Here is a 57671-nt window from a genome sequence, read left to right as displayed (position 1 = left end):
CCGGAGATGAGTTGGGAGGCGTCGGTGCCGGTGGTCTTGTTGAAGTGCGCGATGCCCAACGTGAGGGCGGTGGTGCGTTCGGCCATGCGGACCACCGGTTCCAGGGCGCGGCGTACGTCCTGGGTGCGGTGGGCGTCGGTGTTCTGCCCCAGGGTGGACATCAGCGGGTCGATGATCAGCGCGGCCACCTGGTGTTCGGCGATAGCCGCCTCCAGAGGGCCGGTATCCAGGGGCAGGGAAAGCATGGTCTCCCCTTGCAGCAAGTCGTCGACATCGACGCGGTAGACGCGCTCCAGGTCGGCGCCGGCGGCCATGAGGCGGGGCACGAGGGTGCGCGACCAGGAATCCTCCACGGCCGCGTAGAACACGGTGCGGGGCTGGTGCTCGAAGGTGCCAGGGAGCTGGCCGCGCGAGAGGCGAGCGGCCAGCCAGATCCCGAAGCTCGACTTGCCCGTACCCTCCCGGCCGGCGGCCAGGGTCAGCGCGCCGGCCGGGATACGCCCGATACCAGGCTCGGGCTCCCACGCCCAGATGACGGGCTCAGGAGCGATTGAGGCCGCCGGGGTGAGCTTGATCCGGCGGGCGGGGAAGTCCGCCCCGGGGCCTTCGGCCCACGGCTCGCGCGTCTCCTGGGACGGGATCGACTGGTCGGTCATCACGCCACCTCCCGATCGGGGATGCGGGCGGCGTGGTCGGTGTTGGCGTCGAGCCATTCGGCGACCGCGTTGGGGTGGTAGCGCAGATGCTTGCCGATGCGGGTGGCGCGGGGCCCGCTGCGGGTCTTGCGCCACTGGTAGATGGTTTCGACGCTGGGGAGCTTGAGGAGGGTGACCAGGTCTTCGGGGGTGAGGTAGGGGACCAGGGGCGGCACGGTCGCCGGGGCGGAACTTGGTTCCGGTACCTGGTTCCGCTTGGTTCCGGTACCTGGTTCCGGCTGGTTCCGCCGTGGTTCCGGCTTGCCGTGTCGGGGCGGGTTGTTCACGCCGCCTCCCGGTGTTCAGCGGTGTTCACGGGCGTGTTCACGGCCGGGCCGAGGGCAGTGTCGGCCAGCTCGCCAGTCGGCGTCAGCACGCCCACGGGCACAGTGTTGGCAGTCGGGGTGTCCACCTGGGCGCCGGGGCTGTTCACGGTGTCCAGGCGGCTGTTCACGCCCGGCGTGGGAGTGTTCACGGTCGTCCAGTTGGCCCGGGTGGGGGTGTCCGCCTGGGGCGGTGTGACGGGCGTGACGGGGGTCGTCACGCAGGTCAACGCGGTGTCCACCACGGACGGCGGGGTGTCCACCCCGCCGGGCCCGTGGGTGTCCACCTCGGTGGGCGGCGTGATGCCGGTACCGGTCGTGTCGGGGGTGTGGTGCGGGGGCGTGAACACGCTCGGGGCGGTCGTGAACACCGACCCGTCGCCGTGAACACCACCGGGCCGGCCGTGAACGTTGGCGGTGTCCACTCCGGCCGGAGTGGTGTCCACCAAGCCGAGGAGGAGCCAGACCACCGGCCACGGCAACACGTCGGCCTTGGCCAGGTTGCACGGACGGCACGCCAGCACCATGTTCCAGTTCGCGTTGGTCGCCAGCAGCGAGTGCGGCACGTAGTGATCCAGCGTCGAGCCGGCCAACTCAGGGTCCGGGAACGGCAGGCGGCAGTAGAAGCACCGCGCGCCATCCCGCCATGCCAACGTCCGCCGCTTGCTCCGCCGCCGGAGCGTGTTGAGGTTCGGCGCCACCATGTCAGCACCCGCCCCGCACCGGGCCCACGGACACGTCCAGGAGGGCGTTACCGGGGTTCGGGGGCGGGACGACGCCCACCGCGTAGTCCTCGGCAACGACCACCTCGCACACGTCCCCCATGCCGTACTGAGGGAAGGCGGCCAGCAACGGGCACATCCCGCCGGGGAAGTTGACGGCCGCGTTCCAGCACGCCCACCGCCGCCGCTTGTCGGGCATGGCGGCCCGCACCTCGGCCGACAGCTCACGCTCCGGACGCTCCCGCAGGTACCGCGCCTCGATCTGCCCACCGAACTCCACCACGCGCCCAGCGCCCAAGCGCGCGATCCCCTCGGACAGATACCCGGCCAACTCACGGGCCGGCGAGCTGGCCACGGCGTTGATCGGCAGGTCGGAGGCGTACAAGGCGGCAGCGATCTCCCCCCGCCCCAACCGCTCCGACCACGCCTGGTGGTACCAGAACAGCACGCACAGCCGGTAGGCGAAGCTCCAAGCCGCCGCCGCGCGCCGCACCTCACCCTCACCACCGACCGGCAACGCCGCGAACTCCGGCAACCTCGCGCTCAGGCCGTCCACACCCACCCGACGCACCGCGCGCACCAACATGCCGCACAGCTCCGGGTCGTCCCAGTTCTCCACCCGCCCCTGGGGCATCCCCTCGAACAGCGCCACCGCCACCAACTCACGCGGCAGCTCCACACCCTCGATCACCGGCACACGCGGGAACGCCTCCCCCGCACGCCGCCGCTCCACCAACACCGGGCCGTCCAGCTCGACGGCACCCGGGCCCGCCTGGAAGGTCGTGACGCTCATGCCTCGACCCCCCAAACCTCCGCCGTGCAACGGGAGGTGGACCGCTCGCCGACCGACACCACGGGGCCGGACGACCACAGCACCCGGCCGTGCTGACTGGCCGGCCGGGGCGCCACCACATAGCCGGCGGAACCCTGGTCACCACCCTCAGCGGCCTCAGCCGCCCGCTCCGTCTCCAACTCGGGCATCATGAGCACTACCCCTCCTAGAGGGCTCAGGGGCGCGGCGGCTGCTTGGCGGTAGGACGCCGCGTCCCAACTCGTTGCAACTGGCTTGAGCCAGTCACTTGCTTAAGCCAGTTGAGCACGCGGCCCGACGCGTCGTCAACCAACTGGCTTGAGCAAGTTCGGTAGCCTGGATGTATGGCCAATGACCCCAGCAGGACTCAGCGGCTCCCCAGCCGCCACATCGCTGACGAGCTACGGCGCGCCATCGCGGACGGAGAGCTGTCGCCCGGCGACAAGCTGCCCTCCGAGCGAGAGCTAGCCGAGAAGTACAAGACCGCCCGGAACACCGCACGCGAAGCGATCCGCCTTCTGGCTGAACAGGGTTTGGTTGTCACTCAACAAGGGCGCGGTGCCTTTGTGCGAGAAGCGCAACGACTCTTTCGCTTCGGAAGTGACCGCTACTCGAAGAAGAATCGGGAAAGCGGGCTTACGCCCTTCCGTCTGGAAGCGAAGAAGCAAGGGAAGGTCGCGCGAATCGAGGTCGTGGGAATCGACCGTGAGCGCCCCTCGCAGGAAATCGCAGAAAGGCTCGGTGTGAGCCCTGACGCTGATAGCGTGCTGCACAGGGAAAACCACTACTTTGCTGACGAAGAACCAGTTCAGATAGTGTCCACCTATCTGCGTTATGAGGAGGTGGAAGGGACGCTCCTCATGCAGGCGAAGACTGGAAAGGACGGTATCTATGGCCGTCTTGAAGAACTGGGCCACGTCATGACCGATGTTAGAGAGGAGGTCACAGCCAGGATGCCGGCGCCGGCGGAACAGTCCTTCCTTCGCCTGCCCCCGGGGGTGCCTGTACTGGACGTTCTCCATACGGGCCTGGATCAGGACGGTGTGCCGTTCGAGGTCTCTCGCTATGTCCATCGAGCAGACCTGGCGGGCCTGCTTTACGAGTTCTCGGTGGTGTAGAGAATGGCTCGCGAAAAAAGCTCAGATCAAGATGAGACGGTGATTCGTCGGCGCCTCGAATCAGATATTAGCGATGCTGGGGCGGTGCTTGTCGCCGTTTATACGGCTGACGGGTATCCCGTCGAAGGTGTGGCGGACCCTGAGGGCTGGTTGACGCCGGTAGGAGAAATCGCGTCGTGGGTAGCTGAGGACTCCAGGGGAATTCAGGGTCACGCGATGGTTGTCGAGAAATCCGCTGAAGAAGCTACGGCGGAACTCGTTCGCCTTTTCGTCCATCCGGATTCCCGGGGACGTGCCATCGGTGAAGGGCTCGTGCGGGCCGCCATGGCGCACGCGCAGGCGAATGGTCGCCGACTTGTCCTTGACGTAATGGCCAAGGATCGCGCTGCCATACGTCTCTACGAACGACTTGGGTGGACCTGTTACGCCCGGACCAAGCATCCGTACGGGGATGGCTTGGAGACCGAAGCCCTCTGCTATGCCTCACCGACCGACTGAGCCTGCCGAACGCCAGCCCGCACCTTGCCGTGAGGGATAGTCAGGTGCGGCCTTCGGCCGCGCGTTCCTCGGGCGCCTCAGGGGCGGCTCGGGGTGAGGGCTGGCCGGCGGGTGCGGTCGATCGCGGGGTTCGGGATGCTCTTCAGGCGGGGCGGGCTGGGTGTGTGAGTGCGGCTGGTCGCCCACCTCGGGACGGCCTTCCAAGGGGGCGGGGTGGCCTCTTCAGCGCAGGTCCATCCGCTTTGCGGAAGTTAGTGACTCATCGCGGCTCAACGCGCCTCAGCGCAGGTCAGAGGTAGCGCCCGTGAGTCGCACCGTGCTGCTCATCGCGACTCACGACCAACTCAGGCTGGGCTTGAGTCGCGATGAGTCGCGTCTTAGCGCAATGTAGACCCAACCGAGGCTCTTGAGGAGGGGGCGACGCCCGTCCCCGCGCCCCGCCTGCCCCCTCCTCAAGAGCCTGGTCAGCCCGGCTAGCGGAAACCAATCTGCGGACCGCCAAGGCAAGTTCGAGTATTCCTGGGTCACAGCCCCCGCGGTGGCGGCAGGATGCGGGCATGCCTAAGCCGAAGAGCTTCACTGCCTGGTTGAAGACCCATGCGGGTCAGTCCAACGCTATCGGGGACCTTGCCAAGGACGTTGCTGCCGATCCCGACTGGCCCTCTCGCAAGGGTCTTGCCGGCCAGCGTGACTACCTCGAAGAACGTGGCGCCATCCCGGCCGCCATCGAAACTCTCGAACGCGCCTGGAGTCAGTACGAGGGGTACCGGACGGTGACCGACAGCAGCCCACAATGAAGGACTGTCCCCCGGGGCTTCCCTGCGGCGTGGCCCTTTTGCCGGCGTGGCTTTGTAGGTCAGGAGGCATGACCGGGTCCGTGACCGGGGTGTAGGGGGAGGGAGGCGGCTGTCCGTTCCCAGGTACAGAAATCCGGGGGGTTCAGGGAGTGGGAGGCGCCTGCCTCCCTACCTCCCTGGTGTGGCGTTTTCGCAGGTCAACCCGAGGGAGGCGAGCCAGGGAGGGGGTTAGGGAGTTCTCCCTGCCTCCCTGTCTGGTCGGGTCGGTGGGAAGAGACCAGCCCGCCCCCCTTGGAAGGCCGTCCCGAGGTGGGCGACCAGCCGCACTCACACACCCAGCCCGCCCCGCCTGAAGAGCATCCCGAACCCCGCGATCGACCGCACCCGCCGGCCAGCCCTCACCCCGAACCGCCCCGAGGCGCCCGAGGAACGCGCGGCCGAAGGCCGCACCTGATACTCCTCTGTGAGGGTTGCGTTCAGCGGGGCGGTCACTCGCTGCTACTGGTTAGTGGTTAGTGGTGGGCCACCACTAACCAGTAACTCATGCCGTCTCCCCGGGGGAGGGGGCTCTCAGCAGGCAATCCACCACTAGCCACTAGCCACTAGTCAGTAGTCAGTAGTCAGTAGCCACTAACCACTAGCCAGTAGCTCAGCGTTACGGTGCGGTGGTGGCAGACCTGGTAGCTGCGGGGCCCGTGTGCCCCCGGTACGCGTACCTGCGTTGCGACGGGGTTGAGTACGTCGGCGGGTACGAGCTGGCAGTGCGGGCGGATCGTTCGGCGGATTGCGTGACGAATTCCGTGACGCCCGAGGGGTGGGTTCGGCGACCCTGTCGGTCGCATCGGGCGCTTCGCGTGTTCCATCGGGTACTCGCCGCTGCGCATCGGGGACTCGGTCGTCAGCATCGGGCACACGGCCGCGAGGTTCGAGAACCGCGCCCGCGGCTTCGGCCGCTCCCCGTTCGCCTTCGACTACTCGGCCACGGGCTTCGGCCGCTCGTTCGGCGCCCACGCACCGCTACTGGGTAGTGGGTAGTGGGGCGCACCCCAGTAGCCGGACGGGGCCCAGGGGAGCGGTTGAACGCCCCTGAGCTGGGACCCCCCACTACCCACTACCCAGTAGGCCCCCCACTACCCAGTAACACGCTGCGACGACGGCTGTCCGATCGGCTGCCGGTGGCGACCCTTCACTGAGCGGTCGCCCAGCGGGGCGCTGTGACACTCCGCGCTCATCATCACCGGCCCTTCCGGGCTCATCCCGGGGCCCAGACGCGCGCGTCACGCGCGCATAAGGCATCACCCCTCATCACGTCAAGTAGTTCCGGTATCGAAGCGCGGAGAACCTTGTCCAGCTCGCTGGCCTGTCACCTGTAACCCTGCCTGTCACCTGTCACCCTCCCCCGGGAGGGGCCTGTCACAGCGTGCTGAACCCTGCCCTGACCTGGGGGTTACAGGCGACAGACAGGTGACAGGTGACAGGCAGGGTTACAGGCCGTGGGGACCCCGGCGGTCAGCACTGTCGCCTGTAGCGTCACCTGTTGTCCGAAGGGGGCAGACTGTCGCCTCGCGCCTGAAACCCTCCTCTGGCCTGGGAGACAACAGGCAACAGACAACAGGCAACAGGAGTCACACAACAGGCGGGACAACAGGCGGGACAACAGGCGGGACAACAGGCGGGACAACAGGTCGTGCGTGCCCGCGTGGTCGGCACTGTCGCCTGTCGTGTCGCTTGTCGCGTGAAGGGGGTCAGGCTGTCGCCTCGCGCCTGAAACCCCCCTCTGACCTGGGAGGCGACAAGCGACAAGACAAGACAAGCGACAGGCGACACGACAAGCCACACGACAACCTGGCCGGCAGCAGAAACCGGGGCCAGAGGAAGCGTTGGGAGTCACGAAGGGTAGCGACCGGGACGCCCGGTCTCGCTCCCTGGGGAAGCCGCCCAAGGGGTGTCAGAACCGAGGTGTCAGAATGCTGTCAGCCTCGCGCCCAGGACCGCGTTTATATAGGTGGCGGGCGGTGTCAGAACCTCTGACGCCGTTCTGACACCCCGATCTGCTGTCAGCGGGTGTCAGAAAGGTGTCAGCGCAGGTCAGCAGGGGTGTCAGAACGGTGTTAGCGCTCCGGATCAGCCTTCTCCGGCCCCCCGGAGCGCCACATAGAGGTGTCAGAACGGTGTCAGTGCAGGTCAGGGGCGGTGTCAGAGGTGTCAGGCCGCTCGACGTCAGCCCAGAAGCCCCGAAGCCGACCCGAACGTTCGCCACAACCCTCAGTGACAACACCCCCCGATAGCCGATAGCGCACCGCCCCACCCGGACGTCCCTACCGAGGCCACGAAGCGGCCCCACCCACACCTGGCCGCTAACCGCTAACGACCAGCTCGACACCCACCACACCCGCTAGCGCCCCCGCTAACACCCCGAACGGCCGCTAACGGTCGGCGGGCTTGTCTGGGCCGTCCCCGGGCCGTCCGAGGGCAACCAGCGATCACCAACGACACCCAACAACACCCACTCGAACCGTTGAGCGCGCTGGCTTCCGGGTGCCTTCGCCAAGCCCCGTCGAACGGGCGGTCACATCCTGATCACGTGATGGCATCGGGACGCTCCAAGGGGGCGGGAGGGCGCTGGGAGCGTGCCATCATCGAGCCGATGCTACGACCGTGGAGCCGTTGAGTTGGGAGGGCGCGTGGCGATGGAGGCCAGCCCTCGCGAGACCAGCGAAACAGGTGAGCGGCCCGCTGATCCGGTGCCGTCCGTGCCACGGCCGAGCGACGATCTCGACCGGGTGCTGGGCGAGGCGGCGCTTCCGCACACGCCCCTGCCGCACGATCCGCTGCCGCACGACGAGGACCCCATCGACCCGGCGGACGACGACGCCGACCGTGTCGAGTCCTACGCCGAGTTGCGGCCCCCGCGCCGGCTCCGGCTGGCGCTCTTCGCCCCGATCGTGCTGCTGAGCCTCCTCGGCTCCCTGATGTTCGCCTTCCCGCTCGCCTTCGCCTTCGACGACGCGGGCGCCGTGGTCGCGATGCTGGGCCTGCTGATCGGATCCTCCGCCGCCGGCTGGGGCATGATGGCCGCCCGGCGGGTGGGCTACACCTGGCCGGGGGTGCCGCCGCGCGGCTCCGGCCGCAAGCCGGACTGGCGCCTGCTGCTGCTCTACGCGCTGGCCCTGGCCGGAGCCCTGACACTGGCCGTCTGGCGGGTCGCCGGACTGCGCTGACCCGACGTTACGATCGTCGGGTGGGTACCGCACCAGAGTCCGTACCGTTCCTCAAGGGACACGGCACGGAGAACGACTTCGTGATCATCCCCGCCCCCGACGGCCGGCTGACGCTGGGCCCCGAGGACGTCGCGCGGCTCTGCGACCGCCGCGCCGGCATCGGCGGCGACGGCCTGCTGCGGGTGGTCCGCTCGGCGGCCGAGCCGGCGGCCGGCGCCCTGGCCGACGAGGCCGAGTGGTTCATGGACTACCGCAACGCGGACGGCAGCGTCGCCGAGATGTGCGGCAACGGGCTGCGGGTCTTCGCCCACTATCTGCGCCACGCCGGCCTCACCGAGGACGAGCGGCTGCCGGTGGCCACCAGGGCGGGCCTCCGCTGGGCCGTGCTGGGCGAGCGCGACGAGCGCGCGGGGCGGGGCGGCGCGAGCCAGGTCACGGTCACCATGGGCCGGGCCCGGCTGCCGGCGGGGCCCGAGGCGTCCGTCACCGTCACCGTGCCGGGACACACCTGGCCCGCGCACCATGTCGACATGGGCAACCCGCACGCGGTCGCCTTCGTCACCGACCTCGCCGACGCGGGGACGCTGACTGAGGCGCCCACCGTCGCGCCCGGCTCGGCCTATCCGCACGGCACCAACGTCGAGTTCGTGGTCGACCGGGGCGAGCGGCACGTCGCCCTGCGCGTGCACGAGCGCGGCTCGGGCGAGACCCGTTCCTGCGGCACCGGCGCCTGCGCCGTGATGGTGGCGACGGCCCGCCGCGACGGCCACGACCCGGCCGCCGAGGGACGGCCGGTCGACTACACGGTCGACGTGCCCGGCGGCCGGCTGCTGATCAGCGAGGCCCCGGACGGCACGATCACCATGACGGGCCCCGCCGTGATCGTCGCCGAGGGCACCCTGGCGCCCGGTCTGCTGCCGACCGCCAGCCGGGCCGAGGCGGGCTGAGAGCAGTGGGGGAACGTCCGGAAGGCACCGGCTGAGGGGCCGTCACTCTCGGCCGGGCAGCAACGGGTTTCAGCCAGCTTCGCGGGAACATACATCACCCGAATGGGTGATCCCAGGCGATCGGGACGGCAGGTGGTCTCCGGAACATGGTGGGCTCGGTAGCATCAAGCACCGGCGCCGCTGCGGGACCACGGGTCACATGGGACACAGGCCGTCAGCCGCGGTCCGGTCCAGGAGACCGCGGAGGTGCCCCCAACGATGACGGCAGAGGCCACCACTCCGAGCGGCACGGCCCCCGTTCGCCGGGGCCACCGAGGGATGCGGCTGCGTCTGCTCGGCCGGGCCGCCGTCTACGGCGCCGTCCGTGACCGACTCCCCGACGCCATCGAACACCTCGTCAAGGCCCACCGCCGGCATCACCCGGGCGCGGAGGTGGCACTGCTGCACCGCGCCTACCAGCTCGCCGAGCGGGCGCACCGCGGCCAGACCCGCAAGAGCGGCGAGCCGTACATCACCCACCCGCTGGCCGTCACCCTGATCCTCGCCGAACTCGGCGCCGAGACCACCACGTTGACGGCCTCCCTGCTGCACGACACCGTCGAGGACACCGAGGTGACGCTGGACCAGGTGCGGGCCGACTTCGGCGACGAGGTGGCCCATCTGGTGGACGGCGTCACCAAGTTGGAGAAGGTCGAGTACGGCCCGGCGGCCGAGCCCGAGACCTTCCGCAAGATGCTGGTGGCCACCGGGAGCGATGTCCGGGTGATGTCCATCAAGCTGGCCGACCGGCTGCACAACATGCGCACCCTCGGCGTGATGCGCCCCGAGAAACAGGCCAGGATCGCGCGCGTCACCCGCGATGTGCTGATCCCGCTCGCCGAACGGCTGGGCGTGCAGAGCGTCAAGACGGAGCTGGAGGATCTCGTCTTCGCGATCCTGCACCCGGACGAGCACCACCACGCCCACCAGCTGGTGCTGGCGCACGGCCGCCATCCCGATCCGCTCGCCGAGGTCGCCGCCGGGGTGCGTGGGGTGCTGCGGGAGGCCGGGATCGCCGCCGAGGTGCAGATCCGGCCCCGCCATCTGCTCTCCGTCCACCGGGCCCGGCTCAAACGCGGGGAGCTGGGCGCCTGGGACTTCGGCCGGCTGCTGATCCTGGTCGCCGAGAAGGCCGACTGCTACGCCGTGTTGGGCGAGCTTCACACCTGTTTCACGCCGGTGGTCTCCGAGTTCAAGGACTTCGTCGCCGCCCCCAAGTTCAACCTCTACCAGTCGCTGCACACCGCCGTCGCCGTCCCCTCGGGCGAGGTCGCCGAGATGCTGGTGCGCACCCACGCCATGCACCGGGTCGCCGAGCACGGGGTGATCGCGCTCGGCGATCCCCATCGCGCCGGTGAGGGCGAGGCGGCCGGCGAGGACGCCGAACGCGCCGACCCCACCCGCCCCGGCTGGCTCTCCCGCCTCCTGCAGTGGCAGGAGCAGGCCACCGACCCCGACACGTTCTGGACCGAGCTGCGCGACGAGCTGGCCCAGGACCGGGAGATCACGGTCTTCGCCGGCGGCGCGGTGGACGGCCCGCTCCAGCTCCCCGTCGGCGCCACCTGCGTGGACGCGGCCTACGCCCGCCATGGCGAGGCCGCGCACTCCTGTATGGGCGCCCGGGTCAACGGGCGGCTCGCCAGCCTGCGCACCGTGCTCGGCGACGGCGACACCGTGCAGCTGCTGCTCGCCGGCGACGGCGCGTTCGGCCCCTCGCCCGAGTGGCTGGAGTACGCGACCACGCCGGTGGCCCGGGTGGCGATCCGCTCCTGGCTGGAGAACCGGCACGAGCCGGCCGACACCGACCCGGGCGACGAGATGACCCGCCCGGCGCCCGAGCCGGTCGCCTCCGCCGAGGCGCCGCCGACCGGCCGGGGCCGCGCCGGGGAGACGGCCGCGCTCGTCCCCGGCGCCCCGGAGGCCCAGGTGCGGCTGGCCGGCTGCTGTACCCCGGTGCCGCCGGACTCGGCTTCCGGATTCGCGGTGCGCGGCGGCGCCGTCACGGTGCACCGCGAGGACTGTCCGGCGGCGGTCTCGATGGTCGCCGCGGGGCGGCGGGCGCTTCCCGTGCGTTGGCGCTCCTCCTCGGTCGGCTGCCGGGTCACGCTGCACGCGGAGGCGCTGGGCCGACCCGAGCTGCTGGCCGAGCTGACGGAGGCGTTGGCCCAGCACGGCGCCGCCGTTCTGCATGCCGAAGTGGAACCGCCCAGGCAGCAGCGGGTGAGACACACCTACACCCTGCGGCTGCCCGACGCCTCCGGGCTGCCCCAGCTGATGCGCGCCATGCGCCGGGTGCCCGGGGTCTACGACGTCTCGCGTGCCGCCCGCCTCCAGTCCTGACCGTGGGCCCGGGGGTGCGGCCTCCGGCGAGGCACGTTGAATTGCGGGTGACGGCCGGGGGGTGCCGTGCCACTATGGCAGGGGGCTTCCGGCGCGCCCTTTCGGGCCCGGTCGGGAATCTTCCCACCGGCTCGGGCGTTGTCGCCACAGCCGTGTTCCTCAGTCCGCGCAGCTTTGCGGCTGCCCGGCTGATCCAGTCGACCTAAGGATCGCATTGACCTTTTCTTCCCTTCCTCAGGACAGCCAGCGCCAGACGACGGCGAGCCGCCGGGCCGACGCCCTGATGGATGAGGACGTTGCCTGGAACGACCTGTCGGACGAGCGCGACGGCGACCAGTTCGATCGCGAGGAGCGTGCCGCGCTCCGCCGCGTCGCCGGCCTCTCCACCGAGCTTGAGGACGTCACCGAAGTCGAGTACCGCCAGCTCCGTCTGGAGCGGGTGGTCCTGGTCGGCGTGTGGACGTCGGGCAGTGCCCAGGACGCCGAGAACTCCCTGGCCGAGCTGGCCGCCCTCGCCGAGACCGCCGGCGCGCTGGTGCTCGACGGCGTGATCCAGCGCCGTGACCGTCCCGATCCGGCCACTTACATCGGCTCGGGCAAGGCCCAGGAGCTGCGCGATCTGGTCGTCGAGACGGCGGCCGACACCGTTGTCTGCGACGGTGAGTTGAGCCCGGGTCAGCTGATCCACCTGGAGGATGTCGTCAAGGTCAAGGTGGTCGACCGCACCGCCCTGATCCTGGACATCTTCGCCCAGCACGCCAAGTCCCGTGAGGGCAAGGCCCAGGTGGCCCTGGCGCAGATGCAGTACATGCTGCCCCGGCTGCGCGGCTGGGGCCAGTCGCTCTCCCGGCAGATGGGCGGCGGCGGTTCGAGCGGCGGCGGTGGCATGGCCACCCGTGGCCCCGGTGAGACCAAGATCGAGACGGACCGGCGGCGCATTCGCGAGAAGATGGCGAAGATGCGCCGGGAGATCGCCCAGATGAAGGTCGGGCGGGACGTCCAGCGCCAGGAGCGGCAGCGCCGTGAGGTGCCGTCCGTCGCCATCGCGGGCTACACCAACGCCGGCAAGTCCTCGTTGCTCAACCAGCTCACCGGCGCCGGCGTGCTGGTGGAGAACGCGCTCTTCGCCACGCTGGACCCCACGGTCCGCAGGGCCGAGACGCCGGGCGGCCGGGCCTACACCCTGGCCGACACGGTGGGCTTCGTACGCCATCTGCCGCACCACCTGGTGGAGGCGTTCCGCTCCACGATGGAGGAGGTCGGCGACGCCGATCTGATCCTGCACGTGGTGGACGGCTCGCATCCGGTGCCGGAGGAGCAGCTGGCCGCCGTCCGCGAGGTGATCAACGACGTGGGCGCCCGCGAGGTGCCGGAGATCGTCGTGATCAACAAGGCGGATGTGGCCGACGAGCTGACCCTGCAGCGGCTGCTGCGCAACGAGCGCCGCGCCGTGGCCATCTCGGCCCACACCGGTCTCGGGCTCGACGAGCTGCTGGAGCGGATCGAGGCCGAGCTGCCCAGGCCGTCCGTGGAGCTTGAGGTGCTGGTGCCGTACACCCAGGGCGGGTTGGTGTCCCGGGTGCACACCGAGGGTGAGGTCCTCTCCGAGGAGCACACCGGCGACGGCACCCTGCTCAAGGCCAGGGTCCACCGCGAGTTGGCGGCCCTCCTGGAGCCCTACGCGCCGGCCACCCGGTCCTGACCGGGGCCGCATACCGAGCGGGCCGAGCGGGCCGTCTCCCCGGAGCGGGGAGCCGGCCCGCCGGTGTGTGCGGGGCCACCGGCCCCTCCCTGGGGTTGTCCCGAACGAGCGCGTAGGCTGGTCGTATCCACATGGGACGAGGTGGAAGGTCGCTCCCAGGCGCCTCCGCACTCGGCCGGTGTGGGGTTCGGGGAAGTGAGCGAGCGGTTGGCGCGCCTCCTCGCGGGCCGGCGCGAGCCGCCCGCGGGCGCGGTGCGTCGTCGAGCCGAGAGAGCGCCCTTGACCTGCGAGGAAGCGGGCAGGGAGCCAGATCCTGGAGCGTCTCCATGTTGCGTACCATGTTCAAGTCCAAGATCCACCGCGCCACGGTGACCGAGGCCGATCTGCACTATGTCGGCTCGGTGACCATCGACGCCGAGCTGATGGAGGCGGCGGATCTGCTGCCAGGCGAGCTGGTGCACATCGTGGACATCGACAACGGCAGCCGGCTGGAAACGTATGTGATCGAGGGCGAGCGCGGCTCGGGTGTCATCGGGATCAACGGGGCGGCGGCCCATCTGGTCAAGCCCGGCGATCTGGTGATCCTGATCAGCTACGCCCAGGTCGACGACGCCGAGGCCAGGCAGCTCAGGCCGACCGTGGTCCATGTCGACGGGCGGAACCGCGTGGTCGCGCTCGGCGCTGACCCCTCCGAGCCGGTGCCCGGCGGTTCCACCCGCCGCAGCCCGCTCTCCACCGCCCGCGTCTGACGCGCGGCGGTTCCCTGGTACGGACGACCCGAGGGCCCGGCATCCGCCGTTGCGGATGTCGGGCCCTCGGACGTCTGCCGTGCTGCCGAGCTGCCTAGCTGTTCTGCGAACTCACATGATCGAAGACGCCCCGCGCCTCGGTGTCCAGTCGGGGGCCGGCGAGCCAGGTGCTCTCCAGCGGGCCGATGGAGTTGATCGAGATCAGCTCCGCCTGGCCGTTGTCGCCCTGACGCAGCCACGGGCCGCCGGACGATCCACCGGTCATGGTGCAGCCGGCCCAGTACATGACGGGCATGGACGCGTCGATGGAGAGCCGGCCCGGGGTGTCCGTGCAGCGGTACATCAGCACACCGTCGTACGGATCGGCGGCCGGGAAGCCGTAGAGCGAGACGGTGCCGAGCCCTGAGACCGCGGGGGCGTCGAAGTTGATGTCGACGGCCGAACCGACGGTCTCCTCCAGGGAGAGCCCGCTGCCGTCCTCCGGCTCGACGGACATGATCGCGAAGTCGCCGTGCGCGCCCTCGCCACCCGTGGTGGTGCCGTTGTCGATCCAGTACTGCGTGGTCGACACGTAGTTGGCCCAGTAGATGCCGTACGGGAAGACGGAGTCGCCGTTCGCCGGGTCCTCGGCCTGCTCCGGGGGGAGCCCCTCGTTGTTGTAGGCCGGGACGAAGCTCAGGTTGCGGTACCAGCCGCCGCCCGTGCCCGCGTGCACACAGTGGCCGGCCGTGGCCACCAGGTTCGACTTGCCCGGCGCGTTGGGGTCGGTCACCACGGTGCCGGAGCAGACCATCGGCCCCTCGGGGCTGTCGAAGAACACCTTGCCGATGGGCGCGCCGTTGTCGGTGTAGGGGGTCGGGACCGCGTCGGCCTCGACGGGCGTCGGCTCCAGGTCGGTGACCCCCCGGTCGTCCAACGGGTCGTCGGAGTCGGGCGCGTTGGCGTCCTCGTCGATGGAACCGTCATCGATCGACTGGTCGGGATCCTGCGCGTCGCCCATCCGGTCGGCGTCCCACAGCCCCTCGATGATGGGGTTGACGAACTCGCCGATCTCGCGGAGCCAGGTCTCCTCGTCCCAGTTCTCCCAGCCACCTTCCAGCCACGCGTCGAGATCGAAGTCGAACGGCAGGTTGTCGAGCAGGTCCTGCAGCTCGCGGTTCTCGCCGGCCGTGGCCTCCTCGGTGGGCTGCGCGTTGTCGTCCGAGTCGCCGTCGTTGCACGCGCTCGCGGTCAGGGCCAGACACACGGCCATTCCCGTCGTGGCGAGTGCGATGCGACGACGTGAACTCCGTCGGCGTATCGATGACATGGGTCCCATCCCCCTGAAACTGGTGTTCTTCGCTTGGCTAGGCATGTCGCCTGGCTGGCAGGCGCCCCCAACTATGCCGGTGACCATCTGGACGGCGGCAGCCGGGTCCCCGGTTCCCGGACGACTTCAGGACAGGCGATCGGCAGCCGTTCGCAAAGAATCTTGTAACTGCCCGTGATCCCAGGGCCCGACGGTCGTTACTACGAATGGTGGCAAGCCGCCACGCCCGGCCACCGCCCTGACGGGGCCCGAAATCCGCATGAATCTCCATGAGCCAGCACGAAGGAGGAGGCGCGCACGCTCGGTGGACACCGACCGGCCGCGCCGCACCCGGATGAACGCACGCCCCCGTCCCGACCGAGCCCAGGAGCACGAGGGGCCGACGCCGTCGGGCGCCAGGGCCGGGGTCGCCGACCCCACGGTGCCGCGTCAGTCCCGGCACGACGGGGCCACGTCCCCGCCGGGCCAGGGCCGGGTGAGTGGGCGCACGGAGTACGCCGAGCCGTTGGAGCAGCCCGATCCCGAGGCGGCGGCCGACGCGGCGGCCAGCGAGGGCCTGCTGCGCTGCTGGGTCCGGGAGACGGGCGTGCTCAAGCCGGCCGGCCGGATGCTCAACCTCCCGCTGCCGGCCTCGGGCAGCGCGCTGCGCGTTCCGGTGCGGCACTGGTCCGCCACCGGGATGCACCGGTTCGGCGCGGTCGAGTTGACGACGGCCGCCCGTGGCGCGCCCCCGTTGGACGCGGTCACCCTGGCGGCCCTGCTGGGGCGGGAGGCCGCGCACGCCTCCTCCGGCGGGCGGCGCGACGGCGAGACCGCGGTGCTGGCCGGGCGGGTCGCCGACTCGCTGCGCCGCACCGCGCTGTTCCTCGCCCACCGCCGCGCCGATCCCGGCCCGGCCGCGCACGGTCACGCCTTTCTCGACGCGGAGCAGTCCGTGTTGTTCGGGCATCCGCTGCATCCCAACCCCAAGAGCCTTGAGGGCCTTGCCGGCCGTGAGGCGGCGCGGTGCTCGCCTGAGCTGCGCGGCTCCTTCCCGCTGCGCTGGATGGCCGTCGACCGCGCGATCCTGGCCACCGACTCCGCCTGGCGGGAGGACGGTTCGCCGGTGACCGCCGAGGAGTTGGTGGGCCGGCTGGCCGAGCCGCCGCCCCGGTTGCCCAAGGGCACGGTCCCGCTTCCGCTGCATCCCTGGCAGGCGGCGGATCTCGTCCATCGGCCGGCCGTGGCGGAGCTGCTGGCCGCCGGTCTCCTCCACGATCTCGGCGAGCACGGCCCGCCCTGGTATCCCACCTCCTCGGTGCGCACGGTGCACCGTCCGGGCTCCGGTCTCATGTTGAAGCTCTCGCTCGGCCTGTGGATCACCAACTCCCGGCGGGAGAACCTCCGCAAGGAGCTGCACCGGGGTGTCGAGGTGCACCGGCTGCTGGAGGCCGGGCTCGGCGCGCGCTGGCGGTCCGTCTTCGCCTCGGGCGCCGGCTTCGACATCGTCCGCGATCCGGCGTGGCTCGCGGTGGACGATCTCTCGGGTCGGCCGGTGCCCGGCCTTGACACCCTGCTGCGGCAGAGCCCCTTCGGCCCCGGGGACGACGTGCTCTGCCTGGCCGCCCTCACCGCGCTGCGGCCCTGGCCCGGGCGGGGACAGGGGGCGCTCTCCTCCCGTATCGCGGAGATCCTGAGCGTTCTCGCCGACCGCACGGCGCGGCCCCGGCCGGCGCTCGCCGCCGAGTGGCTGGCGCGCTATCTGCGTGCGGTGATCCGGCCGATCCTCTGGTTGGACGCCCACGCCGGAGTCGCCCTGGAGGCTCACCAACAGAACACGCTGGTGCTGCTCGACGAGGACGGCTGGCCGGCGGGCGGTCGGTATCGCGACAACCAGGGCTACTACTTCCGCATGTCCCACCGTGACGCCCTGGAACGGCAGTTGCCCGGGATCGGTCAGCGTTCGGACACCTTTGTCGCCGACGCGGTCACCGACGAGCGATTCGCCTACTACCTGGGGATCAACAACGTCTTCGGTCTGATCGGGGCGTTGGGCGCCCAGGGGCTCGCCGACGAGGGCGCGCTGCTGGCGGTCTTCCGAGCCTTCCTCGTGGAGGAGGCCGCCAGGGCCACGGGCCCGATCTCCCCGCTGGTCGGCCATCTGCTGGAGGCGGAGACGCTGCGCTGCAAGGCCAACCTTCTGACCCGGCTGCACGGCCTGGACGAGCTGGCCGGTCCGGTGGACGGGCAGTCCGTCTATGTCACCGTCGCCAACCCGCTGGCCAGGGCCTGAGCGGACAGTCGAGAGCGTCGGCCCGGCCGGCAGGGGCCGGTTCGGGCGTTGAAGGAGGCAACAGTGACGGCAGGCGCGGCGCCCGCGCGGGGCGCTTCCCGGCATGGCGGCGTCGACCCGGTGGGCGACATCTCAGCCTGGGGCCCGGTGGACACGCCCGCCGGCCGGTTCCGGCTGGCCCCGGTCCGGCCGGAGCGGGATCTGGGGCTGATCGCCGGCTGGATGAACGATCCGGCGGTGGACGCCTTCTGGGGCCTGGCCGGCCCGGTCGAACGCACCGAGGAGCAGCTGCGCCGGCAGCTGGCGGGGGACGGGCGCAGCGTCCCCTGCCTGGGCCTGTTGGGCGATCGGCCGATGAGCTACTGGGAGGTCTACCGGGCCGATCTCGATCCGCTGGCCGCGCACTATCCCGCAGCCCCCCACGACATGGGCGTCCATCTGCTGATCGGGGAGGCGGGGGACCGGGGGCGTGGCGTCGGCGCCGCCCTGCTGCGTGCCGTCGCCGAGCTGATCCTGGCCCGGGTGCCCCGGTGCGCGCGGGTGGTCGCCGAGCCCGACACGCGCAACGGCGCCTCCATCGCCGCCTTCCGGGCCGCCGGCTTCGAGAAGACGGCAGAGCTCGAACTCCCCGACAAACGCGCGGCCCTGCTCGTCCGCTGCCGCTGATCCACACCGGCCACCACCGGCCGGTGCATCCCCTGTCGGCCCCGTGGTCGACCGACTCAGCCAAGGAGCAAGCGTTGTCCATATCTCCCACGGACCCCGAGTTCAACGACGGACAGGAGCGGTGGCAGCGGATCGCCCGAGAGCTCTTCGCCAAGCTGCTCGCGGAGTTCGCCTATGAGGGGATCATCACCCCGTATGCCGAGCACGGGCAGCGCGGCGCCTATGCCCTGCCGGTCAGCGAGGAGTTGACGTACCGGTTCCGGGCCCGCAGGGGTGCCTACGGACACTGGCGAATCGATCCGGCGTCGATCACCCCCGCCGCGGACCCGCTGGCCTTTGTCGCGGCGGCGCACGACACCGTGCTGAGCCTGTCGGGCGACACCACCGGGCATCTGATCCGCGAGCTGACCGCGACGCTCAGCGCCGACGCCGTGCTGGCCGACGATCCGCTGCCGGTCGAGGCGCTGGTGGATCTCGACCACGCCAGCCTCGAAGGCCGCCAGACGGGCCACCCCTGGCTGGTCGCCAACAAGGGGCGGCTGGGCTTCTCCGCGGCGGATGCCGCCCGTTGGGCCCCCGAGTCGCGCACCCCGAGGCCGCTGCCCTGGCTGGCGGTGCACCGTTCGCTGGCCAGCTATCGAGCGGTGCCGGCCCTGCGCCACGAGGACCAGCTCTACGCCGAGGAGCTGTCCGACCGGACCCGGGCGGAGTTCGCCGCGACGCTGGGGGAGCGTGGCCTCGACCCGGCCGCGTATCTGTGGCTGCCGGTCCACCCCTGGCAGTGGGACGAGACGATAGCCCCGCTCTACGCGCCGCAGATCGCCGCCGGCAAGATCGTCCCGCTGCCGAGCGACGGGGATCTGCGCCTGCCCCAGCAGTCCATCCGCACCTTCCTCAACGTGAGCCGACCGCACGCGCGCAGCGTCAAACTGCCGCTGTCGATCCTCAACACCCTGGTCTGGCGCGGTCTGCCGACCGAGCGCACCCTTGCCGCCCCGGCCGTGACGGGCTGGATGCACGGGCTGCGCGACGCGGACCCGTTCCTGGCGGAGGAGACCCGGGTGGTGCTCCTGGGCGAGACGGCCTCCGTCACGGTGGAACATCCGCTCTTCGATCAACTGGGCACCATTCCCTATCAGTACCGGGAGTTGCTGGGCTGTATCTGGCGGGAGCCGATCGAGTCCTATCTCGAACCCCGGGAGCGGGCGCGCACCTTGGCCTCCCTGCTCAGCACCGACCGGGACGGCCGCTCGTTCACCGCCGAGCTGGTGCGACGCTCGGGTCTGGCCCCGGAGGAGTGGCTGCGGCGGCTCTTCGCGGCGCTGCTCCCGCCGCTACTGCACTTCCTCTACCGCTATGGGACGGTCTTCTCGCCGCATGGCGAGAACGCGCTGGTGGTCTTCGACGAGCGCGACATCCCGGTGCGGCTGGCCGTCAAGGACTTCGTCGACGATGTCAACGTCAGCGCCGAGCCGCTGCCGGAGTTCGACACGATGCCGGTCCAGGTGCGTGAGGTGCTGCTCACCGAACCACCGGCCTTCCTCACCCAGTTCATCCACTCCGGGCTGTTCGTGGGCGTCTTCCGCTATCTGGCGCCGATCTGCGAGGAGCGGCTGGGGGTTCCCGAAGTCGATTTCTGGTCACTCGTCCGGGCGGAGATCCTCGCCTACCAGCAGCGTTTCCCCGAGCTGAAGCAGCGCTTCGAGACGTTCGACCTGCTCACGCCGAGGATCAAGCGGCTCTGTCTGAACCGCAATCGGCTCCAGCTCGACGGCTATCGCGACCGTTCGGTCCGGCCGCACGCCGCCGTTCTCGGCACGGTCGCCAACCCGCTCAACCCTGGCTGATGGGACACCGGTGGCGGGCGCGTTGTCAGTGGCGCGGCGTAGGGTGTGCAGCCCTATGACTGCCACTTCAGGGAAGCCCTCCCTCTCCGATCTGTTGCACGCAGCCGTTGTCGCCGTGGGGGGCGCCGAACGAGCCGGGCAGGTGGCCATGGCCGAGGCGATCGCCCAGGCGATCGAGGACGGCGAGCACCTGCTGATCCAGGCCGGCACCGGCACCGGCAAGTCGCTGGGCTATCTGGTGCCGGCCATCGCCGGCGGGGATCGCGTGGTGGTCGCCACGGCGACGCTGGCGCTGCAACGCCAGCTGGTCGAGCGGGATCTGCCGCGCACGGTGGACGCGCTGCATCCGCTGCTGCGCCGCCGCCCCGAGTTCGCCACCCTGAAGGGGCGTTCCAACTACCTCTGCCTCCATCGGCTGCACGAGGGCGTGCCCCAGGACGACGAGCAGGGGCTCTTCGATCCGCTGGAGGCGGCGCAGGCGGCCGGCGGGCCCAGCAGCCGGCTCGGCAAGGATCTGCTGCGGCTGCGCGAGTGGGCGGACGACACGGAGTCGGGCGATCGTGACGATCTCTCGCCCGGGGTGTCCGATCGGGCCTGGTCGCAGGTCTCGGTCTCCTCCCGGGAGTGCCTGGGCGCCAGCAAGTGCGTCTACGGGATGGAGTGCTTCGCCGAGGCCGCCAGGGAGCGCGCCAAGCTTGCCGAGGTCATCGTCACCAACCACGCGCTGCTGGCCATCGACGCGATCGAGGGCGCCCCGGTGCTCCCGAGCCATGAGGTGCTGATCGTCGACGAGGCGCACGAGCTGGTCTCCCGGGTCACCGGGGTGGCCACCGGCGAGCTGACGCCTGGCTCCGTCAACCGCGTGGTCCGCCGCGCGGCCAAGCTGGTCGACGAGAAGATCGCCGACCAGTTGCAGACGGCGGCCGAGAGCTTCGAGCGGCTGATGGAGTTGGCCCTGCCCGGCCGTCTGGAGCCGATCCCGGAGGATCTGGGCTATGCCCTGGCCGCGCTGCGGGATGCCTCCCGGGCGGTGATCACCGCGCTGGGCAACACCAGGGACGCCTCGCTGGCGGATGAGGACGCGGTGCGCAAGCAGGCGCTGGCCTCGGCGGAGAGCGTCCAGGCCGTCGCCGAACGGCTCACGCAGGCCTCGGAGTTCGATGTCATCTGGTGCGAGCGGCACGACCGGTTCGGCGCCTCCCTGCGGGTGGCGCCGCTCTCGGTCTCCGGCCTGCTCAGGGAGAAGCTCTTCGCCGACCGGTCGGTCGTCCTCACCTCTGCCACGCTCAAGCTCGGCGGCGACTTCAACGGCGTCGGCGCCTCCCTGGGCCTGGCGCCGGAGGGCGAGCGCGGGGACGAGCTGCCCGCTTGGCAGGGGCTCGATGTGGGATCGCCCTTCGACTACCGCAAGCAGGGCATTCTCTATGTCGCCAAGCATCTGTCCGCGCCGGGGCGGGAGGGCAGTCGGGCGGACATGCTGGATGAGCTGGCCGAGTTGGTCGAGGCGTCCGGCGGGCGCACGCTGGGGCTGTTCTCCTCGATGCGGGGCGCCAGGGCGGCGGCGGAGGAGCTGCGAGAGCGGCTGGACATGCCGATCCTGCTCCAGGGAGAGGAGACGCTGGGGGAGTTGATCAAGAACTTTGCCGACGATCCCCGCACCTGCCTCTTCGGCACGCTCTCCCTCTGGCAGGGCGTCGATGTGCCGGGGCCCAGCTGCCAGTTGGTGGTGATGGACCGGGTGCCCTTCCCGCGCCCGGACGATCCGCTGGTGAGCGCGCGGCAGAAGGCTGTGGAGGAGGCCGGGGGCAACGGCTTCATGGCGGTCGCGGCCACCCATGCCGCGCTGCTGATGGCGCAGGGTGCGGGCCGGCTGGTGCGCTCCACGGGGGACAAGGGAGTGGTCGCTGTGCTCGATCCCCGGCTGGAGCGGGCTCGCTATGGAAGCTTCCTGCGGGCCTCGATGCCGGACTTCTGGTACACCACGGATCGCAACCAGGTGCGCCGCTCACTCGCGGCGATCGACGCGGCAGCGCGGGACGCCACCGCGTCGGCAAACGGTTCGGACGGTTCCTGAGCGGGGCCCGGCGCCCGGGGCGGGGAAAGGGGCCCTGGGCGTCAGACCCGCCGCATCACGGCGACCACCTTGCCGAGGATGGTGGCCTCGTCGCCCGGGATCGGCTGGTAGGCGGCGTTGTGCGGCAGCAGCCAGACCTGGCCGTCCTCCCGCTTGAAGCGCTTGACGGTGGCCTCGCCGTCCAGCATCGCGGCCACGATGTCGCCGTTCTCGGCGACCGGCTGCCTACGGACCGTCACCCAGTCGCCGTCGCAGATGGCGGCCTCGATCATCGAGTCGCCCACCACCTTGAGCACGAACAACTCCCCGTCGCCGACCAGCTGGCGGGGGAGGGGGAAGACATCCTCCACGGACTCCTCGGCGAGGATGGGGCCGCCGGCGGCGATCCGGCCCACCAGCGGAACATAGGAGGCGGCGGGCTTGCCGGCCGTGTCCGTGGGCTGGGGGGTGGGAGTCTCGGCGCCGCGCACCTCGTAGGCGCGGGGGCGGTGCGGATCGCGGCGGAGGAAGCCCTTGCGCTCCAGGGCCATCAGCTGGTGGGCCACCGAGGAGGTGCTGGAGAGGCCGACTGCCTGGCCGATCTCGCGCATCGACGGCGGATAACCACGCCGCTGCACGGAGTCACGGATGACCTCGATGACCCGCCGCTGGCGATCGGTGAGCCCGGAGCTGTCGGCCCGGATCCCGGGGGGCCGGCCGGGCATCGCGCGACCGGCAGGAGCACCTGGCGTGTCCAGCCGGTCCTGGCGGCGCTCAGCGGCGGTGATGGCGTCGTCTGCTGCGGTGGTCATTTCGGCCCCTTCTCAGGTGGTACTCCCTAGTCAGACAACGGTAGTTGGTATCGAAAGGTTGCGCCAAACACACGTTCGAGTGAAATATCATCGAACGGCCACCGAGGACCGGACCATGGGTGTATTGGTCGCAAACGGTAGCCGGTGCCCGGCCGCGAACGGTAACCGGGTCGTGCGATAGCCTCCCAGGCGCCGCTGGCTCCGCTCCGGGCCGGCCGCGCGCCCGATCCGCCGTCCCGGGTTCGCCGCGTCGCGACACGCGCGCCGACGGCGCTGGCGAGGGAACCCCAGATCTAGTGGTTGGATGTGCGTCGGGCACCCACAAATTGTGGTCCCGGGTCTTCGCAGCCCCACCGGATCGCCTATGCTGGACAGTGCCTCGCGAGGGCCGCCCCGGCGGTCGGCGCGACGGTTGCCGCCATGCCAGGACGCCCGCGTGACTACGCCGCGTCACCGATAGGGAGAGGGGAGAGGGTCGTGCACTGTCCCTTCTGCCGCCACTCCGACAGTCGCGTCGTTGACAGCCGCACCGCCGACGACGGGACGCTGATCCGTCGTCGCCGCCAGTGCCCGAGCTGCTCCCGTCGTTTCACCACGGTCGAGACCGCCTCACTGATGGTGATCAAGCGCAGCGGCGTCACCGAGCCGTTCAGCCGCGACAAGGTGATCGCCGGCGTCCGGAAGGCGTGCCAGGGGCGTCCCGTCACGGAGGACGCGCTGGCTCTGCTGGGGCAACGCGTCGAAGAGGCCGTCCGCGCCACCGGCAGCGCCGAGTTGTCCACCCACGATGTGGGGCTGGCGATACTCGGCCCGTTGCGCGAGCTGGATCTGGTGGCCTATCTCCGTTTCGCGTCCGTGTACCGCGCGTTCGAGTCGTTGGAGGACTTCGAGTCCGCCGTCGCCGAACTGCGCGACGGATTCGCGGAGGGCCCGCCGGCCCAGCGCCGGGACGACGGCGCGGATCAGGCGAGCGCCGACAAGACCTGACCGGAGCGCCCGCCACGCGCGCCGGCAACAGTCAACAAACAGCACGGTGACCCGGTGTCAAGCCTGGTCGCACTAGGGCGTCATGCCCGAACAGGGAGGCGGAATGACTGAGACGACGAGTGGCCCGGCACGCGGTTCACGCGCCAAGAACGGCAAGGGAGCCAAGGGGTTGCGGGTCGAGCGGATCCACACCACTCCCGGGGTCCACCCCTACGACGAGGTGGTGTGGGAGCGGCGCGACGTCGTCATGACCAACTGGCGTGACGGCTCGATCAACTTCGAGCAGCGTGGCGTCGAGTTCCCCGAGTTCTGGTCGGTGAACGCGGTCAACATCGTTACCAGCAAGTACTTCCGCGGCGCTGTCGGTACCCCCCAACGGGAGACCGGGCTCAAGCAGTTGATCGACCGGGTGGTGCGGAGCTACCGCGCCGGCGGCGAGAAGTACGGCTACTTCGCCTCCCCGGCGGACGCTGAGATCTTCGAACACGAGCTGGCCTACGCGCTGTTGCACCAGGTCTTCAGCTTCAACTCGCCGGTCTGGTTCAACGTGGGGACCACGCAGCCGCAGCAGGTCAGCGCGTGTTTCATCCTCTCGGTCGAGGACTCCATGGAGTCCATCCTGGACTGGTACAAGGAAGAGGGAATGATCTTCAAGGGCGGCTCGGGGGCCGGCCTCAACCTCTCCCGTATCCGCTCCTCCAAAGAGCTGCTCTCCTCCGGCGGCAACGCCTCGGGCCCGGTCTCGTTCATGCGCGGCGCCGACGCCTCGGCCGGCACCATCAAGTCCGGCGGCGCCACGCGCCGCGCGGCCAAGATGGTGGTACTGGACGTGGACCACCCCGACATCGAGGCCTTCATCGAGACCAAGGTCAAGGAGGAGGAGAAGATCCGCGCGCTGCGGGACGCGGGCTTCGACATGGACCTCGGCGGGGACGACATCACCTCCGTCCAGTACCAGAACGCGAACAACTCGGTGCGGGTGAACGACGAGTTCATGCGCGCCGTGGAGTCCGGGTCGTCCTTCGGGCTGCGCGGGCGGATCTCGGGCGAGATCATCGAGCAGGTGGACGCCAGGAAGCTGTTCCGCAAGATGGCGGAGGCCGCCCACGCCTGCGCCGACCCCGGCATCCAGTACGACGATGTCATCAACCACTGGCACACCTCGCCGGAGTCGGGCCGGATCACCGCGTCCAACCCCTGCAGCGAGTACATGCACCTGGACAACTCCTCGTGCAACCTGGCCTCGTTGAACCTGATGAAGTTCCTGGCCGACGACGACCGGGGCAACCAGTCGTTCGACGCGGAGCGCTTCGCCAAGGTCGTCGAGCTGGTCATCACCGCGATGGACATCTCGATCAGCTTCGCCGACTTCCCCACCGAGAAGATCGGGGAGACCACCCGGGCCTTCCGCCAGCTGGGCATCGGCTACGCCAACCTGGGCGCGCTGCTGATGGCCACCGGGCACGCCTACGACTCCGACGGCGGCCGGGCCCTGGCCGGCGCGATCACCTCGCTGATGACCGGTACCTCCTACCGGCGGTCCGCCGAACTCGCCTCGGTGGTCGGCCCTTACGAGGGGTACGCCCGCAACAGCGACGCCCACAACCGGGTGATGCGCCAGCACGCCGAGGCGAACGACACCGCGCGGCGGGTGGACGATCTGGACAGCCCGGTCTGGGCCGCGGCCACCGAGGCCTGGCAGGACGTGTTGCGGCTCGGCAAGAAGAACGGCTTCCGCAACGCCCAGGCGTCCGTCCTGGCGCCGACCGGCACCATCGGTCTGATGATGGACTGCGACACCACCGGCATCGAGCCCGACCTCGCGTTGGTCAAGTACAAGAAGCTGGTCGGCGGCGGCTCGATGCAGATCGTCAACAACACCGTGCCCAAGGCGTTGAAGCGGCTCGGCTACCAGCCCGAGCAGGTGGAGGCGATCGTCGCCCACATCGCCGAGCACGGCAATGTGGTGGACGCTCCCGGGCTGAAGCAGGAGCACTACGAGGTCTTCGACTGCGCCATGGGCGAGCGGTCGATCGCCCCGATGGGCCATGTGCGGATGATGGCCGCGGCCCAGCCGTTCCTGAGCGGAGCCATCTCCAAGACGGTCAACATGCCGAGCAGCAGCACGGTGGACGACGTGGCGGAGATCTATCTCCAGGGCTGGAAGCTCGGCGTCAAGGCGCTGGCCGTCTATGTGGAGAACAGCAAGGTCGGTCAGCCGCTGTCCGCCAAGCGGAAGGAGCCGGCGAAGAGCGAGCAGCCGGCGGCCGTGGAGCCGGAGCGGGTGATCGAGTACCGTCCGGTCCGCCGACGGCTGCCGAAGGGCCGCCCGGGCATCACCACCTCGTTCACGGTGGGTGGGGCCGAGGGCTATATGACGGCCAACTCCTACCCGGACGACGGGCTGGGCGAGGTCTTCCTGAAGATGTCCAAGCAGGGGTCCACCCTCGCGGGCATGATGGACGCCTTCTCCATCGCGGTCTCCGTCGGGCTGCAGTACGGCGTCCCATTGGAGACCTATGTCTCGAAGTTCACCAACATGCGCTTCGAGCCGGCCGGTATGACGGACGACCAGGACGTGCGGATGGCGCAGTCCATCGTGGACTACATCTTCCGCCGTCTGGCGCTGGACTTCCTGCCGTTCGAGACCCGCTCGGCGCTCGGTATCCACACGGCGGCCGAACGGCAGCGCCATCTGGAGACGGGTTCCTACGAGCCGGGCGACGAGGAGTTGGACGTCGAGGGGCTTTCCCAGTCGGCGCCGCTCCAGAGCCCGACCGGCCCCGTCCGCGACGCGGCGCCGGCGCCTGCCCCCACCGCGCCGTCGGCGGAGGTGGCGCAGCCGGCGCCTGCCGAGGCCCACAGCTCCACGGAACTGGCCGAGATGCAGCTGGGGTTGAACGCCGACGCGCCGCTCTGCCTCTCCTGCGGCACCAAGATGCGCAGGGCCGGCAGCTGCTATCTGTGCGAGGGCTGCGGCTCCACCAGCGGCTGCAGCTGATCCCGGACGGGATCCGACGGTAGGCGCGTTGGTCGGGGCGGTGGAGCCGGGTTCGGCTCCACCGCCCCCGGCGTGTGTTGAGGAGGGACGGCGGGCCGGGGGATCAGGGGAGAGCGTTGCCCATGACCGCGGCGAAGCCGTCCGGATCGGTGTCGAAGCCACGGGAGAGCTTGCGGAAGGCCCAGTTGCCGGAGCTGTCCCTGGTGAACTCCGCGATGCTGGCGGCCGTGCTGGAGGCGACGGAGCCCAGCTCGTCCCGGGCGAGGGCGGTGTGGCCCTCCTTGACCTCGACGACGGTGCGAGCGACGTCGCCGAACGTGAGCCGCCCGTGGCGCTGTTGGATGGCGACGCCGACCACGACCCGGGTGAGGCTGTCGGCGAGCCGGTCCAGCTCCAGGGTCAGGACCTCGTCGGAGCCGAAGCCCTGGCCCGTCGCGCTGTTCCTGGTGAGGGTGATCGTGCCGTCCGGGGAGCGGCTGTCGAAGTGGACGAGGTAGGCCGGGACGCCGTGCGGAGCTCGCTCCTCGTAGGTCGCGGCGATGAGGTCCAGATCGTGGGGCGGGGCGTCGGCGGGGCTGGGGTCCCAGCGGAGGGTGACCTCGACCGTTTCGATCCCCTTGTTGAATGGGCTCACCAAACATCCCTTCCATGCGGGTGGAGGAGCCGTGCCAGGGTGTGGGACGGAACCCCCCATAAAGCCATTCTCGCCAACTCGGAGGTGCCCTAACCGCCGCGCGCCCGGGGCGGGTTGGTCCTGGGACCTGGCCGTGCGAGGCCATCCTGCCGCCTGCCGCGCTCCATGCGCGCGCCGGGGAGGCGGAACGGGGGCGGGCTCCGATGCGGTGGGTGGGATCGTTGGCAGGGCGTGATCGCGGAACCCATGCGCCCCCGGGGCGAGATGGCCTTACGATGGCGCGGTGCTGGTCAAGTGGATTCGTTGCGCCGTGGTTGACCGGGTCGGCTTTGATCGCGGCCAGCGAAAGTGGGCGGGACTGCTCGGCGAGCCCGGGTTTCTGGCGCAGGGGGGTGGCTGGAGTCGATCCCAGCCGGGGGTGGTGCACCTGTTCGGCTTCTGGGAGAGCCGTGCCTTCTACGACTCCTTCATGGCTCGTTCCTACGACCGGCTGGCGGCCTCCCAGCAGGGGAGCTACCAGGACCTCCGGGTGCGCCTTTTCGAATATCGATTCGATGTGAAGATGGGCTTCGAGCCCCGCTTCACGGACGCCGATCTGCTGCGCGTGGCCCACACCCGGGTCCACGAGGAGCGGGCCGAGCACTTCGCCCTGATGCAGGAGAAGGTGTGGAACCCGGCCATGGCGGGCTCCCCGGGGATGTTGCGCGGCGTGTTCGCCCAGGCGGAGCCGGAGAGCGAGTTCCTGGTGCTCTCCATGTGGAAGTCCGCCGCCGAACGGGCCAAGTACCGCACCGAGCGGGTGGAGCGGCTGGCGCTGCGCGCCCAGACCGGCGCCGATATCGCGGCCATCACCGGGGACGTGATCGATATGGACCCGTCGTGGACGGTATGACCCGCCCCTGCCCGCCGGCGCCCGCCTCGGCTCGCTTCCGTGAAGCGAACTAGGGTGGGGCCATGGCACAACCCCGGCGCATCATCCTCATGCGACACGGAGAGTCGCAGGGGAACCATGACGACTCGGTGTATCAACACATACCGGATCACGCTCTGGAGCTGACCGAGAAGGGCCAGTGCCAGGCGCGCGCCGCGGGCGAACGGCTGCGCCGGATCATCGGGGACGAGCGGCTCTCCGCCTATGTGTCGCCTTATCGACGTACTCATCAGACCTTCCAGGCGTTGGGCCTCGATCCCGTGCGGACCCGGGCTCGGGAGGAGCCGCGGCTGCGCGAGCAGGACTGGGGCAACTGGCAGGACCGCGCGGACGTGAAGCGGCAGAAGCGAGCCAGGGACGCGTACGGCCACTTCTTCTACCGCTTCGCCCAGGGGGAGTCGGGCGCGGATGTCTACGACCGGGTGGGCGCCTTTCTGGAGAGCCTGTGGCGGAGCTTCGACGAGCCCGAGCATCCCCCGAACGTGTTGCTGGTGACCCACGGACTGACCATGCGGCTGTTCTGCATGCGGTGGTTGCACTGGACGGTCGCCGAGTTCGAATCGCTCTCCAACCCGGGGAACGGTGAGACCCGGCAGCTGATCCTGGGCCCCGACGGCCGCTACCACCTCGACCGGCCCTTCGAGCGCTGGCACACACCCGAGCGTCCCTTCCAGGGCTGGTGCGCGTAAGGTGAACGCCGCCATGGCCTATGAACCGCCCACCCATCGAGTCGAACGCTCCATTCGCGCGACCACCGGAGCCACCTGGGTCGCCGGTATCGACGAGGTGGGACGAGGAGCCTGGGCCGGGCCGGTGACGGTCTGCGCCGCGATCACGGGGCTGCGCCGCCCGCCCGAGGGGCTGACCGACTCCAAGCTGCTGACTCCGCTGCGCAGAACGGCACTCGCCGGAGTGCTGCGCGACTGGGTGACGCATCACGCGCTGGGCCACGCGAGCCCGCAGGAGATCGACGCCCTGGGGATGACCGCCGCGCTGCGGCTGGCCGCGACCCGGGCGCTCGCCGGCCTTCCCCGGCAACCGGACGCCGTCATCCTGGACGGCAAACACGACTACCTCGGGCCGCCCTGGCGGGTGCGCACGGTGATCAAGGGGGACCAGTCCTGTGTCTCCGTGGCGGCGGCCTCCGTCATCGCCAAGGTGCACCGGGACGCGATGGTCGCCGAACTGGCCGCCGAGCACCCGGCGTTCGGGTTCGACACCAACGCCGGATACCCGTCGCCCACCCACCGGGCGGCGCTGGAGGAGTGGGGGCCCACCCCGCATCACCGACGCTCCTGGACCTATCTGGACGCGCTGCCCCGGTGGCGTCATCTCAAGCTCCCCTCGCATCGTGACGCGCTGGCTGCCGAATCCCTGGAGGACAGCGGCCAACTCGGCATGTTCTGACGCCGCCGCCAGCTCCCTCCGCGCCCCCACCGCCGCTCATCCCCGCACCGCCAGGACGAGTGGCAGGACCGACTCCGCTCCGGCGGCCCGCAGCAGGCGGGCGGCGAGCGCCAACGTCCAGCCGGTCTCCATGAAGTCGTCGACCAACAGCAGTGGTCCGGGATGGGTCTTGACCGCCTCGGCGACCTCGGGGGGCAGCTCCAGAGCGCCGTGCAAGGCGTGGACCCGACGGGCGCTGTTGCTGCGGCCGGGGGCGCGGTCGTGGTGGGCCCGGCGCACCGCGCCGAGCAGCGGCATCCGCCCCACCCGGGCGATTCCGTCGGCGAGTGATCCCACCAGCCTGGGCCGGCTTCCGGAGGCCACCGAGACCACCCCGACCGGCCGGGGCGGCGCGCCCTCCTGCCCGGAGGCCCAGCCACCGGGCCCACGAGCCCAGTCGGAGAGGACCGTCACCACCGCGTCCATGACGTCCTCCGGCAGAGCGCTGTCGGAGGCGTCCGGGCTGAGGAGGGGCCGGAGCCGATCCCCCCAGCCGATGTCGGAGAGGCGACCCAGCGCGCGCCCCGGGGACGCCTGCTCGCCCTGGGGGATCCGGCCCTTGAGATCGATACCCGCCGCCGGCAGACCCGTGGGCCACATCCGGCGGGGCTCCACCGCGATCCCGGGCCGGCTCAGCTCACCCGTGGCGGCCTCCAGCGCGGTCGGCGCCACCTGGGCGTCGAAGCCCATGTCCGTGCAGTTGTCGCAGCGGCCGCAGGGCGCCGCGCCCTCGTCGTCCAGCTCCCTGCGCAGCAGCTCCATCCGGCAGCCGCCCGTCGACGCGTACTCCCGCATGGCCTCCTGCTCGGCCTCGCGTTGGCGTGCCACCCAGGCGTAGCGCTCGGCGTCGTAGTGCCAGGGCGCGCCGGTGGCACGCCAGCCGCCGCGCTCCCGACGCACCGCCCCGTCGACATCGAGCACCTTGAGCATCATCTCCAGCCGGGATCGGCGCAGTTCCACGCGGGCTTCGAGGGCCGGCAGGCTGAGCGGTCGGTCCGCCGCCGCCAGCACCTCCAGGGTGTGGCGAACCTGTTGTTCCCGGGGAAAGGCGAGGGAGCCGAAGTAGCGCCAGATGGCCTCGTCCTCCGGGCCGGGCAGCAGCAGTACCTCCGCGTGCTCCAGACCTCGACCGGCACGGCCGACCTGCTGGTAGTAGGCGATGGGGGACGAGGGCGAGCCCAGATGGATCACAAAGCCCAGATCCGGCTTGTCGAAGCCCATGCCGAGAGCGGAGGTGGCCACCAGGGCCTTGACCCGGTTCGCCAGCAGGTCGTCCTCGGCCGCCTCGCGGTCGGCGTTCTCCGTGCGGCCGGTGTAGGCGGCCACACGGTGCCCGCGCGCGGTGAGATGCGCGGCGACCTCCTCGGCCGCCGCGACGGTGAGCGTGTAGATGATGCCGGAGCCGGGGAAGCCGTTCAGATGGTCGTCCAGCCAGGCCAGCCGGTGGGCGGCGTCCGGCAGCCGGAGCACGGAGAGCCGCAGGCTGGCGCGGTCCAGCGGACCGCGCAGCACCAGCGTCTCCGCGCCGCTGTCGCCCGTGCCCAGCTGCTCCGCGACATCGGCGGTGACCCGGGCGTTGGCCGTCGCCGTGGTGGCCAACACCGGGACACCGGCGGGGAGTTCGCCGAGCATGGTGCGCAACCTGCGATAGTCGGGCCGGAAGTCGTGGCCCCAGTCGGAGATGCAGTGCGCCTCGTCGACCACCAGCAGACCCGCGCTGGCCGCGAGCTGAGGCAGCACCCCGTCCCGGAAATCCGGGTTGTTGAGGCGTTCGGGGCTGACCAGGAGAACGTCGACGAGGCCGTCGGCGACTTCCTGCCGCACCGCCTCCCACTCCTCCTGGTTGGCCGAGTTGATCGTGCGGGCGCTGATGCCGGCGCGCCGCGCGGCGGCGATCTGGTTGCGCATGAGGGCGAGCAGCGGCGACACGATGACCGTGGGCCCGGCGCCGCTCTCCCGCAGCAGGGCGGTGGCGACGAAGTACACCGCCGACTTGCCCCACCCCGTGCGCTGGACGACGAGCGCTCGGCGCCGCTCGGCGACCAGGGCCTCGATGGCCCGCCACTGATCGGGACGGAGACGCGCGGCGCCCGAGGCGTCCCCGACCAGGCGGGAGAGCACCGCGTCCGCCGCGGCGCGCAACTCCTCGTGCCGTTCGTTCACTGCTTGCGGGGCGGTCCCCGTGGTGGCTTCTGACATGTCGCCCATGCAAGCCGATCGAGCCCGGGCTTGGCGAACCCGCCCTGTGGATAACCGGTAATTCTTATGACAGACGCGCTGACCTGTGGATAAAACACGACACGATCGGGCTCGAACCAGGCACTCTGCCTCCATGACTCAACACAGCGAACCCCTCTCGCAACTCATCGTCACCGACAACCAGGTCACCCTGAGCGGCCCGGCGGATCTGGCGGACGCCCTGCCCTACATCCTGGGCTACCACCCGGACGACTCGATCGTGCTTCTGGGCCTGCACGGCCCGCGCGGAAAGCTGGGGGGCCGGATCAGGACGGCCATCCCCGAGGACACGGCGAACTGGCCGGAGGCCGCCAGGCAGTTGGCGGCGTGCCTGGTGGACAGCAGCTCCGCCCGAGGCGTCCGGCCGGACGCGGCCGTCGCCTACCTCTGCCAGGATCCGCCCGCGGGTGGCCGGGTGCGGGATGCGGCTGAGCGTCTCCGTCCGCTCGCGCAGCTGTTGCGGACCGCCTGTGGCGATCTGGAGGTGCCGGTCTACGAGGCGCTGTACATCTCGCAGGAGCGCTATCTCTCCTACTGCAGCACCGAGGCCCTGGACGACGCGGGCGAGGGCAGCGCCCTGCCCAGGTGCGGCAGCTCGCCGATGGCAGCGGCGGCGGCCTTCGCCGGCATCCACGTCCGTGGCTCGCTCAAGGAGATGCGTGAGCGGCTGATCCCGCTGGACGGGCCGGTGGCCATCCAGCAGGAGCGTGCTCTGGACGCCGTGGCCGCGCGGTTGGCGCCCCGTATGGTCGGCCCGGAGACCGAGCAGTCCAGGGTCAGGGACGAGACGATCGATCTGGTGGAGCGCCTGATGGGCCGCTTCCGCCGGGTGCCGGCGCCCCGTGATCCCGAGCAGTCGGCCGCCGACGCCAGGGACGACGCCCTGCTCACCTCCGACGAGGCGGCGCATCTCGTCATCGGGCTGCAGGACCGCCTCACCCGCGATCTCGCGGCCGGCTGGATGGACGGTCCTGAGGCCCTGGTGGCGCTGCGCCTGTGGCGGGCCCTCGCCCGGCGCTGCGTGGGCTCCTTCGAGTCGCACGCCGCCGCTCCGCTCACACTGGTCGGCTGGGTGGCCTGGTCGATGGAGGACCCGGTGAGTGCCCGGGTGGCGTGGACCAGGGCTCTGGATCTCGATCCGGAATACGTCTTCGCACGGCTGCTCCACCAGGCGTGCAACGACGAGGTCGATCCCGAGCCGCTGCGCCGGAGCCTGCGCCGGCAGTGGACCGCCCATCGGCTCCGGTGAGCTTCGTGGGGCACCTATGATCACGGCATGCCCTACGACCCGTCGGAGTTTCCGCCGTTCGCCGTCACAGTCGACCTGGTCGTTCTCACCGTCCGGCGGCATGCGCTGTGCGCGCTCACGGTTCGACGTGGTGAGGACCCTTATCAGGGCCAGTGGGCTCTTCCGGGCGGTTTTGTTCGGGCTGATGAGGATCTGGCCTCCGCCGCCGCGCGCGAGCTGGCGGAGGAGACGGGGCTACGCACCCAGGACGCCGGCAGCTGGCATGCCGGTGCCCATCTGGAACAACTCGCCACCTACGGGGAGCCGGGGCGCGACCCGAGGATGCGGGTGGTCAGCGTGGCACATCTGGTCCTGGCTCCGGACCTGCCGGCTCCCACCCCGGGCGGGGACGCCGGCGGGGCCCAGTGGAAGCCGGCGGGCGAGCTGTTGGCGGATACGGATACGGACAGGGCGTCGGGGGAGCGGCTGGCGTTCGACCACGCGCGCATCCTCGCCGACGGGGTGGAGCGCGCACGGTCGAAGATCGAGTACTCCTCCCTAGCGGCGGCCTTCTGTCCGCCCGAGTTCACGGTGGGGGAGTTGCGCAGGGTCTACGAGGCGGTCTGGGGCGTCTCGTTGGACCCGCGCAACTTCCACCGCAAGGTGACGGGAACCCCGGGGTTCCTGGTGCCGGTCGGTGGCACCACGACCCGTCAGGGCGGGCGTCCCGCCCAGCTGTTCAGAGCCGGGGGCGCCACGGTGCTGAACCCCCCGATGCTCCGCCCCGACGTCTGACGAACCAGGACGTCTCACGAACCAGGAGGTCGACAAGGCCGCGGTCGGTCGCTGCGGTCGGGATCGCCAAACCGCGCGAGTCGCCAGGAAAATCCCATATGTCCCGTTATCGTGCAGAGTGCGCGACCAACGGGAGAATCGATGATCCAGGCCATCGGACTCACCACTGCGTCACGGCGTGGCAGGCCGCCCGCCGTTGACGACCTCACCTTCGAAGCCCGCCCGGGCGGCATCACCGCCCTGCTGGGACCGCCCGGAGCGGGCAAGTCCGCCGCACTGCGGCTGATGCTCCAACTGTCCCCGGGGCGCGGGGTGGCGCTCTTCCGAGGGCGACCACTGTCCCGAGTGCCCCATCCCCAGCGGGAGATCGGCACGCTGCTGGGGGACGTCCCCGGCCATCCGTACCGCTCCGCCCGAGGGCAGTTGCGGATGCTCGCCGCGGCCGCCGGCGTGCCGGCCGCCCGCGCCGACGAGGTGCTGGAGGTGGTGGGCCTGAGCGGGCTGGCCGATCAGCGGCTGGGGCGGTTCTCCCGTGGGATGGACCGACGGCTCGGGCTCGCCGCCGCATTGCTCGGCGACCCCCACACCCTGGTGCTGGACGAGCCGGACAGCGGGCTCTCCCCCCGTGAACGAGCCTGGCTCCACGGCCTGTTGCGGGGATACGCGGAGCAGGGCGGAGCGGTGCTGCTCGCGACCACCGACCCGATGGAGACGGCCAGGGTCGCCGACCGGGTGGTCAGCATGGACGCCGGGCGGCTGATCGCCGACCAGCGCGTCGACGATTTCGCCAGAACGCGGCTGCGGCCGAGGGTGGCGGTCCGCACGCCACACGCCGAGCGCCTGGCCGCGGTTCTGCATCAGCGGTTCCGCGCGACGGAGCCGGTCGAGGTGGTCCTGGAGTCCGGCAACCGGGTCTCCGTCTACGGCGGCGATCCGGCCACCGTGGGCGAGATCGCCCACCAGCACCGCATCGTCGTGCACCAACTCGCCGACGAGATCGGGGATGTGGGGGACCGTTCCCCCGCCGGGCCGTTGCTCCGCGCGGACGGCAGGGTGGTGCCGGCACAGGAGGCCCGGCCGGCCGCGGTCTCCGTCGACAGCGCCCCGGCCACGGTCTCGCTGGCCAGAACGGCGCCGGCGCCCGGCGCCGCCGCCTCGGCTGCGCCCCCCTCGTCCCCACCGCCCTCGTCCGCACCGCCCGCCATCGCGAACTCCGCGGCCGGGACGCCCGATGCCGTCACCCGCCCCCTCCAGGTGGCCTCGGTGGCCTCGAAGGCCCTTGAGGTCGGGGCCCGGGCCGGCCGGCCGGCGGTGCGCCCCGCGCTGCCGCCCCCGCTGCCCGCCGTCTCGCCGTCCGGGCCGAGTTGGCCCCTCCGCTATGAACTGCGGCGCTGGGCCGGGGTCTACACCAGCTGGCTGGTCATGGGGACGGCTCTGCTGGCCGGCCTCCTCGTCGCCGTCGTCCTCGCCTCGGCCGGCTCCTGGCCGGCCGAGCGCGTGCTCACCGGCTGGGCCGAGCCGCTGCCGCTGCCCCCGGTCGCCATGGCCGCCGGGTTGCTGGGCGCCCTGGCCTTCGGCCAGGAGTTCCGCTATCCGGCACTCGCCCCTGCCTGTGTGCCCGTGCCCCGCCGGCTGTCCCTGCTCATCGGCAAGGCGCTGATCTCCGCTGGGGCGTCGCTTTCGCTCTGCGTCGCCGCGATCGCGCTGAACTCCGTCTCCCTGACGCTGCTGCTCGGCGTGCGCGGCCCGACCCCCGAGTCCTGGGGCGCCGCCTTCCAGAGCGTCGCCGCGCTCTCCGTGGGTTGCGCCTGGGCCGGGCTGCTGGCCGCCGGCGTCTTCCGTTCCGGTCTGGTGGGCCTCGCCGCCGTCGCCGCGGTCCCGCTGGTGCTCGCCCCCGCCCTGCGCGCGGCGTTGGACAGCCCCTTCGGTCGGGCGCTGGACGGACTTCCCGAACGCCTCGGGGCGATGAGCACCCTGCCTGTCGCCTCGGAGTTGGACCGCTGGCTCTCCGCCTCGGTGCGCCTGGCGTCCCAACCCATCGGCTGGGCCCTGGCCGTCTCGCTGGCCCTGCTCCTCTGTGGATACGCGGTGCTCAGCCTGCGAGGTGGCCCACGGTAGGCGCGCCACACCTGTTCGAAGTCGGGGCACTGCCGTACGACTTCACCTCGAAGCACCACCGCCCGCGTCGGCTGTCGGCGGCCAGGTTTTGGGCCTTGTGCGAGGGAGTCCATTTCCTTCCGGTTAGACGTCAATTATGCGGGAGTCGCCGATCACCCTTTCGTGTGCTTTTCACCAAAGACCTCAAGGTGCCAACGGGGGCCGCCGACAAAGGAGGCGTGACTACCCTTGCGCACTCCATGATGACCGCCACTCGTTCCGCCAACTCCGGCCCCGCCGGCCGGCCCGGCGAGTTCGACCGTTACTCCTACGCCGAGTCCACCGGCTCGGCCCGCACCACCAACGCCCCCGCCTGGGACAGCGGGGACAGCGAGTTGGGCCGCGTCGGCCGTCGTACCGCCGGCAACCGGGGCCGTGGCCTGCACGGCCAACTCGTCCAGCAGCTCGGTCAGATGATCGTCTCCGGCGATCTGGGGGCCGACCGTCCGCTGGTGCCCGAGGAGATCGGGCAGCGTTTCGAGGTCTCCCGCACGGTCGTCCGTGAGTCCCTGCGGGTCCTCGAGGCCAAGGGCCTCGTCAGCGCCCGCCCCAATGTCGGCACCCGGGTGCGCCCCGTCGGCGACTGGAATCTTCTCGACCCCGACATCATCGAGTGGCGCGCCTTCGGCCCCCAGCGCGAGGACCAGCGTCGTGAGCTGTGCGAGCTGCGGCTGACGATCGAGCCCCTCGCCGCCCGGCTGGCCGCCGCCGACACCGGGGACGAAGTCCAGCAGCGGCTGGGCGACATGGTGGACATCATGACCCACACCCTCGCGCAGGGCGATGCGCTCACCTTCGCCCGGGCCGACGCCGAGTTCCACGGGCTGGTGCTGCAGTCGGCCGGCAATCGGATGCTCGAACACCTCTCCGGCATCGTCGCCTCCGCTCTGCAGGTCTCGGGCGGTGCCGCCTCCGGTTGCGAGCACCCCACCGAGGCGTCCGTCGCGATGCACCAGCGGATCGTGGACGCGATCGGCTCCGGCGAGCCGCCGGCGGCGGAGACGGCGATGCGGCAGCTGCTCACCTTCTCCTCGGACGCCCCCTCCGCGGCGACGGCCCCCGGCGCGGACCATGTCGTTCCCGCCCCGCGCGAGCACTGAGTCGACCGCCGGCACACCGGCCCACCATGCGTCGCCGGGCCCCTCCAGGGCAGGGCTCCGGCGACGCATTTGCCATGGACCGCTACAGTCGAGCGTGCGATGTGACTCGGGACACGTGAAAGCGGCGTAACGCTTCCGGGAGCAGCGCGATGATTCAAGAGGTGGCAGCAGCGGGCGGATCAGCCGCTCGCCGCGGGCCCCGCCACAGCCGTCGGCGCACCCCAGTCGTCGGTCGTGGCCCCGCTACCAGTGAGCGGGCCTAAGCCGTTCCCAGAGTTTCCGAGAGGTTGTTCGTGTCGGCCAGCACTTCCCGTACTCTCCCCGCAGAGATCGCCGAGTCAAATTCTGTGATGGCGCTCATCGAACGGGGAAAGGCTGAGGGGCAGATCGCCGGCGACGATGTGCGCCGGGCCTTCGAGGCTGACCAGATCCCGTCAACCCAGTGGAAGAACGTTCTGCGCAGCCTCAACCAGATCCTCGACGAGGAGGGCGTGACGCTGATGGTGAGTGCCGCCGAGGCGCCCAGGCGCACCCGGAAGAGTGTCGCCGCGAAGACGACGGCCAAGCGCACCGCGACCAAGACGGTCGCGGCCAAGACCGCACCTGCCAAGAAGGCCACCGCGCTGGCGCCCCCAGACGACGCGGGTGCGGCAGACCCGCAGCCGAGCGCCGAGGGTTCGGCCTCGGTGGCCGGAGCCAAGAAGGCGCCGGCGAAGAAGGCGGTGGCCAAGAAGGCACCCGCCAAGAAGTCCGCGGCCAAGAAGGCACCGGCGAAGAAGTCCGCGGCCAAGAAGACGGCGGACAAGAACGCCGATCCCAAGAAGGAGCTGGTCGACGAGTTCCTTGAGGGCGAGGACGAGGGCGCGGAGGAGCCCGCCGAGCGGGCGGCGCGCGCCGGCGCACCGGCCGAGGGCACCGAGGGCAAGCAGGAGAACGAGGGGTTCGTCCTCTCCGACGACGACGAAGACGACGCCCCCGCGCAGCAGGTCGCGGCGGCCGGTGCCACGGCGGACCCGGTCAAGGACTACCTCAAGCAGATCGGCAAGGTTCCCCTGCTTAACGCCGAGCAGGAGGTGGAGCTGGCCAAGCGGATCGAGGCGGGTCTCTTCGCCGAGGACAAGCTGGCCGGCGCCGACAAGATCGCCCCCAAGCTCAAGCACGAGCTGGAGATCATCTCCGAGGACGGGCGGCGGGCCAAGAACCACCTGCTGGAGGCCAACCTCAGGCTGGTGGTCTCGCTCGCCAAGCGCTACACCGGCCGGGGAATGCTCTTCCTGGACCTGATCCAGGAGGGCAACCTGGGTCTGATCCGCGCGGTGGAGAAGTTCGACTACACCAAGGGCTACAAGTTCTCCACGTATGCCACCTGGTGGATCCGGCAGGCGATCACCCGGGCCATGGCCGACCAGGCGCGCACCATCCGCATCCCGGTGCACATGGTCGAGGTGATCAACAAGCTCGCCCGGGTGCAGCGTCAGATGCTCCAGGACCTCGGGCGCGAGCCCACCCCGGAGGAGCTGGCCAAGGAGCTGGACATGACCCCCGAGAAGGTGGTCGAGGTCCAGAAGTACGGTCGGGAGCCGATCTCCCTCCACACCCCGCTGGGTGAGGACGGGGACAGCGAGTTCGGCGATCTGATCGAGGACTCCGAGGCCGTGGTGCCGGCCGACGCGGTCAGCTTCACGTTGCTGCAGGAGCAGCTGCACTCCGTCCTCGACACGCTCAGCGAGCGCGAGGCCGGCGTGGTGTCCATGCGGTTCGGTCTGACCGACGGGCAGCCCAAGACGCTGGACGAGATCGGCAAGGTCTACGGCGTGACGCGGGAGCGTATCCGGCAGATCGAGTCCAAGACCATGTCGAAGCTGCGGCACCCCTCGCGGTCCCAGGTGCTGCGGGACTACCTCGACTGACGACGCGACGCTCATGACCCGGCCGGTGCCCCTCGGGGTACCGGCCGGGTTTCGTTGCGTCCGGCCGGGGGCGGGTAGCCGGCCCGTGGGCGGTGGAACGGCGCTCGGGCGCCGCTGAGCGCTCCTGGGCGGCGGGAGCGACGGGAAGCCGGGAAAGATCACGACGGGCCGGCAGAGCGACGTCAGACGCTCCCCTGCCGGCGCACACACGGAAACGGGCGGTCGCCCTCGGTGGCCTGAGGGGACCGCCCGTCGTCCGGGGTCAACCGGACCGAGCCCGTCGGTTGGGGATACTGCGAGACGTCAGGTCAACGCTCGTTCTCCTGTGCGCTTGCGGGAGTCGCGGTGAGCTTCTCCGTCTCGTCCTGTATCTCAGCGGCGATCTTCTTGAGTTCTGGCTGGAACTTGCGGCCGTGGTGGGCGCAGAAGAGCAGCTCTCCGCCGCTGATGAGGACCACGCGGAGGTACGCCTGGGCGCCGCAGCGATCGCAGCGGTCCCCAGCGGTCAGCGGGGTCGCGGGAGTCAGAACAGTAGTCACGTCGCCTCTTCTCTAGCTCGACGAGCTGTCGTACCAGGGACAACATCCAACCAGGCCGAGAACGTTCCCGCTCGCGGCTTCCCATTGGAAAGGCATCCAACGAGTTGACCGGACATAGCCCGGTGGCGGCGAATGAGCCGTATTGCGGTGTTGCTTGCTAGGTATACGCGCTTTCTCGTGGTTTTGTTCCCGGCTACCTCGGTGTACCCGGAAGTCTGCTTTCGTTCAGGAGGACGTGCCCGGAGCCTAAGGGGTTCATGCCCCGAAGGGAACGTGATGTACACGTCACCCCCTCTGTCGATCGAACACATGAGCGACCCTGGGCTACCCTGAGCTTCGCCGGGGAGCTGCACAACCGCTCTACAAGGCCTCGGTACCCTCTGAGCGGTACTCCGCCACATCTCAGAATTCAGCGAGGAGCGAACTGCGTGACCGCCGACACGTCCGTGCCGTCCACCGCACTGCTGACCGGGGCCGATCCGGGCGGCAACTACACCGCGCGGCACCTGCTGGTTCTGGAGGGGTTGGAGGCGGTACGCAAGCGCCCCGGCATGTATATCGGCTCCACCGACAGCCGCGGCCTGATGCACTGCCTCTGGGAGATCATCGACAACTCGGTCGACGAGGCCCTCGGGGGGCACTGCGACCAAATCGAGGTGCTTCTGCACGCGGACGGCTCGGTCGAGGTGCGGGACAACGGTCGGGGCATCCCGGTCGACGTGGAGCCCAAGACGGGGCTCTCCGGGGTCGAGGTCGTGATGACCAAGCTGCACGCCGGCGGAAAGTTCGGTGGCGGCTCCTACGCGGCCTCCGGCGGTCTGCACGGCGTGGGCGCCTCGGTGGTCAACGCGCTCTCCGCCCGTCTCGACGTGGAGGTGGACCGCGGCTCCAAGACCCATGCCACCAGCTTCCGGCGCGGCACCCCGGGGATCTTCACCGAATCGGGACCGGACGCGCCGTTCGAGCCGGCGAGCGGCCTGCGGGTCCGGCGGATCCGCAAGGCCAGGACGGGTACCCGGGTACGGTACTGGGCGGATCGGCAGATCTTCCTCAAGGACGCCAGGCTCTCCCTGGACACGCTCCACGCGCGGGCCCGGCAGACGGCGTTCCTGGTGCCGGGGCTGACCATCTCGGTGAGCGACCAGCGGGGCATCGACGGGGCGGAGCACGCCACCGAGGTGTTCCGGTACGACGGGGGCATCAGCGAGTTCTGCGAGTACCTGGCGAGCGACCGCCCGGTGTGCGACGTGCTGCGGCTGCGCGGTCAGGGCGCGTTCAAGGAGACGGTGCCGGTCCTGGACGAGCGGGGGCACATGATCCCCACCGAGGTGCGCCGGCAGCTGGACGTGGATGTGGCGATGCGCTGGGGCACGGGCTACGAGAGCACCGTGCGCTCCTTTGTGAACATCATCGCGACGCCGAAGGGCGGCACCCATGTCGCCGGCTTCGAGCGGGCGCTGCGCGGCACCGTGAACGAGGTCCTGCGGTCCGCCAAGCTGCTGCGGGTGGCCGAGGACGACGTGGCCAAGGACGACGTCCTGGAGGGCCTTACGGCGGTGGTCACGGTCCGGCTGGCCGAGCCGCAGTTCGAGGGGCAGACCAAGGAGGTCCTTGGTACCTCGGCGGCCACCCGGATCGTCGCACAGGTGGTCTCCAAGGAGCTGAAGGCCTTCCTGACGTCCGCCAAGCGGGACGACAAGCAGCAGTCCAGGGCCGTTCTGGAGAAGGTCGTGGCGGCGGCCAGGACGCGGATCGCCGCCCGGCAGCACAAGGAGGCGCAGCGGCGTAAGACGGCGCTGGAGTCCTCATCGCTGCCGGCCAAGCTGGCGGACTGCCGCAGCGACGAGGTGGAGCGCAGCGAGCTGTTCATCGTCGAGGGGGACAGCGCGCTGGGCACGGCCAAGCTGGCGCGGAACAGCGAGTTCCAGGCGCTGCTGCCGATCCGGGGCAAGATTCTCAACGTGCAGAAGTCGTCGGTCGCCGACATGCTCAAGAACGCCGAGTGCGGCGCCATCATCCAGGTGATAGGAGCGGGGTCGGGGCGGACCTTCGACATCGACCAGGCGCGCTACGGCCGGGTGATCTTCCTGGCCGACGCGGATGTGGACGGCGCGCACATCCGCTGTCTGCTGCTCACGCTCTTCCAGCGGTACATGCGGCCGATGGTGGAGCAGGGGCGGGTCTTCTCGGCCGTTCCGCCGCTGCACCGGATCGAGTTGAGCAATCCCAAGCGGGGGCAGGACAAGTACCACTACACCTACTCGGACAACGAACTGCGGCAGACGCTGCTGGACTTCGAGCGGCGCGGTGTTCGCTACAAGGAATCGATCCAGCGCTACAAGGGCCTGGGCGAGATGGACGCCGACCAGCTCGCCGAGACCACGATGGATCCGCGCAAGCGCACGTTGCGCCGGATCAACATCGGCGATCTGGAGGCGGCGGAGGAGGCGTTCAGCCTGTTGATGGGCAACGAGGTGGCGCCGCGACGGGAGTTCATCGCGTCGTCCGCGGCTACGCTGGACCGCTCGCGCATCGACACCTGAGGCGTCCCCGGCGGCGTCCGCGTCACCTGGCGTTCGTCGGATCCCTGAAGGCTGCACGCAATTTAATTGCGCAATTTGCGTTAGCCTTGCGGATATGACGCGACGACTTGCCCAGGTAGCGCAGAAGGTGGGAGTGAGTGAGGCCACGGTCAGCCGGGTCCTCAACGGGAAGCCGGGGGTCTCCGAGGCCACCCGGCAGGCCGTCCTCACCGCGCTCGACGTTCTCGGGTACGAGCGGCCCACCCAACTGCGCGGCGAACGCGGCCGGTTGGTCGGTCTGATCCTGCCCGAGCTGCAGAACCCGATCTTTCCCGCCTTCGCCGAGGTCCTTGGTGGGGTGCTGGCCCAGCGTGGCCTGGTGCCCGTGCTGTGCACCCAGACCCCGGGCGGTATCCAGGAGACCGACTATGTCGACCTGCTGTTGCAGCAGCAGGTCTCCGGTGTGGTGTTCGCCGGTGGGCACTACGCGCAGGAGGACGCGTCGCACGACCACTACCGGCTGCTCGCCGAGCGCAGGCTGCCGGTGGTGTTGATCAACGCGTCGGTGCCGGGGCTCGGCTTTCCCCGGGTCTCCTGTGACGACTCGGTGGCCGTGGAGCAGGCGTGGCGGCATCTGGTCTCCCTGGGGCACGAGCGGATAGGGCTGGTGCTGGGGCCGGGCGACCACATCCCCTCGCAGCGCAAGCTCGCCGCCGCCAAGGCCGCGGCGGAGGCGGGCGGCGGTCAGCTCTCCGACGAGCTGGTCGCTCGTGCCATGTACACGCTGGAGGGCGGCCAGGCGGCGACGGCCACGTTGTTGGAGCGCGGCGCCACCGGGGTGATCTGTGCGAGCGATGTGATCGCCCTCGGCGCGATCCGGGCGGCCCGGCGTCGCGGGCTCTCCGTGCCGGACGATTTCTCCGTGGTCGGATTCGACGACTCGGCCCTGATGACCTGCACCAATCCTCCCCTCAGCACCGTGCGTCAGCCCATCGAGGCGATGGGCCGCGCGGCGGTCGAGGTGTTGGTCGCGCAGTTCGGTGGACGGGACGTCGGCCGCGACGAGTTGCTGTTCGAACCGGAGCTGGTGGTGCGGGAGTCCACGGGGCAGGCGCCGGGGCGAGGTCGCGGTTAGCAGTCGATATTTTGCAAGTGATGCGCAGGATATTGCGCGACGCTGCCATCGGTGATTGAGTGTGCGGCACTTCACGACCGTGCCCACGAAGGGGTCACCCGATGACACGTCGCGCATTCCGGCGTACCCGCCGCTGTCTGGCCACCACCGCCGTCCTGGCCCTCACGCTGGCCGCCTGTTCCTCGGACGACGGCGGCGGCGACGACGGCAAGATCACGTTGCACATCAACGGCCAGCCCCCGAACACCGACGAGCGGGAACTTCGGGTGTTCCTCGCCGAGATCGAGGCATTCGAGGCGGAACACGAAGATATCGACATCGTTCCGCACGAGGGCTTCATGGAGCCCGAGACGTTCAACACCCGGGTCGCCGGCGGCAACCTGGAAGACGTCTTCTATGTCTACTTCACCGACCCCGCCGGCATCATCGAGCAGGGCTACGCGGCCGATATCACGGACTATCTGGCGGACTACCCCAACCTTGCCCAGATACGACCCGAGTTGCACGAGGCGTTCCAGGACGAGGCGGGACGGCAGTACGGCGTACCGACCGCCAACTACTCCATGGGTCTGCTCTACAACCGCGAACTCTTCGAGCAGGCGGGCCTCGACCCCAACACCCCGCCCAGCACCTGGGAGGAGGTCCGCACCGCGTCGGCGGCCATCGCCGAACTCGGCGGCGGCGTGACGGGCTACGGCGAGTGCACCACGGAGAACACCGGTGGCTGGCACCTCACCACCGAGATCTACTCCACCGGCGGGCAGGTGGCCGAGCCGGACGGCGAAGGCTGGCGCGCCGCGTTCAACACCCCCGAGACGCTGGCCCTGTTGGAGAACCTCAGCGCCATGCGCTGGGAGGACCAGTCGATGGGCAGCGACCAGATGCGTTCCTGCGAGGACGTGATGGTGCAGATGGGCGCCGGCCAGCTCGGCATGTATGTGGCCGCCCCCGACAACCTGCCCACCCTGGTACGGCAGTACGACGGCAGCTACGAGAACCTGGGCCTGGCGCCGATCCCCGACGGCGGCGGCACGCTGCTCGGCGGCGAGGGCTACATGATCAACGCGGGCGCCTCCGAGGAGCAGATCGAGGCGGCCCTCACCTGGCTGCAGTGGCGGTTCGTGAACCCCGACGAGATCGAGCGCCGGATCGAGGAGAGCGCCGCCGACGAGCTGCCGGTCGGTCTGCCGATGCCCCCCACCCCGGACATCTGGGTCGAGGGCGAGATCCGCGACAACGTCGAGGCACTCAAGGAGCAGTACGCCAACGTGCCCGTCGAGCATGTGGCGCCGTTCATGGAAGGCGCTCCCTCGATCGAGGGACGGATCGAGCCGCCGAACGCCCAGGAGGTCTACGCGACCCTGGACAACGTGATGCAGGGCGTGTTGACCAACGAGGGCGCCGACATCCAGTCGCTCCTCGACGAAGCCGAGAGCCAGGTCAACCGGATCTACGGCGCCTCCTGAGATGGCCTCTCCCGAGACACGGCGGCGACTGGGCGAGAACGTCACCGCCTATGGATTCCTGTGCGCCGCTCTCGTGGTCTTCGCGGTCTTCGCCTGGTACCCGGCCATTCGGAACATCGTCCTGAGCTTTCAGGAAGTCAACTTCGTTCGCGGATCGAGCTGGGTCGGCTTCGACAACTTCAGCTACATATTCGACGACCCGTTGTTCGCGACGGCCTGGCGCAACAGCGCGATATTCACGCTCTACGCGTTGGTGCTCGGCTTCGGCGTTCCCTTTCTGACCGCCCTGCTGATCAACGAGTTCCGGCACGCGAGGGCCTACTTCCGGGTCCTGGTCTATCTGCCGGTGATGTTGCCGCCGGTGGTAGTCGCGCTGATGTGGCGGTGGTTCTACCAGCCGGACGGGGGCCTGATCAACGAGATCCTGGGCGGGGTCGGGCTCCCCACCTCGGACTGGACGAACTCCTCCAGTACCGCCCTGATCTCGCTGGTCATCGTCTCCACCTGGGCGAACATGGGCACGGCGACGCTGATCTATCTGGCCGCCCTGCAGACCATTCCGGGCGAGCTGTACGAGGCCGCGGAACTGGAGGGCGCCAATATCTGGCGGCGTATCTGGCATGTGACCATCCCGCAGACCAGATTCGTCATCCTGATGCTGCTGCTGCTCCAGGTCGTGGCCACCATGCAGGTATTCACGGAACCGTTCGTGATGACCGGTGGCGGACCCCAGGACTCGACCGTCACGGTCATGCTGCTGATCTACCGCTACGCGTTTGTCTACAACAACTTCGGCGCCGCCAGCGCCATGAGTCTGCTCCTGCTGCTGGTGCTCGCCGTGTTCTCCGCCGCCTATCTGCGGGTCACCCGCAGCCAGCAGACCTGAGGGAGGCTGAAGTTGCGCACGCTGGTACGACCCGCCGTACTCAAGACGCCTCGTGGCCGACTGGTCTACTGGTTCCTGTTCGCCGTCGCGATCATCCTGTTCACCGTGGCCTTCATCATCCCGCTCTACTGGATGGTGACGGGCGGCATGAAGAGTTCCCCGGAACTGGCTCGGAACCCTCCGACCTACATTCCGGAGGAATGGCATCCGAGCAACTACTCGGACACCTGGAACCGCCTGGAGCTGGCACGGTACTTCGGTAACACCGTGGTGCTGATCGGCGGCGCCTGGCTGCTCGGGCTGGCCATTCAGCTCCCGGCCGCCTACGCGCTGTCGAAACTCCGCCCGAGGTTCGGGAAGATCGTGCTCGGCATGATGCTGGTCACCCTGATGGTGCCGGCGACGGCCCTGCTGATCCCCACCTATCTCACGGTCACGGACGTGCCCGTGCTGGGGCTCAACCTCATCAACAACCCGGCGGCCGTATGGCTACCGGCGGCCGCCAACGCGTTCAACATCTATGTGCTGAAGAACTTCTTCGACCAGATACCGGACGAGCTGCTCGACGCCGCGCGGATCGACGGTGCTGGTGCGTTCACCACCATGTGGCGCATCATTCTGCCGCTGTCCCGGCCCATCATCGCCGTTGTGTCGATCCTGTCCATCAGCGCTCTGTGGCGTGATTTCCTCTGGCCGATGGTGGTGCTGCCCGATCCGGCCAAGCAGCCCATCACCGTCTATCTGCAGCGGATCGCGGACACGACATCGCTCAACATGCTGATCGCCGGAATGGTGTTGGCCAGCATTCCCCTGGTGGTGGTTTTCCTGATCTTCCAGCGCCATATTCTCGCCGGCCTCACGGCGGGCAGCCTCAAGGGCTGATCACCCGAAAGGAAAACTCCGTGCCGCACAACCCTTCCGCGTGGTGGCGCTCCGCCGCCATCTACCAGGTCTACATCCGCAGTTTCGCCGACGGCAACGGCGACGGCACCGGCGACCTCGCCGGTGTCCGGGCCCGGTTGCCCTATCTCGCCGAACTCGGCGTCGAGGCACTGTGGTTCACCCCCTGGTATGTCTCGCCGCTGGCCGACGGCGGCTATGACGTCGCGGACTATCGCGCCATCGACCCGGCGTTCGGCACCCTGGCGGAGGCTGAGAAGCTGATCGCCGAGGCGCGTCAGCAGGGCTTGCGCACCATCGTGGACGTGGTTCCCAACCACATCTCCGCCGAACACGCGTGGTTCAGGGCCGCCTTGGCCGCGCCCCCCGGCAGCCCGGAGCGGGAGTTGTTCCACTTCCGCCCCGGGCGCGGGCCGGACGGGGCCGAGCCGCCCAACGCGTGGCGCTCGGAGTTCGGCGGCCCCGCCTGGTCGCGCAGCACCGCCCCGGACGGCAGCCCCGGGGAGTGGTACCTGCACCTTTTCGCGCCCGGGCAGCCGGACCTCAACTGGGCCCACCCGCAGGTCAGACAGGAGCACGAGGAGATCCTGCGCTTCTGGTTCGACCGGGGCGCGGCCGGCGTGCGGATCGACTCGGCCGCGCTGCTGGCCAAGGACCCGGAACTGCCGGACTTCGACCCGGAACACGACCCCCACCCCTATGTGGACCGCGACGAGCTGCACGACATCTACCGGTCCTGGCGGGCCATCGCCGACGAGTACGAGGGGGTGCTCATCGGCGAGCTGTGGCTCCCCGACGTGGAGCGGTTCGCCCGCTACCTGCGTCCCGACGAGCTGCACACCGCCTTCAACTTCGACTTCCTGAGCGGCCCCTGGGAGCCGGAGCGGCTGCGTGCCTCGATCGACGGCACCCTCGCCTCGCACGCCGGGGTCGGCGCCCCCGCGACCTGGGTGCTGGCCAACCACGACATCACCCGCACCGCGACCCGTTACGGCCGCGAGGAGACCGGCTTCGCCTTCGTGGCCAAGCGTTTCGGCACCCCGACCGACTTCGAGCTCGGCACCCGGCGCGCCCGCGCCGCCGCGCTGTTGTCGTTGGCCCTGCCCGGGGCCGTCTACATCTACCAGGGCGAGGAGTTGGGCCTGCCGGAGGCGGAGATCCCCAGGGACCGCATCAACGACCCCATGCACGCCAGGTCCGGCGGCATCGACCCGGGCCGGGACGGCTGCCGGGTGCCGCTGCCCTGGTCGGGGGACGCCGCGCCGTACGGCTTCGGCGGCGCCGACACCTGGCTGCCGCAGCCCGACGACTGGGCCGGTTTCACGGCCGAGGCGCAGGAGAAGGACCCCGGGTCCATGCTCTGGCTCTACCGCACCGGCCTGCGGCTGCGCCGGGCCTGGCCCGGCTCCACCGGGGACCTCACCTGGCTGGACTCCCCTCCTGGCGCGCTGGTCTTCGCCCGGGACCACGGCCTGATCTGCGCGGTCAACCTGGCGCCCGAGCCGTTGCCGTTGCCTCCCCACACACACGTGCTGCTGCGCAGCGGCCCGCTGGACGACGCGGGTCTGCTGCCGCAGGACACGGCGGTCTGGCTGCGGGTCTGAACACCGCCCGCGATCCTCGCCGCCAACACCCCCACCACCCCTAGGAAGGGACTCTCATGAGCGCACCCCACCCATCGCGCAAGCGGTGGCGCGCCGCGGGCGCGGCTTCGGCCGGCGCCATCCTGCTGGGCACCGTCGGCTTCACCGCTGTCGCCGGCGCCGAGGAGGCCGCCCCCCAGCCGGTGCCCGAGGCCCCGGCCGACTCCGCGCCGCTGGCCGGCGCCGAACTCCCCTTCGTGACCCAGGAGGCGGAGGACGCCGAGCACGGCGGGTCGGTGATCGGGCCCGATGTCACCCAGGGCACCGTCGCCTCCGAGGCGTCCGGCCGCAGCGCCGTCGAGCTGGCCGCCGGGCAGTCCGTCACCTTCACCCTCACCGAGGCGGCCAACGCGACCACGGTCGTCTACAACGTCCCCGAGGGCACCCAGGGTTCGCTGACCGTCGAGGTCAACGGGCAGGCGATCGAGGAGTCGATCCCGCTCAGCGACCGGTTCCAGTACTTCGACGCGCCCTGGATAGCGGGCTCGACCACGCACCACTTCTTCACCCACGAGCGGCTGCCGCTCGGCCAGGACCTGGCCGCAGGGGACACCGTCTCCTTCGTCGCCAACGGCCCGGTCACCCTGGACGGCGCCGACTTCGAGCAGGTGGCCGCGCCGGCCGAGGCACCGGCCGGGGCCCTGGACGTGACGGAGCTCGGCGCCGACCCCACCGGCCAGTCGGACTCCAGCCAGGCGTTCGTCGAGGCCGTCGCCCAGGGCCGGGGCGGCACGGTCTGGATCCCGCCGGGCACCTACCAGGTGAACCAGCCGCTGTACGTGGAGAACGTCACCATCCGGGGCGCCGGCTCCTGGCACTCGGTGGTGCACAGCTCCCGCTTCGTCAACCAGGGCGAGGGCCCCGGGGACGTGCACATCAGCGACTTCGCCGTGATCGGCGACGTCACCGAACGGGTCGACAGCAACCCGGACAACTTCGTCAACGGCAGCCTGGGCCCGAACTCCTCGGTCTCCGGGATGTGGCTCCAACACCTCAAGGTCGGCCTGTGGTTGACGGGCAACAACGACGATCTGGTGGTCGAGCGGAACCGCATCGTCGACATGGCCGCCGACGGGCTCAACCTCAACGGCAACGCCCACGACGTCCGGGTGCGGAACAACTACCTGCGCAACACCGGTGACGACGCGCTGGCGATGTGGTCGCTGCCGCAGGCCAACAGCGGGGCCAGCTTCGACGGCAACACCGTGATCCAGCCCAACCTGGCCAACGGCATCGCCATCTACGGCGGCGAGAACATCCAGGTCACCAACAACTACGTCCGTGACACCAACGCGCTGGGCAGCGGCATCGCCATCTCCAACCAGGCGTTCATGGAGCCGTTCTTCCCGCTGTCCGGCACCATCACGGTGGACGGCAACACGCTGGTGAGCACGGGCGCGCTCAACCCCAACTGGGACCACCCGATGTCCGCGCTGCGGGTCGACGCCTACAACCACGCGATCGAGGCGGACATCAACATCACCGACACCACGGTGCTGGAGAGCCCGTGGAGCGCCTTCCAGTTCGTCTCGGGCAGCGGCACCGGACTGGCCACCGACCGGGTGACCATCGACGGGGCCGAGGTGGACGGCGTGGGCACGGTGGTGGTCCAGGCGGAGACCACCGGCGAGGTCACCATCCAGAACGTGACGGCGACCGATGTCGGCGCGGCGGGCGTCTACAACTGCCCGTTCCCGACCGACAAGGCCCCGTTGACGATCAACGACGGCGGTGGCAACACCGGTCTCGACACCGAATGGGACGACTGCGAGACCTGGCCCCAGCCCGAGTAACCGGCCGGGACCGCGCATCGCGCACCCCTTCGGACGGCGCCCCGACAGCACCTCACCGGTCTGTCGGGGCGTCGCCGTGCGGCGACCTTCGACGGACCCGGTCAACTAGGGTGGCGGGCGCAGACGCTGGAGACGGACTCGAAGGGAGGGGAGCCGTGACCGCCGGTCGCGTCCCCGTGGTGGTCCTCGCCGGTTTCCTCGGAGCCGGCAAGACGACCCTGCTCAACCATCTGCTGACCAATGCCCAGGGCATCAGGATCGGAGCCGTGGTCAACGACTTCGGCAGCGTGCCGGTGGACGCCATGACGGTCGCCGGACAGGTGGACTCCCTGGTCTCCTTCGGCAACGGCTGCCTGTGCTGCGCCGTGGACACCGAGGAGTTGGACCAGGCGCTGGCCAGGCTCGCCGATCCCGCGCTCGCCATCGACCTGATCGTGGTGGAGGCCAGCGGCCTCGCCGAACCCCCGGCGCTGGTCCGGATGGTGCTCGCCAGCGACGACCGAAGGATCGTCTACGGCGGCCTGGTGCAGCTGATCGACGCCGTGGAGCACGAGGCGCTCCGCGCCCGCCAGCCGGCCACCGACCGCTACACCGGCCTCGCCGATCTGGTGGTGCTCAACAAGACGGACCTGGTCGACCCGGCGGCCGCCGAGCGGCTCGGGGCCGAACTGCGGGAACGGTCACACGGCGCGCCGGTGGTGGCCACCACGCACGGCCGGGTCGATCCCGCGCTGCTGCTGGACGGCGCGCCCGCCGAGCCGACCCGCGCCGACGGGCCACGGCAGCTCTCCTTCGCCGATCTGCTCGCCGAGGACGCGGCCCATCCCGAGCATCCGCACAGCGGGTTCAGCAGCGTCAGCTTCCACGCCCGACACCCCCTGGACCCCGGCCGATTGCTGGACTTCCTGGAGGCCCGACGGCCCGGCCTCTACCGGATCAAGGGCTTCGTCCAGCTGGGCGCCGAGCGCTACACCCTGCATCTGGTGGGCCGTTACCTGCGGCTCTTCCCCGATCCGCCGCCGGCGGCCGGGCCCGACACCACCGGCCTGGTGCTGATCGGCACCGATCTCGACGCCGCCGCGCTCCGGGCCGAGCTGGCCGACTGCGTCGCGGCCCAGACGGACGAACGGGCGGGCCGGGACGTCGGGTGGCGGATCGCCCGCCATATCGAACACCCCGAGGAACCGGCCGCCCCGGCGGATTCCGCGGCCGCCTTCGAGGAGCCGGAGCCCGTCTCCGAGGAGCACGAGCCCGCCGTCGGCTGAGCCGGCGGCGGGCTGCCCGGACCTCAGCCCAGCGGCCCGGCGACCGTGGCCACCGTCTTGGCCAGCGGCGTGCCCGATCCGTCGCGGCGCGGATCCGGCTCCGGCAGCTCCACCGGAGCGCCGGCCTGGGTGGCCGCGCGGGCCGGGGAGGCGCCCGCCCACGCGAAGACCAGCCGCTCCTCACCCTTGAGGAACCGCTGACAGCGCACCCCGCCGGTGGCCCGCCCCTTGCGCGGGTACTGGTCGAACGGCGTCACCTTCGCCGAGCGCAGCGAATCGTCCAGCGTGCCCGAGCCACCGGCCACCGTGAACACCACCGCGTCCCCGGCCGGATCGACCACCGTGAAGGAGAGCACCCTGGCCCCCTCGCCGAGCTTCACCCCGGCCATCCCGCCGGCCTGCCGCCCCTGCGGTCTGACCTGGGCCGCCGGATAGCGCAGCAGCTGCGCCTCGTCCGTGATGAAGACCAGGTCCTCCTCGCCGGTGCGCAGCTCGGCCGCGCCCACGACGCGGTCCCCCTCGCGGAGCGAGATGACCTCCAACTCCTCCTTGTTGGCCGGGTAGTCGGGCACCACGCGTTTCACCACGCCGCCCTCCGTACCGATGGCGAGACCGGGCGACGACTCGTCCAGCGAGGTCAGACAGACCACCCGCTCGTCCGCGCCGAGCGAGACGAACTCCGACAGCTGGGCGCCGCCGGCCAGGCTCGGCGCCGAGGCCGCCGGCGGCAGCGCCGGCAGGTCGACCACGGAGATCCGCAGCAGCCGGCCGGCCGAGGTGACCGCGCCGATCTCGCCCCTGATGGTGGAGTGCACGGCGGAGACGATCACATCGTGCTTGCCGCGCTTGGGCGCCTCCTCCAGCGACGCGTGCCCGTCGGCGGTGCGGGCCAGCAGCCCCGTGGACGAGAGCAGCACCCGGCAGGGATCGTCGGAGACCTCAAGCGGCAGCACCTCGACCGGAGCGCCCTCGGCCTCGACCAGCTCGGTGCGGCGCGGGGTGCCGAACTTCTTGGCGACGTCCGCCAGCTCGGCGGAGACCAGCTTCCGCAGCTCGGCGTCCGAATCGAGGATCCGGGTCAGCTCCTCGATCTCGGCGGTCAGCCGGTCCCGTTCGGCCTCCAGCTCCAGCCGGTCGAACTTGGTCAGCCGGCGCAGCGGGGTGTCCAGGATGTACTGCGTCTGGATCTCCGAGAGGCCGAAGCGGCCGATCAGGGCCTCCTTGGCCTGGGCCGCGTTCTCGCTGGAACGGATCAGCCGGATCACCTCGTCGATGTCCAGCAGCGCCACCAACAGGCCCTCGACCAGGTGCAGCCGGTCCCGCCGCTTGGTGCGGCGGAACTCGCTGCGCCGCCTGACCACCTCGAAGCGGTGGTCGACATAGACCTGCAGCAGCTCGCGCAGGCCCATCGTCAACGGCTGGCCGTCCACCAGCGCGACGTTGTTGATGCCGAAGGACTCCTCCATGGGCGTCAGCTTGAAGAGCTGCGCCAGCACGGCCTCGGGGTTGAAGCCGTTCTTCACCTCGATGACCAGCCGCAGGCCGTTCTCCCGGTCCGTCAGATCCTTGACGTCGGCGATGCCCTGCAGCTTCTTGGCGTTGACCAGATCCTTGATCTTGCCGATCACCTTCTCCGGGCCGACCGCGAAGGGCAGTTCGGTGACGACCAGCCCACGGCGCCGGGCCGAGACCTTCTCCACCGTGACCGTGGCCCGCATCCGGAAGGTGCCACGGCCGGTGCGGTAGGCGTCCCTGATGCCGTCCAGGCCGACGATCCGGCCGCCCGTGGGCAGGTCGGGGCCCGGGACGAACCGGCTCAGCGCCTCCAGATCGGCGTTCGGATACCGGATCAGATGGCGCGCGGCGGCGATGACCTCGACCAGGTTGTGCGGCGGCATGTTGGTGGCCATGCCGACCGCGATGCCGCTGGAGCCGTTCACCAGCAGGTTGGGGTAGGCGGCGGGCAGCGCCGCCGGCTCCTGCTCGCTTCCGTCGTAGTTGGGCGCGAAGTCGACCGTGTCCTCGTCGATCGAGGCCACCATCAGACCGGCGGCCGGCGCCGATCTGCACTCCGTGTACCGCATGGCGGCGGGTGGATCGTCGTTCCCCAGCGAACCGAAGTTCCCATGGCCGTCGACCAGGGGGAGCCGCATCGAGAAAGACTGGGCCATCCGCACCAGCGCGTCATAGATCGCGGAGTCGCCGTGCGGATGGAGCTTGCCCATCACCTCGCCGACCACCCGGGCGCACTTCACATAGGACCGCTCGGGACGCAGCCCCATGTCGTGCATCTGGTACAGGATGCGGCGTTGCACCGGCTTGAGCCCGTCCCGCGCGTCCGGCAGGGCGCGGGAGTAGATCACCGAGTACGCGTACTCCAGGAAGGAGCCCCGCATCTCATCGACCACATCGATGTCGAGGATGCGTTCCTCGAACTCCTCAGGAGGCGGGGCTTGCTTGCTGCGGCGGGCCATCGCGGCAGGGCTCCTTCGTACAGGCGGGCGGGTTGCTGGCGACCATTGTGGACCGCCCCGCTGACAACCGGGAACTTCGCACGCGCTGGCTCACCTTGCATAAGGTGACAGGCATCTCTACCGACCGAGCGAAGGGACCTCATGTCCATGGGCCACACGGCCAGCCCGCAGGATACCGTCGGTGGGCTCACCGCGACCGAGCACAGACTCGCCAACGGACTGCGGGTGGTGCTCTCCGAGGACCATCTCACGCCGGTCGCCGCCGTCTGCATCTGGTACGACGTCGGCTCCCGGCACGAGGTGCGGGGGCGCACCGGACTGGCGCACCTCTTCGAGCACCTGATGTTCCAGGGATCCGAACAAGTCAAGGGCAACGGCCACTTCGAGCTGGTGCAGGGCGCCGGCGGTTCGCTCAACGGCACCACCAGCTTCGAGCGCACCAACTACTTCGAGACGATGCCGGCCCACCAGCTGGAGCTGGCCCTGTGGCTGGAAGCCGACCGGATGGGCACCCTGCTCAGCGCGCTGGACGAGGAGTCCATGGAGAACCAGCGCGAGGTGGTCAAGAACGAGCGCAGGCAGCGTTATGACAACGTGCCCTACGGCACCGCCTTCGAGCGGCTGACCGCGATGGTCTTCCCCGACGGGCACCCCTACCACCACACCCCGATCGGGTCGATGGCCGATCTGGACGCGGCCTCCCTGGAGGACGCCAGGGACTTCTTCCGCACCTACTACGCGCCCAACAACGCGGTGCTCTCGGTGGTCGGTGACATCGACCCCGAGCAGACCCTCGCCTGGATCGAGCGGTACTTCGGCTCGATCCCCGGCCACGACGGCAAGCGCCCGCCGCGCGACGGCTCGTTGCCCGACGTGATCGGCGAGGAGCTGCGCGAGGAACTGCGCGAGGACGTGCCGGCCCGCGCCCTGATGGCCGTCTACCGGCTGCCGCACGACGGCACCAGGGAGGCGGACGCGGCCGACCTGGCCCTCACCGCGCTCGGCGGCGGGGAGTCGTCCCGGCTCTACAACCGGCTGGTGCGGCACGACCGCACCGCGGTCTCGGCCGGCTTCGGGATGCTGCGGCTGGCCGGCGCGCCCTCGTTGGGCTGGCTGGACGTCAAGACCTCGGGCGACGCCGGGATCGCCGAGATCGAGGCGGCGGTCGAGGAGGAGCTGACCCGCTTCGCCGATGAGGGGCCCAGCCCCGAGGAGATGGAGCGCGCCCAGGCCCAGTTGGAGCGGGAGTGGCTGGACCGGCTGGCCACGGTCGGCAGCCGCGCCGACGAACTGTGCAAGTACGCCGTCCTGTTCGGTGACGCCACGCTGGCGCTGAGCGCCGTCCAGCGGATCCTGGAGATCACCCCCGAGGAGGTCCGCGCGGTGGCCGCGGCGCGGCTGCGTTCGGACAACCGCGGCGTGCTGGTGTACGAGCCGACGCCGACGACGGACGAGGAGCAGGGCACGGAGACCGAGGGGGAGCAGAAGTGACCGAGCGAGACGCCAGGATGACGCTGCACTCCCAGCCCGTCGCCGGCCAGGCCAAGCCGTGGGCGTTCCCGGCCCCCGAGCGCGGCACGCTGCCCAACGGGCTGACCGTGCTGCACAGCCACCGGCCCGGGCAGCGGGTGATCGCCGTCGAGATCAACCTGACGGCGCCGCTGGACGCGGAGCCCGAGGGCCTTGAGGGCGTGGCCACGATCATGGCCAGGGGCCTGTCGGAGGGCACCGACCGGCACACGGCCGAGGAGTTCGCCGCCGAGCTGGAGCGCTGCGGCGCCACCCTGGACGCCTACGCCGACCACGCCGGCATCCGGGTCTCCCTTGAGGTGCCGGCGTCCCGTCTGGACGGCGCGCTCCGGCTGTTGGCGGACGCGCTGCGCGCCCCCGCCTTCCCCGAGCACGAGATCGAGCGGCTGGTCGCCAACCGGCTGGACGAGATCCCGCACGAGCTGGCCAACCCGGCCCGCCGGGCGGCGATGACGCTGAGCGCCACGCTCTTCGACGCGGGCTCCCGGTTCTCCCGCCCCCGCCAGGGCACCGCGGAGAGCGTGCGGGGCATCGGCGCGAAGGACGTGCGTGACTTCTACGCCGCGCATATCCGCCCCGCCGCCGCCACCGCCGTGGTGGTCGGCGATCTCACCGGCATCGATCTGGACGCCGTACTGGGGGAGACCCTCGGCGCCTGGACCGGCGCGTCCGCCGCTTCGGTCGACTGGGCGCCGGCGCAGGTGTGGGAGGAGTCCCGCGTGGTGATCGTGCACCGCCCCGACGCGGTGCAGACACAGCTGCTGATCGGCCGCATCGGCCCCGACCGGCACGATCCGGTGTGGCCGGCCCACCGGCTGGGCGTCTACTGCCTGGGCGGCACCATCACCTCCCGACTCGACCGGGTGCTGCGCGAGGAGAAGGGCTACACCTACGGGATCAGGGCGTCCAGCCATGTGCTGCGCTCCAGCGCCCGCGGGGACGGCATGTCGCTGCTGGGCATCAGGGGTTCGGTGGCCACCGACGTCACAGGACCGGCGCTCGCGGATCTGTGGCAGGTGCTGCGCACCCTGGCCGAGGAGGGGCTGACCGACGAGGAGCGGGACACGGCCGTCCAGTTCCTGGTCGGCGTCGCGCCGTTGAGCTTCGAGACGGCGTCCGCGGTGGCCGGGGCGCTGGCCGACCAGGTGGAGGAGGGGCTGCCCGACGACTACCAGGCCAAGCTCTACGCCCGGCTCGCCGAGACCGGCACGGTCGAGGCGACGGCGGCGGTGGTGCGGGCCTTCCCGCCGGACGGTCTGGTCACGGTGCTGGTGGGTGACGCCAAGAAGATCGCCGACCCGGTGCGGGAGCTGGGGATCGGCAAGGTCGAGGTGCTCGCCGGCTAGCACCGTCCGGCCGAGCGGCGGATCAGGGGACCGGGATCGCCACCGGTCCCCTTCGCTTTTTCGGATAAACGACCGAAAGGCGGTCGCCGGGCAGGGGCCCTATCGGCATTCCCGAGGTTTTGCCATACAGTTCATGGGAGTGACCCGGTAGTAATGCGACAGGGCAACGCCGGCTATGTCTGTGGGGGTTGTTTATGCGCATCTCCGCGCACACCGTATGCACGGCGATCCGCGACGACATCGTGGGCGGAGTGCTGCCGCCGGGGGCGCGGCTGGCCGAGGAGCAGCTGGCGCAGCGCTATGGCGTCTCCCGGGTCCCGGTGCGGGAGGCGCTGCGGACGCTGGAGTCCGAGGGCTTCGTGGTGTCCCGGCGTCATGCCGGCGCCTGCGTCGCCCAGTTGGGCGACCGCGAGGCGGCGGATCTGCTGGACGTGCGGGCGCTGGTGGAGCCGTTGGGCGCGGCCCGCGCGGCCCAACGGCGCACGGAGGCGCACCTCAAGGTGCTCAGGGGCCTGGTCAGGCTCGGTCGGCAGCGGGCCGGGCAGGGGCAGGAGGCGGATCTGCGCTCCCTCGGGGACTGGTTCCACGAGACGGTCGCGCAGGCCACCTGCAGCCCCGGACTCACCGATCTGCTGGTGCAGTTGCGCCGCAAGGTCACCTGGCTCTACACGGCCGAGCCGCTGTCCAGGGCCGTGGGCCTGTGGCAGGAGCGGGGCGCTCTGGTGGACGCCATCGCCCGGGGCGACGCGGAGCGGGCCAGATCCCTCTCGACCGCCCAGCTGGAACGGACACGACCGGATCGCCGTCAGTTCCAGGGCGAGGGC

At 70.4% G+C, this 57671-nt stretch carries 44 protein-coding genes (2 of these 44 cut by a window edge); 33 read left to right on the top strand and 11 right to left on the bottom strand.

Annotated elements, in window-relative coordinates:
• From AOM46_RS22330 to AOM46_RS22310, 5 genes are all read right to left on the bottom strand, one after another.
• Positions 1-656, bottom strand: partial view of an AAA family ATPase gene (locus tag AOM46_RS22330; protein ID WP_062214350.1) — the 5' portion only. 649 nt of this gene lie to the left of the window's left edge; 656 of the gene's 1305 nt are visible here — the first part of the coding sequence; its start codon is at positions 654-656; its stop codon lies off the left edge, out of view.
• On the bottom strand, positions 656-871 hold the full coding sequence (locus tag AOM46_RS22325) for a helix-turn-helix domain-containing protein (protein WP_062214349.1): 216 nt from the start codon (positions 869-871) through the stop codon (positions 656-658). The genes AOM46_RS22330 and AOM46_RS22325 overlap by 1 nt, the downstream gene beginning before the upstream one ends.
• A 107-nt stretch (positions 872-978) precedes the next feature.
• Complete coding sequence (locus AOM46_RS31415; protein WP_067226448.1) at positions 979-1722, bottom strand: HNH endonuclease; 744 nt, start codon at positions 1720-1722, stop codon at positions 979-981.
• A gap of 1 nt (position 1723) precedes the next feature.
• Entirely contained in the window at positions 1724-2533 is an 810-nt protein-coding gene (locus tag AOM46_RS22315; RefSeq protein WP_062214348.1) for a hypothetical protein, read from the bottom strand.
• The gene (locus tag AOM46_RS22310) at positions 2530-2730 is read right to left on the bottom strand and encodes a hypothetical protein (protein ID WP_062214347.1); all 201 of its coding nucleotides are present in this window, start codon (positions 2728-2730) and stop codon (positions 2530-2532) included. The genes AOM46_RS22315 and AOM46_RS22310 overlap by 4 nt, the downstream gene beginning before the upstream one ends.
• Positions 2731-2895: 165 nt before the next feature.
• Between AOM46_RS22310 and AOM46_RS32390 the strand changes: the two genes are divergently transcribed.
• The 8 genes from AOM46_RS32390 (at position 2896) to panD (ending at position 13962) form a co-directional block, all read left to right on the top strand.
• Entirely contained in the window at positions 2896-3669 is a 774-nt protein-coding gene (locus tag AOM46_RS32390; RefSeq protein WP_078857070.1) for a GntR family transcriptional regulator, read from the top strand.
• A gap of 3 nt (positions 3670-3672) precedes the next feature.
• Complete coding sequence (locus tag AOM46_RS36145; protein ID WP_078857069.1) at positions 3673-4167, top strand: GNAT family N-acetyltransferase; 495 nt, start codon at positions 3673-3675, stop codon at positions 4165-4167.
• 557 nt (positions 4168-4724) lie between these two features.
• Positions 4725-4964, top strand: a complete 240-nt coding sequence (locus AOM46_RS22300) for a YozE family protein (RefSeq protein WP_062214345.1) — start codon at positions 4725-4727, stop codon at positions 4962-4964.
• 2690 nt (positions 4965-7654) lie between these two features.
• A complete protein-coding gene (locus tag AOM46_RS22295; protein ID WP_234313904.1) occupies positions 7655-8185 on the top strand; it encodes a hypothetical protein in 531 nt (176 codons plus the stop codon).
• A gap of 20 nt (positions 8186-8205) precedes the next feature.
• On the top strand, positions 8206-9132 hold the full coding sequence (gene dapF / locus AOM46_RS22290) for a diaminopimelate epimerase (RefSeq protein ID WP_062214343.1): 927 nt from the start codon (positions 8206-8208) through the stop codon (positions 9130-9132).
• 258 nt (positions 9133-9390) lie between these two features.
• The gene (locus tag AOM46_RS22285) at positions 9391-11511 is read left to right on the top strand and encodes a bifunctional (p)ppGpp synthetase/guanosine-3',5'-bis(diphosphate) 3'-pyrophosphohydrolase (protein WP_062214342.1); all 2121 of its coding nucleotides are present in this window, start codon (positions 9391-9393) and stop codon (positions 11509-11511) included.
• Positions 11512-11725: 214 nt separating this feature from the next.
• Positions 11726-13213, top strand: coding sequence for a GTPase HflX (hflX, locus tag AOM46_RS22280; protein WP_062214341.1), 1488 nt, complete (start codon positions 11726-11728; stop codon positions 13211-13213).
• 326 nt (positions 13214-13539) lie between these two features.
• Positions 13540-13962 (top strand): aspartate 1-decarboxylase, encoded by a 423-nt coding sequence (gene panD, locus AOM46_RS22275; RefSeq protein ID WP_062214340.1) that lies wholly within the window; start codon positions 13540-13542, stop codon positions 13960-13962.
• Positions 13963-14056: 94 nt separating this feature from the next.
• Here panD and AOM46_RS22270 read toward each other — a convergent pair whose 3' ends face one another.
• Positions 14057-15271, bottom strand: coding sequence for a serine protease (locus tag AOM46_RS22270; RefSeq protein WP_062214339.1), 1215 nt, complete (start codon positions 15269-15271; stop codon positions 14057-14059).
• 334 nt (positions 15272-15605) lie between these two features.
• On the opposite strand from AOM46_RS22270, the gene AOM46_RS22265 reads away from it, so the two are divergent.
• The 4 genes from AOM46_RS22265 (at position 15606) to AOM46_RS22250 (ending at position 22130) form a co-directional block, all read left to right on the top strand.
• Positions 15606-17543, top strand: coding sequence for an IucA/IucC family siderophore biosynthesis protein (locus AOM46_RS22265; protein WP_062214421.1), 1938 nt, complete (start codon positions 15606-15608; stop codon positions 17541-17543).
• A 63-nt stretch (positions 17544-17606) separates the two neighbouring features.
• Positions 17607-18209: a GNAT family N-acetyltransferase gene (locus AOM46_RS34770; RefSeq protein WP_062214338.1), complete on the top strand. Its 603-nt coding sequence runs from the start codon at positions 17607-17609 to the stop codon at positions 18207-18209.
• A 74-nt stretch (positions 18210-18283) separates the two neighbouring features.
• Entirely contained in the window at positions 18284-20056 is a 1773-nt protein-coding gene (locus tag AOM46_RS22255; RefSeq protein ID WP_199824038.1) for an IucA/IucC family siderophore biosynthesis protein, read from the top strand.
• 55 nt (positions 20057-20111) lie between these two features.
• Complete coding sequence (locus tag AOM46_RS22250) at positions 20112-22130, top strand: ATP-dependent DNA helicase (protein ID WP_062214337.1); 2019 nt, start codon at positions 20112-20114, stop codon at positions 22128-22130.
• Positions 22131-22171: 41 nt separating this feature from the next.
• Here the strand turns inward: AOM46_RS22250 and lexA are convergent, their stop codons facing one another.
• A complete protein-coding gene (gene lexA / locus AOM46_RS22245) occupies positions 22172-22921 on the bottom strand; it encodes a transcriptional repressor LexA (RefSeq protein ID WP_062214336.1) in 750 nt (249 codons plus the stop codon).
• Positions 22922-23398: 477 nt separating this feature from the next.
• Here lexA and nrdR point away from each other — a divergent pair, with 477 nt between their 5' ends.
• Positions 23399-23908, top strand: a complete 510-nt coding sequence (gene nrdR, locus AOM46_RS22240; RefSeq protein ID WP_062214335.1) for a transcriptional regulator NrdR — start codon at positions 23399-23401, stop codon at positions 23906-23908.
• Between the two features lie 103 nt (positions 23909-24011).
• Positions 24012-26909 (top strand): vitamin B12-dependent ribonucleotide reductase, encoded by a 2898-nt coding sequence (locus AOM46_RS22235; RefSeq protein ID WP_062214334.1) that lies wholly within the window; start codon positions 24012-24014, stop codon positions 26907-26909.
• 103 nt (positions 26910-27012) lie between these two features.
• On the opposite strand, the gene AOM46_RS22230 is transcribed toward AOM46_RS22235, so the two are convergent.
• On the bottom strand, positions 27013-27543 hold the full coding sequence (locus AOM46_RS22230; RefSeq protein WP_062214333.1) for a TerD family protein: 531 nt from the start codon (positions 27541-27543) through the stop codon (positions 27013-27015).
• 283 nt (positions 27544-27826) lie between these two features.
• Here AOM46_RS22230 and AOM46_RS22225 point away from each other — a divergent pair, with 283 nt between their 5' ends.
• From AOM46_RS22225 to AOM46_RS22215, 3 genes are all read left to right on the top strand, one after another.
• A complete protein-coding gene (locus tag AOM46_RS22225; RefSeq protein ID WP_078857067.1) occupies positions 27827-28435 on the top strand; it encodes a YdbC family protein in 609 nt (202 codons plus the stop codon).
• 62 nt (positions 28436-28497) lie between these two features.
• A complete protein-coding gene (locus AOM46_RS22220) occupies positions 28498-29163 on the top strand; it encodes a histidine phosphatase family protein (protein WP_062214331.1) in 666 nt (221 codons plus the stop codon).
• A gap of 13 nt (positions 29164-29176) precedes the next feature.
• Entirely contained in the window at positions 29177-29881 is a 705-nt protein-coding gene (locus AOM46_RS22215; protein WP_062214419.1) for a ribonuclease HII, read from the top strand.
• Positions 29882-29917: 36 nt separating this feature from the next.
• Here the strand turns inward: AOM46_RS22215 and AOM46_RS22210 are convergent, their stop codons facing one another.
• Positions 29918-32119 (bottom strand): ATP-dependent DNA helicase RecQ, encoded by a 2202-nt coding sequence (locus AOM46_RS22210; protein ID WP_062214418.1) that lies wholly within the window; start codon positions 32117-32119, stop codon positions 29918-29920.
• A gap of 133 nt (positions 32120-32252) precedes the next feature.
• Between AOM46_RS22210 and AOM46_RS22205 the strand changes: the two genes are divergently transcribed.
• From AOM46_RS22205 to AOM46_RS22185, 5 genes are all read left to right on the top strand, one after another.
• Entirely contained in the window at positions 32253-33407 is a 1155-nt protein-coding gene (locus tag AOM46_RS22205) for a DUF4192 domain-containing protein (protein WP_062214330.1), read from the top strand.
• A gap of 27 nt (positions 33408-33434) precedes the next feature.
• On the top strand, positions 33435-34181 hold the full coding sequence (locus AOM46_RS22200) for an NUDIX domain-containing protein (protein WP_062214329.1): 747 nt from the start codon (positions 33435-33437) through the stop codon (positions 34179-34181).
• 141 nt (positions 34182-34322) lie between these two features.
• On the top strand, positions 34323-36299 hold the full coding sequence (locus AOM46_RS22195; RefSeq protein ID WP_062214328.1) for an ABC transporter ATP-binding protein: 1977 nt from the start codon (positions 34323-34325) through the stop codon (positions 36297-36299).
• 164 nt (positions 36300-36463) lie between these two features.
• Positions 36464-37438: a FadR/GntR family transcriptional regulator gene (locus AOM46_RS22190; protein ID WP_078857066.1), complete on the top strand. Its 975-nt coding sequence runs from the start codon at positions 36464-36466 to the stop codon at positions 37436-37438.
• A gap of 287 nt (positions 37439-37725) precedes the next feature.
• The gene (locus tag AOM46_RS22185; RefSeq protein ID WP_078857065.1) at positions 37726-39348 is read left to right on the top strand and encodes an RNA polymerase sigma factor; all 1623 of its coding nucleotides are present in this window, start codon (positions 37726-37728) and stop codon (positions 39346-39348) included.
• Between the two features lie 308 nt (positions 39349-39656).
• Here AOM46_RS22185 and AOM46_RS22180 read toward each other — a convergent pair whose 3' ends face one another.
• Entirely contained in the window at positions 39657-39887 is a 231-nt protein-coding gene (locus AOM46_RS22180) for a hypothetical protein (RefSeq protein ID WP_062214325.1), read from the bottom strand.
• 428 nt (positions 39888-40315) lie between these two features.
• On the opposite strand from AOM46_RS22180, the gene AOM46_RS22175 reads away from it, so the two are divergent.
• The 8 genes from AOM46_RS22175 (at position 40316) to AOM46_RS22140 (ending at position 51497) form a co-directional block, all read left to right on the top strand.
• Positions 40316-42430, top strand: coding sequence for a type IIA DNA topoisomerase subunit B (locus tag AOM46_RS22175; protein ID WP_062214324.1), 2115 nt, complete (start codon positions 40316-40318; stop codon positions 42428-42430).
• A gap of 94 nt (positions 42431-42524) precedes the next feature.
• The gene (locus tag AOM46_RS22170; protein ID WP_062214323.1) at positions 42525-43544 is read left to right on the top strand and encodes a LacI family DNA-binding transcriptional regulator; all 1020 of its coding nucleotides are present in this window, start codon (positions 42525-42527) and stop codon (positions 43542-43544) included.
• Positions 43545-43645: 101 nt separating this feature from the next.
• Positions 43646-45010 carry an ABC transporter substrate-binding protein gene (locus tag AOM46_RS22165; protein WP_062214322.1) on the top strand — a complete coding sequence of 455 codons (1365 nt, stop codon included), beginning with the start codon at positions 43646-43648 and terminating at the stop codon, positions 45008-45010.
• A 1-nt stretch (position 45011) separates the two neighbouring features.
• A complete protein-coding gene (locus AOM46_RS22160) occupies positions 45012-45896 on the top strand; it encodes a carbohydrate ABC transporter permease (protein WP_062214321.1) in 885 nt (294 codons plus the stop codon).
• A 12-nt stretch (positions 45897-45908) separates the two neighbouring features.
• Positions 45909-46778: a carbohydrate ABC transporter permease gene (locus tag AOM46_RS22155; RefSeq protein WP_062214320.1), complete on the top strand. Its 870-nt coding sequence runs from the start codon at positions 45909-45911 to the stop codon at positions 46776-46778.
• Positions 46779-46798: 20 nt separating this feature from the next.
• Positions 46799-48400 carry a glycoside hydrolase family 13 protein gene (locus AOM46_RS22150; RefSeq protein ID WP_062214319.1) on the top strand — a complete coding sequence of 534 codons (1602 nt, stop codon included), beginning with the start codon at positions 46799-46801 and terminating at the stop codon, positions 48398-48400.
• 56 nt (positions 48401-48456) lie between these two features.
• On the top strand, positions 48457-50232 hold the full coding sequence (locus tag AOM46_RS22145; RefSeq protein ID WP_078857064.1) for a glycosyl hydrolase family 28-related protein: 1776 nt from the start codon (positions 48457-48459) through the stop codon (positions 50230-50232).
• Positions 50233-50387: 155 nt separating this feature from the next.
• Complete coding sequence (locus tag AOM46_RS22140) at positions 50388-51497, top strand: GTP-binding protein (RefSeq protein ID WP_067226445.1); 1110 nt, start codon at positions 50388-50390, stop codon at positions 51495-51497.
• Positions 51498-51520: 23 nt separating this feature from the next.
• Here the strand turns inward: AOM46_RS22140 and AOM46_RS22135 are convergent, their stop codons facing one another.
• Positions 51521-53971 (bottom strand): DNA topoisomerase (ATP-hydrolyzing) subunit A, encoded by a 2451-nt coding sequence (locus AOM46_RS22135; protein ID WP_062214318.1) that lies wholly within the window; start codon positions 53969-53971, stop codon positions 51521-51523.
• 147 nt (positions 53972-54118) lie between these two features.
• Between AOM46_RS22135 and AOM46_RS22130 the strand changes: the two genes are divergently transcribed.
• The 3 genes from AOM46_RS22130 to AOM46_RS22120 all read left to right on the top strand — a co-directional run.
• Positions 54119-55462, top strand: coding sequence for a pitrilysin family protein (locus tag AOM46_RS22130; protein WP_062214416.1), 1344 nt, complete (start codon positions 54119-54121; stop codon positions 55460-55462).
• Positions 55463-55479: 17 nt separating this feature from the next.
• On the top strand, positions 55480-56847 hold the full coding sequence (locus AOM46_RS22125; RefSeq protein WP_062214415.1) for a pitrilysin family protein: 1368 nt from the start codon (positions 55480-55482) through the stop codon (positions 56845-56847).
• Between the two features lie 194 nt (positions 56848-57041).
• Positions 57042-57671 carry the 5' portion of a GntR family transcriptional regulator gene (locus AOM46_RS22120; RefSeq protein WP_062214317.1) on the top strand. The gene runs 48 nt beyond the window's last position, so the window shows 630 of its 678 coding nt (coding positions 1-630); it begins with the start codon at positions 57042-57044; its stop codon lies off the right edge, out of view.

It is taken from the genome of Streptomyces sp. NBRC 109706, from assembly GCF_000974485.1.
Lineage (GTDB): Bacteria > Actinomycetota > Actinomycetes > Streptomycetales > Streptomycetaceae > Streptomyces.
This window is presented reverse-complemented; position numbering and strand designations above follow the sequence as displayed.

Bases quoted from the DNA above. Each gene is read 5' to 3' on its own strand.
- AOM46_RS31415 (WP_067226448.1), bottom strand. From the start codon at position 1,722: ATGGTGGCGCCGAACCTCAACACGCTCCGGCGGCGGAGCAAGCGGCGG.
- AOM46_RS22315 (WP_062214348.1), bottom strand. From the start codon at position 2,533: ATGAGCGTCACGACCTTCCAGGCGGGCCCGGGTGCCGTCGAGCTGGAC.
- AOM46_RS32390 (WP_078857070.1), top strand. From the start codon at position 2,896: ATGGCCAATGACCCCAGCAGGACTCAGCGGCTCCCCAGCCGCCACATC.
- AOM46_RS36145 (WP_078857069.1), top strand. From the start codon at position 3,673: ATGGCTCGCGAAAAAAGCTCAGATCAAGATGAGACGGTGATTCGTCGG.
- AOM46_RS22300 (WP_062214345.1), top strand. From the start codon at position 4,725: ATGCCTAAGCCGAAGAGCTTCACTGCCTGGTTGAAGACCCATGCGGGT.
- AOM46_RS22295 (WP_234313904.1), top strand. From the start codon at position 7,655: ATGGAGGCCAGCCCTCGCGAGACCAGCGAAACAGGTGAGCGGCCCGCT.
- AOM46_RS22285 (WP_062214342.1), top strand. From the start codon at position 9,391: ATGACGGCAGAGGCCACCACTCCGAGCGGCACGGCCCCCGTTCGCCGG.
- panD (WP_062214340.1), top strand. From the start codon at position 13,540: ATGTTGCGTACCATGTTCAAGTCCAAGATCCACCGCGCCACGGTGACC.
- AOM46_RS22270 (WP_062214339.1), bottom strand. From the start codon at position 15,271: ATGTCATCGATACGCCGACGGAGTTCACGTCGTCGCATCGCACTCGCC.
- AOM46_RS22265 (WP_062214421.1), top strand. From the start codon at position 15,606: ATGAACGCACGCCCCCGTCCCGACCGAGCCCAGGAGCACGAGGGGCCG.
- AOM46_RS22250 (WP_062214337.1), top strand. From the start codon at position 20,112: ATGACTGCCACTTCAGGGAAGCCCTCCCTCTCCGATCTGTTGCACGCA.
- lexA (WP_062214336.1), bottom strand. From the start codon at position 22,921: ATGACCACCGCAGCAGACGACGCCATCACCGCCGCTGAGCGCCGCCAG.
- AOM46_RS22235 (WP_062214334.1), top strand. From the start codon at position 24,012: ATGACTGAGACGACGAGTGGCCCGGCACGCGGTTCACGCGCCAAGAAC.
- AOM46_RS22220 (WP_062214331.1), top strand. From the start codon at position 28,498: ATGGCACAACCCCGGCGCATCATCCTCATGCGACACGGAGAGTCGCAG.
- AOM46_RS22215 (WP_062214419.1), top strand. From the start codon at position 29,177: ATGGCCTATGAACCGCCCACCCATCGAGTCGAACGCTCCATTCGCGCG.
- AOM46_RS22210 (WP_062214418.1), bottom strand. From the start codon at position 32,119: ATGTCAGAAGCCACCACGGGGACCGCCCCGCAAGCAGTGAACGAACGG.
- AOM46_RS22205 (WP_062214330.1), top strand. From the start codon at position 32,253: ATGACTCAACACAGCGAACCCCTCTCGCAACTCATCGTCACCGACAAC.
- AOM46_RS22200 (WP_062214329.1), top strand. From the start codon at position 33,435: ATGCCCTACGACCCGTCGGAGTTTCCGCCGTTCGCCGTCACAGTCGAC.
- AOM46_RS22195 (WP_062214328.1), top strand. From the start codon at position 34,323: ATGATCCAGGCCATCGGACTCACCACTGCGTCACGGCGTGGCAGGCCG.
- AOM46_RS22170 (WP_062214323.1), top strand. From the start codon at position 42,525: ATGACGCGACGACTTGCCCAGGTAGCGCAGAAGGTGGGAGTGAGTGAG.
- AOM46_RS22165 (WP_062214322.1), top strand. From the start codon at position 43,646: ATGACACGTCGCGCATTCCGGCGTACCCGCCGCTGTCTGGCCACCACC.
- AOM46_RS22160 (WP_062214321.1), top strand. From the start codon at position 45,012: ATGGCCTCTCCCGAGACACGGCGGCGACTGGGCGAGAACGTCACCGCC.
- AOM46_RS22145 (WP_078857064.1), top strand. From the start codon at position 48,457: ATGAGCGCACCCCACCCATCGCGCAAGCGGTGGCGCGCCGCGGGCGCG.
- AOM46_RS22135 (WP_062214318.1), bottom strand. From the start codon at position 53,971: ATGGCCCGCCGCAGCAAGCAAGCCCCGCCTCCTGAGGAGTTCGAGGAA.
- AOM46_RS22130 (WP_062214416.1), top strand. From the start codon at position 54,119: ATGGGCCACACGGCCAGCCCGCAGGATACCGTCGGTGGGCTCACCGCG.
- AOM46_RS22125 (WP_062214415.1), top strand. From the start codon at position 55,480: ATGACGCTGCACTCCCAGCCCGTCGCCGGCCAGGCCAAGCCGTGGGCG.